Source organism: Streptomyces sp. SA15 (genome assembly GCF_002291145.1).
GTDB lineage: Bacteria > Actinomycetota > Actinomycetes > Streptomycetales > Streptomycetaceae > Streptomyces.
In genome coordinates this window covers 1-56,987 of the sequence record NZ_NTGE01000133.1, presented here as the reverse complement: position 1 = coordinate 56,987, position 56,987 = coordinate 1, and the positions used below count along the sequence as shown (strand labels likewise).

Below are 56,987 nucleotides of genomic sequence, written 5' to 3'. Positions count from 1 at the left end.
ATCCCAACACCGTGCGCTACCGGCTTCGACGTGTGACTGACGTCACCGGCTGGTCACCGTCCGATGTACGTTCGGCGTTCACGTTGCGCATCGCGCTGATCCTGGGGCGTCTGGTCGACGGCGATCTCCAGCTCTAGCTTTTGTCGAGGCTCCACAAAACCCCTTCGTGTTCTTCGTCCTTGTCCCCACGGGCGGCCGTGCCCGTCCCCAAGAGAGAGTGTGAGAGTGCTCGTACTCGTCGCTCCCGGCCAGGGCGCCCAGACGCCCGGCTTCCTGACTCCCTGGCTCGAACTCCCCGGTGCCGCGGACCGCGTCGCCGCGTGGTCGGCCGCCATCGGACTGGATCTCGTCCACTACGGCACGCAGGCCGACGAGGACGCCATTCGCGACACCGCCGTGGCTCAGCCGCTGCTGGTCGCGGCCGGTCTCCTGTCCGCCTCGGCACTCGGTGCCGCACCATCTGCCGCTGACGCGGCGGGTGCGCCCGGCGCCGTCGTCGCGGGCCACAGTGTCGGCGAGTTCACCGCCGCCGCCTTCGCGGGCGTCCTGGACGACACCGCCGCGCTGACCCTCGTCCGCACGCGTGGTCTGGCCATGGCCGAGGCCGCCGCCGTCACCGAGACCGGCATGTCGGCGCTGCTCGGCGGCGACCCCGAGGTGAGCGTCGCGCACCTGGAGAAGCTGGGCCTGACCCCGGCGAACGTCAACGGCGCCGGTCAGATCGTGGCCGCGGGCACGCTGGAGCAGCTCGCCGCGCTGAACGACGACAAGCCCGAGGGCGTGCGCAAGATCGTCGCCCTGAAGGTGGCCGGTGCTTTCCACACGCACCACATGGCCCCCGCGGTCGACACGCTGGCGAAGGCCGCCGAGGCCCTCACGCCCGCCGACCCGAAGATCACGTACGTCTCGAACAAGGACGGACAGGCCGTCGCCACCGGCGCGGAGGTCCTCTCGCGCCTTGTCGGCCAGGTCGCCAACCCGGTCCGCTGGGACCTGTGCATGGAGACCTTCAAGGAGCTCGGCGTCACCGCTCTGCTGGAGGTGTGCCCCGGCGGCACGCTGACCGGTCTCGCCAAGCGCGCGCTGCCCGGCGTGAAGACGCTGGCCCTGAAGACCCCCGACAACCTCGACGCGGCCCGCGAGCTCATCGCCGAGCACAGTGCCTGACAAGGAGCCCGAGAGCATGTCGAAGATCAAGCCCAGCAAGGGCGCCCCGTACGCGCGCATCCTCGGCGTGGGCGGCTACCGTCCCATCCGGGTCGTGCCGAACGAGGTGATCCTCGAGAAGATCGACTCGTCCGACGAGTGGATCCGCTCGCGCTCCGGCATCGAGACCCGCCACTGGGCGAACGACGAGGAGACCGTCGCCGCGATGTCCATCGAGGCGTCGGGCAAGGCGATCGCGGACGCGGGGATCTCCGCCGAGCAGATCGGCGGCGTGATCGTCTCGACCGTCTCGCACTTCAGCCAGACCCCGGCCGTGGCCACCGAGATCGCCGACAAGCTCGGTACGGCGAAGGCCGCGGCCTTCGACATCTCGGCGGGCTGCGCCGGCTTCGGTTACGGCCTCACCCTCGCCAAGGGCATGATCGTCGAGGGCTCGGCTCAGTACGTCCTGGTCATCGGCGTCGAGCGGCTGAGCGACCTGACCGACCTGGAGGACCGGGCGACGGCCTTCCTGTTCGGCGACGGCGCCGGCGCGGTCGTGGTCGGCCCGTCCGAGGAGCCGCACATCGGTCCGACGGTGTGGGGTTCCGAGGGCGACAAAGCCGGAACGATCAAGCAGACCGTGCCGTGGAACGAATATCGCATCGGCGACCTCGACAAGCTTCCGCTGGACAGCGAGGGCAACGTCAAGTTCCCCGCAATCACGCAGGAGGGCCAGGCGGTGTTCCGCTGGGCCGTGTTCGAGATGGCGAAGGTCGCGCAGCAGGCGCTGGACGCGGCCGGGATCATCCCGGACGACCTGGACGTCTTCATTCCCCACCAGGCCAACGAGCGGATCATCGACTCGATGGTGAAGACTCTCAAGCTGCCGGAGCACGTCACGGTCGCCCGCGACGTGCGCACCACCGGCAACACCTCGGCCGCCTCGATTCCGCTCGCGATGGAGCGGCTCCTGGCGACCGGCGAGGCGAAGAGCGGCGACACCGCGCTCGTCATCGGATTCGGGGCGGGTCTCGCGTACGCCGCTACGGTCGTTACCCTCCCCTAGGCACTCCGTGCCGGATCATCGGATCCGGTGCGGTGAGTACCTGCCAACACCCTCTGGATATCTACGAAGGAGCGCCCGACATGGCCGCCACTCAGGAAGAGATCGTCGCCGGTCTCGCCGACATCGTGAACGAGATCGCCGGCATCCCGGTTGAGGACGTCCAGCTGGACAAGTCCTTCACCGACGACCTGGACGTCGACTCGCTGTCCATGGTCGAGGTCGTCGTCGCCGCCGAGGAGCGCTTCGACGTCAAGATCCCCGACGAGGACGTCAAGAACCTCAAGACCGTCGGCGACGCGACCAACTACATCCTCAAGCACCAGGCCTGATCCAAGGCCGGCTGCCTGGCCCCGCCACCCGGCGGTGGCGCCGCTGAATCCCGATCCGTTGGAGAAAGAATTCCCGTGAGCTCGACCAATCGCACCGTGGTCGTCACCGGTATCGGCGCAACCACACCGCTGGGTGGCGACGCAGCCTCTACCTGGGAGGGCCTGGTCGCCGGACGTTCCGGCGTCAAGGCCCTGGAGCAGGAGTGGGCCGCCGAGCAGGCGGTCCGCATCGCCGCGCCCATCGCCGTGGAGCCGACCGAGGTCATCCCGCGGCCGCAGGCCCGCCGACTGGACCGTTCGGCGCAGTTCGCGCTGATCGCCGCTCAGGAGGCGTGGAAGGACGCCGGCTTCGAGGCCAAGGCCGGTGAAACGGCGACATCAGCCGCTACCGCGGCGGGCAGCGTCGACCCCGACCGGCTCGGTGCGGTGATCGCCTCCGGAATCGGTGGCGTGACGACCCTCCTCGACCAGTACGACGTGCTGAAGGAGAAGGGCGTCCGCCGCGTCTCCCCGCACACCGTCCCGATGCTGATGCCGAACAGCCCGTCGGCGAACGTCGGCCTGCTCGTGGGCGCCCGTGCGGGCGTGCACACGCCGGTCTCCGCCTGCGCGTCGGGTGCCGAGGCCATCGGCTACGCCATCGAGATGATCCGCACCGGCCGCGCCGATATCGTCGTCGCGGGTGGCACGGAGGCGGCCATCCACCCGCTGCCGATCGCCGCGTTCGGCAACATGATGGCGATGTCCAAGAACAACGACGACCCGCAGGGCGCCTCCCGTCCCTACGACGTCGCCCGTGACGGCTTCGTCCTCGGCGAGGGCGCCGGTGTGATCGTCCTGGAGTCCGCCGAGCACGCCGCGAAGCGCGGTGCGCGGGTGTACGCCGAGGCGGTCGGGCAGGGCATCTCCGCCGACAGCCACGACATCGTGCAGCCGGAGCCGGAGGGGCGTGGCATCTCGCACGCCCTGCAGAACCTGCTGGACCGCACGGATCTGAACCCGGCCGAGATCATGCACGTCAACGCCCACGCGACCTCGACGCCGGCCGGTGACGTGGCCGAGCTGAAGGCGCTGCGCAAGGTGTTCGGCGACGACGTCGACCACATGGCGGTGTCGGCGACCAAATCGATGACCGGCCATCTGCTGGGTGGTGCCGGTGGTGTCGAGACGGTCGCGACCGTGCTCGCCCTGTACCACCGGGTGGCTCCGCCGACCATCAACGTGGAGAACATCGACCCGGAGGCCGAAGCCAACGCGGACGTGGTGCGGGATGAGGCGCGGAAGCTGCCCGTCGAGGGGCGGATCGCCGCGCTGAACGACTCGTTCGGGTTCGGTGGGCACAACGTGGTGCTGGCGTTCCGTACGGTCTGAGATTTGCTTGTACGTGTATGAAGGGCCCCACCGGCTGGTGGGGCCCTTCGTGCGTACTGAGGAACTACTGGAACGTGCTGAGCGGACATCAGACGACCTGGTGCAACCAGCGCACCGGCGCTCCCTCACCCGCGTACCTGAAGGGCTCCAGTTCGTCGTCCCACGGCTTCCCGAGCAGCTTCGCCAACTCCGCCTCCAGGTCCGTCTCTCCTCGCTGGGAGCGGAGCAGGGCGGCGCGCAGGCGGTCCTCGGGGATGAGGATGTCGCCGTGGATGCCGGTGACGGCGTGGAAGATGCCGAGGTCGGGGGTGCAGCTGTAGCGCTCGCCCTCGGCGGTGGCGCAGGGCTCGGCGGTGACCTCGAAGCGGAGGAGGTGCCAGCCTCTCAGTGCGGAGGCCAGTTTCGAGGCGGTGCCGACCTGGCCCTGCCAGGAGAACTCCGAGCGCCAGGTGCCGGGCGCGGCGGGCTGCCGGATCCAGTCGAGGTTGACGCGCGTACCGAGCACCCCGGCGACGGCCCACTCGACGTGCGGGCACAGCGCGCGCGGCGCGGAGTGCACGTACAGAACTCCACGTGTCGTCACCGGGACCTCCGGGCAGAGCGGGACATCTTGCGAACTGTCGGACGGCAGTGGCCAGGCAGCCACGTTGATGGCGAGGCTACCGTGCGGCGGCGCAAGGAGTGTGACGTACCGTCGGTCCCAGTGCCGTGAAACGCCCGCCATTCACCCGGCAGGACGCTTGTACGGGTGCGATCCGTTGCACAGTGATCGATGCGATCGGTCGGGAACCCTTGCGCGTTGTTATGAACGGACGACCTTTTTCGCGTTCGCGACATCGCACCACGACCGAGGGGACCACCACCGGATGCCGAAACCAAGCCGCCGCTCGCGGACCGCTCTCGCCGCCCTGGCGGCGGCCGTCCTGGGCGTAGCCGGCTGTGACGCCGTCGGTGGTGACTCGCCGGCGCCGAGCGGCACTCAGGCGCAGAAGGCCAAGCCGTCACCGAAGCCGACTCCCCTCTGGGACACCAGCCCCGACTCGATCGCCGCCGTGGGCGACTCCATCACCCGTGGTTTCGACGCGTGCTCGGTGCTGGCGGACTGCCCCGAGGTGTCCTGGGCGACGGGCAGCAGCGCCGACGTCGACAGTCTCGCCGTACGGCTGCTGGGGAAGACGAAGGCCGCCCAGCACAGTTGGAACTACGCGGTCACCGGGGCGCGGATGGCGGACCTGCCCGGCCAGATGGCGCGGGCGGCGACGCGGAAGCCGGGGCTGGTGGCGGTGATGGTCGGGGCGAACGACGCGTGCCGGGCCACCACGGCGGCGATGACCTCGGTGGCCGACTTCCGCTCCGATTTCGAGGACGCGCTGAGCACACTGCGCAAGGGTGCGCCCAAGGCGCAGGTGTTCGTGGCGAGTGTGCCGGACCTGAAGCGGCTGTGGTCACAGGGCCGTACGAATCCGATGGGCAAGCAGGTGTGGAAGCTGGGCATCTGCCCGTCCATGCTGGGCGACGCGGAGGCCCTGGACGCGGCGGCGACCGAGCGCCGGGACACCGTGCAGAAACGGGTGGAGGACTACAACGAGGTGCTGGAGGAGGTCTGCGCGAAGGACCGCCGCTGCCGTTTCGACGGGGGCGCTGTGTACGAGTACCGCTTCGGCACGGGCCAGCTGAGCCAGTGGGACTGGTTCCATCCGAGTGTGAACGGACAGGCACGGCTGGCGGAGATCGCGTACCGCACGGTCACGGGGAAGAAGGCGTGACGCAAGAGGCGTGACCTAAAGTTCCGCACATGAACGAACTCTTCGCCACACTTTCGGACGGCACCCCCGTCCACCGCTGGACCCTGGAGCGGGCGGGCGTCCGCGTACGGATTCTGTCGTACGGCTCAATCGTGCAGTCGGCGGAGGTCCCGGACCGTGACGGGCGTGCGGGGAACGTGGTGCTGGGGTTCGCGGACCTGGACGGGTACCTCACCCACCCGGAGCCGTACTTCGGCGCTCTGGTCGGGCGGTACGCGAACCGGATCGCGGGCGGCCGTTTCCGGCTGGACGGCCTGACGTACGCGCTCGCGCCCAACAACCCGCCCAACTCCCTGCACGGCGGCGAGCGCGGTTTCGACAAGCGGGTGTGGGACATGGAGCCGGTCGCACACGGCGTGCGCCTGAGCCGGGTGAGCCCGCACGGCGAGGAGGGCTTCCCGGGCCGGCTGGAGGTCTCGGCGACGTACACGCTGACGGAGTCCGGCGCGCTGCGGATCGCGTACGAGGCCGTCACCGACGCGCCGACCGTCGTGAACCTCACCAACCACAGCTACTTCAACCTGGGCGGGTCCCCGAACGCCGGCGGGCACGAGCTGCGGATCGCCGCCTCGCGCCGCACCCCGGTCGACGCGGACCTGATCCCGACCGGCGTCCTGGACGAGGTGGGGGGCACGCGCTTCGACTTCCGTGAGGCGCGGAAGGTCGGTGCCGGGTACGACCACAACTTCGTGCTCGACAAGGGTGTGACCGAAGCGCCCGTCGAGGTCGCCGAATTGTACGACCCCGCGTCCGGCCGCGTCCTGACCGTGGCGACCACTGAGCCCGGCCTCCAGCTGTACACCGCCGACCACCTCGGCGAGCCCTTCGCGCCGGGCGACGGCATCGCGCTGGAGACCCAGCACTTCCCCGACTCCCCGAACCGGCCGGAGTTCCCGAGCACGGTGCTGCGGCCGGGCGAGGTGTTCCGGTCGGAGACGGTGTACGGGTTCTCGGTTCGTTAGGTCGGTACGACACGAGCCCCGGCCCAAGGTGTCAGGTCCCGGGCCGGGGCTGCTCGTGGGACGTGTCCCGGATCAGACGTTAGTTGTCGCGGTGAGGCGGCGGTCGGAGATCGAGCGCCCGACCTGGATCTCGTACGAACCCTTCACAAACGACCACTCGTCGGTCTTCTCGTCCCAGATCTCGAACGCCCGGCGGGGCAGTTCCACGGTGACCTCGACGACCTCGCCGGGAGGGGCCTCCACCGCCGCGAACCCGGCCAGCCGGCGCGCCGGGCGCTCGGCTCCGGCTTCGGCTTCGGCTTCGGCTTCGGCGGGCGCCAGGTAGACCTGGACGACTTCGCGGCCCGCGCGTGTACCGGAGTTGCGGAGGCGGACCCGGACGGTCGTGCCCTTCACCTCGACCGATTCGTACGTCCAGTCGGTGTAGCCGAGTCCGTGACCGAAGGGGTACGAGGGTGTCCTGCTCTCCTTCTCCCAGGCGCTGTAGCCGATGAACAGGCCCTCGCGGTACGGGAGTTCGCCGTCTCGCGGGACGACCTGGGTGACCGGGGCGTCGGCGAGTGAGCCCCAGGTGGTCGGCAGTCGGCCGCCGGGCTCGTGTTCGCCGGTCAGTACGTCCGCCAGGGCGGCGCCGCCCTCCTGGCCGGGGAACCAGCCGAGCAGGACGGCGGCGACCTGGTCGCGCCAGGGCAGTTCCACCGGGGAGCCGGAGTTGACGACCACGACGGTGTTCGGGTTGGCGGCGGCGACCGCGCGGACCAGGTCGTCCTGGCGGCCGGGGAGGGTGAGGTCCGTGCGGTCGAAGCCCTCCGACTCGACGCGTTCGGTGGTGGCGACCACGACGACGGCGGTGTCGGCGGCCCGGGCGGCGGCCACCGCCTCGGCGAACAGTTCCTCGGGGTCGCGCTGCGGCTCCTGGTGGGCGAGGGTGAAACCGATCACCTTCATGGGGTGGTCCTCGGAAACGGCGACCTCATGGGTGAGGGACACCTCCACCGGTTCCCCTGCGGTGAGTTCGGGCTGGGCCCGGGGCACGGGGGCGCCGAAGAAGGCGGCGAAGGGCTCGTCCTCGGCGGGGCGTTGGACGTCGTCGTAGTACGTGGTGCCGTCGATCCGCAGGGTGAACGCGCCCATGCCCTTGATGCCGAAGGTGTGGGGGCCGGTCTCGCGTGGGGTGAAGGTGCCGGTCAGTTCCACGGTGTGCAGGCGGTCGTGGGTGACGCCGTCGGGGAGGTCCGTACCCATCCACTGGATGAGGCCGTTCGGGGCGGAGCCGGTCCCGATGACGTCTCCGTCGGCGGCGCGGCAGACGGCCCGCAGCTCGAAGCCCTGGTCGGCGACGGCGAGTTCGGTGTTCGGGTCGGCGCCTACGGCGTAGCTGAGGCTGCCGTCGGGGAGGGCGGCGGTGAGGCCGTCGAGCGGGGAGACGATCCGGGCGGGGAAGACGGTGGCGGAGCCGCCGCCGAGGACGCGGGCGTCGCGGGCGGCGGCGCCGATGAGGGCGACCGTGCCGTGGGGCTTCAGGGGCAGGGCGTCCCGCTCGTTGCGGACGAGGACGAAGGAGCGGCGGGCGATCTCGCGGGCCAGAGCCTCGCCGTCGACGGTGTCCGGCAGCTCGGTCACCGCCGGCTCGGCGCCCTCCAGGATGCCGACGCGGGCGGCGAGCCGCAGGACGTTGCGCACGGCCGCGTCGACCTTGGCCTCCTCGACCTCGCCGTCCCGTACGGCTTGCGCGAGCGCCTCGCCGTACACGGTCTTCGGGCCGGGCATGGCGACGTCGAGCCCGCCCTCGATGGCCCCCACGGTCGATCGGGCGGCGGTCCAGTCGGAGACGTTGACGCCGTCGAAGCCCCATTCGTCGCGCAGGATCTCGTTCACGAGGTAGCGGTGCTCGGTCATGGTCGTGCCGTTGACCGAGTTGTAGGCGGTCATGATGCCCCAGGGGTGGGCGTTCTCCACGATCGCCTCGAAGGGGGCGAGGTAGAGCTCGCGCAGGGCGCGTTCGGAGATCAGGTTGTTCACGGTGAGGCGGTCGGTCTCGGCGTCGTTGGCGACGAAGTGCTTGACGGTGGTGCCGACGCCGCCGGCCTGAACGCCCTGGACGTAGCCGGTACCGATGACCCCGGTCAGGTACGGGTCCTCGCTGTAGGCCTCGAAGTGGCGGCCGCCGAGCGGGGAGCGGTGCAGGTTGACGGTGGGGGCGAGCAGGACGTGGACGCCCTTGCGGCGGGCCTCCTGGGCGAGCAGCACCCCGGCCCTGCGAGCGAGTTCAGGGTCCCAGGTGGCGGCGAGGGCGGTCGGCGAGGGCAGCGCGATGGACGGGTCGTCGGCGGTCCAGCGCACGCCCCGGACGCCGATCGGGCCGTCGGACATGACGAGGGACTTCAGGCCGATCTCCGGCAGTGCGGGCAGGGACCACATGTCCTGGCCGGCCAGCAGCCGGGCCTTGGCGTCCAGGTCGAGCTTGCGGAGGGCGGCCTCAACGGCCGCCTCGCGGGTCTCGTCGGCCGTTTCCTGCGGTGCCGCCATCGGTGCCTCCTCGTTGAAGTCCGTTCGGTGCCCTACCCATCGTGCACCTGCCGCCTGTAGGCCGGTAGGTTTCGTTACGCTGGCGTTATATTTCGATGTTCGGGATGCCGTACGGTGACGCCATGAACGCCAGGACCAGGAGCGCGGAACGACGCGCTGAGATCGTCCAGGCCGCCCTCGAGGTCATCGCCGAGCGCGGCTACCGGGGGGCGAGCCTGGCCGCCGTGGCGGAACGGGTCGGACTGACCCAGCAGGGCCTGCTGCACTACTTCCCGACGAAGGACACCCTGCTCGTGGCCGTCCTCGAGGAGCGGGACAAGTGGGACGCGGTGCCCGCCGGGCCGTGGCGGACCGACCTGCTCGCCTCACTCGTCGAGTACAACGCGATGCGGCCCGGCATCATCCAGACCTTCTCGGCGCTGCTCGGCGAGAGCGTGACGGAGGGACATCCGGCGCGGGCGTACTTCACCGAGCGGTACGGCCGGGTACGCGAGTCGATGGCGACGGTCCTGCGCACCGAGTACGGCGACCGGCTGCCGAACGGCCTCACACCCGAGCGCGCGGCCCCCCTGCTGGTCGCCGTGATGGACGGGCTGCAGTACCAGTGGCTGCTGGACCCGGAGTCGGTGGACATGGCGGGGGCGTTTCGGGACTTTCTGGGGTTGATGGGCGAGACCGTTCCTAGAGACTGAGCGGGAGTGAGTCCTGTTGCCAGAACCCATGCTCAGCCGCGTGCCCCGAACGGTGTTGGGCACACTGGTCCCCCGCTTTCGCTCCGCGTCCGGCACGCACGGATCGTGTCCGTGGTCCGGGAACGCGGGGGCGGCCCGCGGCCGGAGGCCGCTGATGGGCAGAGCCTCACGCCCCCGGGCGCCGTATCCGGCCTGGACGGTCCGATGCCCACACCCATCGCTCTGGTGGGTGCGGGGCGGTGCCGTCCTCCCCCAGTGCCTTAAGGGCCTGGGAGGTGCCCCCAGCCGGATCGGGTGCCCGAGGGCGCGCCTTCCGATCGCCACCGAGGCGGCATCATGCCCCCTGAACTACCGCTGCCCGGCCGGTACGGCCGCCACGATTTCGATCTCGATCTGCGCCTCCGGCCGGAACAGCCGGGGCACCTCGAAGGTCATGCTGGTGGGAGGGGTCCCGGTGAGGAACTCCCGTCGTACGGCGCCGTATTCCTCTAGCCTGCCGATGTCCGTGAGGTACGTGCGGATGTTGATGACGTCGGCCAGGCTCGCCCCGTGTGCGTTCAGCAGTGCTTCCAGCGTCTCGAAGACACCCCGGCTCTGCTCGGCGAGCGTGGCGCCCTCGGCGATCTGCCCAGAGACGAACAACAGGGCGCTGCCGTCCGCGTGTTCGACGCGCGCGACCTGGGAGTAGTAGGGACTGAGGGGGCCGGGGGCGGAGGCGGGGTTATCCAACGTGATCTGCATGCCATCGACGCTAGGCCGGGACCCGGAATGCGACAAGCGAATGTCTAGCATGGCAGTCATGCCGAACTCGCATCCCTCGACCGACGTTCCGGATGTCTCCACGGTCTGGCTGCGCGTGTTCCTCGAAGTCGCCCGGCACGGTTCGTTCACGGTGGCCGCGCGGAGACTCGGGTGGACCCAATCCGCCGTGTCGCGGCAGGTCTCCTCACTGGAGGGGGCGCTGGGCGGAGGCCCGCTGTTCGATCGGTTGCCCAGGGGCGTGCGGCTGACCGAGGCCGGGCGGTTGCTCGTGCCGCACGCGGAGGCGGTCGTCGAGGCATTGCAGGGGGCCGGGCGCGAGTTGGCGGCCCTGCGCGAAGTGGCCGGTGGGCGGCTCCGGTTCGGGGCGTACGCCTCGGCCGATGCCGCGCTGGTGCCGCAGGCTCTCGCCACCTTCCGTGCGGGTCACCCCGGCGTCCATGTCTCCCGTGAGGAGGGCTTCACGCCCGTGCTGCTGGAACGGCTGACCGCCGGGCATCTCGATCTGGCGGTCGTCTCCTCGACGGGCGGCGCCCTGCCGTCGGCGTACGCACTCCATCACCTCCTCGACGAGTCGCTGTACGTCGCCGTGCCCGCCGATCACCCGCTGGCGGACGGCGGACCGGTGCGGCTCGGCCAACTGGCCGACGCCGACTGGATCTCCGGCAGTGCGCGCCCCGAAGGCACGCTGCTCGACGCGGCCGTGCGCCAGGGCTTTCGGCCTCGGATCGCGCATGTCGTCGGCGAGTGGACCGCCAAGCAGGGATACGTCGCCGCCGGGCTCGGCGTGACCCTGGTGCCGGCGCTCGCCGCCGAGTCGGTGCGCCCGGATGTCGCCCTGCTGCCGGTGCTGGACAAAGGGGCGCCCGCGCGGGCCGTATACGCGGCGACCATACGGGGGCGGTCGCTCACACCGGCCGCGGAGGCCTTCCTCGGGGCACTGCGGGAGGCGGCCGCCCGCCTGCTGGCCTAGGTACGGGTACTCAGGCGCTCGCCGGCCCCCAGGGCGAGGATGAGCGGCATGAGGGGGAGGAACATCATCGCGGTACTCGGTCTGCTGCCCGTCAACATCCTGGCCGTGGGCTACGGGTGGCTGGCGGCGGGCATGACCGGGTGGGCGGCGAGCTATGACGACGAGCCGTACGAGCCGCCGCTGGCCGAACTGGGTACGACCTGCGGGGTGGTGGCGGCCGTCGGTGTCGTGCTGTGGCTGGTCCGGCTGCGTGGAGCCGCTGTGTTCCAGGTGGTTCCGTTGCTCATTCTCGCCATGCTGATGCTGCCCTCTGAGCCACACCCCATGGCGTAGACCACTTCCGTCACGCGATACTGCCGCCGTTCGGTATCAGCGCTTCCCCACGGCGACACAAGGACCTGAACTGTCTTGACATTCATACGCGTTCGGATCGGCGTACTCGGACTGGCCCTGTTGGCGGGGCTGGCGGCCCCCACGACCACGGCGACGGCCGACACCGGACCCTCGCCCACTGTCGAGGAGCAGCGGCTCGACCGGGCTGTGCCCCAGGAGATCCTCAAACGTTCCGGATTCGACGCCACGGCAGGGGAGTTCGCGGAGACGCTCGACGCGGCCCGCTCCTATGCCGAGGCGCGTCGGGTCGTCGTACGCGAAGGGTCCTCGCTGTGGCGGCGGGCCGTCGACCGGGCGCAGGGGCGGGGGCCGGCGGGCGGGGATCTCAGTCGGGACGACGACCGGCCGCTGTACTGGGCGCGGCTCGCCATGACGCGGGATGTGCGTACCTGGGAGCCGGGGTTCGGGTTGAGTGACGTTCAACGGGCTTCGCTGCTGAATGCGTTGGAGCGGACCTCGCGTGGGCAGACCGCTGTTCGCTATCCGCGGGGCGAGGGGGTCAAGCGGATCCTGGTCACCGGGTTCGACCCCTTCACGCTGGACCGGGACATCCGGATCTCCAACCCCTCAGGGGCCACCGCGCTGGCGCTCGACGGCACGGTGATCGAGACCGCGGACGGGCCGGCGCGCGTGGAGACCGTCGTGTTCCCGGTGCGGTGGCAGGACTTCGCGGAAGGGACCGTGGAGCGGACGCTGCGGCCGTATCTGAAGAAGGTGGATCTCTTCGCCACTGTCAGCCAGGGGCGTGTAGGCCGGTTCGACGTCGAGCGGACCAACGGGGCCTGGCGGGGCGGGTTCCCTGACAACGACAACATCGGCCGGACCGAGACCGTCCCGGTCAGCGACCCGGCCTCGCAGCCGCAGTGGACGACGACGACCCTGCCGTACGAGAGGATCATGGCCGCGGACACCGGGCGGTTCCCCGTGTACGACAACACGCAGGTGACCGAGATCCCGGCGGGCGGCACCGAGGCCGTCGTACGGCCTGACGGGCCGACGGAAGGGTCGACGGCCCGTCAAGGGGGCGGCGGGAACTATCTCTCCAACGAGATCGCCTACCGGGCGACGTTGCTGCGGGACCGGCTGGGGCTGCGGGACTCGCTGCCGGGTGGGCATGTGCACACGCCTGTGCTGCAGTTCGGGGCGGGCAATACCGATCCGGCGACCGGTTCCGTGACCGATCCGGAGTTCGTACGGAATCGGCTGGACATCATCGGGCAGGTGCGGTCGATCCTGACGGTGGCGGCCGGAGGCTGACCCGTCAGTCGGGCAGGTTGCCGTTGCCTCCCAGGTTGGCGACCATGCGGCGCAGGACGTTGATCGTGGTGACGAAGTCGGCCGGGTCGACGTCCTGGTGCGCCCGCTCGTGGACTCCCAGGTTCCGCTCGCGGGCGCGCAGTCGGCCGGCCTCGCCCTCCTCGGTCAGCGTCATGCCGCCCGCTTCCTCCGCCATCCAGCCTCGGGCGATCAGGTCGTCGTAGACGCCGTCGAAGTCGGTGCCTTGGTCGTCGTAAGTCGTCAGGCGGGCGGTGAGCGTGGCGCGGGTCCAGGTGCCGGGCTTGCCGGCGATGTGGTTGAGCGTCCACCAGTGGGGCTGGGTCAGGTCCTCCACCGCCAGTTGCTCGCGCAGGGCGCCGACCATGCGGCGGCCTGCCTCGGAGCTCCAGAAGCCTATGGGCTGGGCGGCCAGTTCCTCGTGGGAGTACGTCTTGAGCGGCGTGATCTGTGTGGTCGTCATGTCACGAACGTAGAAGCTCAAGCTTGCTTGAGGTCAAGAACGCACTTCGTTCGGAGTCCCGTCGTCCGCCCCGGTCTCCTCCGTCTCCTCGCCGAGGAGTTCGCGGGCCATGAGCGTGGCGCCCGCGACCGCCCCCGGCATCAGGAACACCGCCACGAACGGGACCAGGAAGGACACCGCGAGCGGCGTGCCGAAGCCCCAGATCAGGGGCTTGCGGGAGCGGAGGAGGGTGAGGCGGTCTCGGAGTTCGACGCCTCGGCGCTGGAGGGCGACCGAGGTGAGTTCCTGGGTGAGGAAGAAGCCGGTGACGAAGAAGCCGGTCACCGGGACGGCGGTCTGGCCGAGGACGGGGATGAAGCCGAGGGCGAAGAGGAGGATGCCCCAGAGGGCGGCGCGTACGAGGATGCGGAGGCTGTCGCGGGCCGAGATCCACAGTTCGCGCCACAGGGGCAGGCCGGACTCGGGGGCGGTGCCGTCCGGGGAGACGTCCCGGTCGACTTTCTCGGAGAGGCTCTCGTAGAAGGGCTGGCCGATGAGGAGGGTGACCGCGGTGAAGGTGAGGACGGAGAGGAGGAGGGCGAGGGCGAACAGGACGGCCGTGAGGAAGCCGCGGAAGAGGCCCTGCCAGGGGCTGGACCAGTCGTCGGCGAACGGGGTCGCCCAGGCGACGGCGTCCGTGCCCCAGAGCGCGAGCGCGACGAGCGCGGCCGCGTAGAGGACGAGGGTGATCAGGCCGGGGAGCAGGCCGAAGCCGTATTGCTTGCCGTGCCGGGCCACCCACTTCTGGCCCCGTAGCAAGTAGTTGAAGCCCGCCCCGAGATCGCGCATGGGGGGCACTTTACCGTTCCGCTGCGGGGGCTCCGGGATGGGGTTTTCGCCCCCTCCGCCCCTTCCCGTCCCGTTCCTGGGGGCTGCGCCCCCAGACCCCCGCTGTCGGCCCTGAACGGGCCTCGTCCTCAAACGCCGGACGGGCTGAGTGGTGCCGGCCGGGCTGAAAGGTCTACGCCGGCGTCATCGCCACCACGACACCCTGGTCCGCCGCAGGCGACACCGCCGCCGACACCCGTACCGCCGCCGCTCTCGCCACCCGCCCCGCCCGGGACGCCGTCGCCAGCAGCATGGGCTGGAGCTGTTCCAGGCCCGCCACCACCAGCTCCTCCCCCGCGATCAGCACCGGGCGGGCCGCCTTCGTCGTCGCCGCTGCCGCCTCCGTGAGGTCGGCCAGCGGGGCGATCGTCGCCCGGAGCACGCCCGCGCCGGCCGTGGCCGCGCGTTCCGCCAGGGCCACCTGGAGCGGCATCAGCGGGGCCAGCGCGGCCGTCAGGGCGTCGGCGATGCGGTTGAGCTCGGGGGACGACTCGCGCAGTACCTCGGCCGCCTCCCGGATCACCGGCGTGAGCGCGAGGAGCACGCCCGCGGCCACGCCCGCCGTCGCGGGCAGCAGCGGTGACGTCGCCTCGACCAGGTCGCCGAGCGCCGCCGCGAACTCCTCGACCGCGGGCTCCACGGCGTCCAGGACCGGCAGCAGGCTGTCGCCCAGCGCCGCCAGCAGCGCCTGGGCCGGCTCGCTCACCGGGTGCACCGCGAGCGGCGCCCCGCTCGTACCCAGCCGCATCAGTGTGTCGATGATCCGGTAGAAGGCCTCCTGGGCCTGCGGGGACGCGCTCGCCTCGGCCAGTTCCGCGGTCGTCTCGCGCAGCACGCGCAGCGCCTCGCTGCCCGAACCGTCCCGTGGATCGAAGGTGTTGAGGGCGATTCTGGTGATGTTCCCGGCCGTGTCGAGCAGTTGGCCGGTGATGTCGGTGGTGTTGCGGGCCATGCGCAGTACGTCGTCCCTGCTGGGGAGCGAAGGGATCGTTGCCACGGGCTCTCTCCTCGCCTCACACGCCGTCGCCGCGGTTTGTGTTCCTCTGGCCTCAGCATGCCCCGTCCGAGCCCCTCGGGATGCGCCATCCGGGGCATCAACGACACCAAGTCCCTCTTGTTGCGGTTGAGTCGAACAGGTACACCTCGCCGTACCGATCTCAGGAAGCCCCGGAGGAGGTACGCGTGCGCACCACGAGAACCGTTCCTGCGAGACCCGTTCCTGCGAGACCCGTTCTGATCGCCACGCTCGCCGTCACCACGGCGAGTTCACTGCTCCTCGCCGCCCACACCGCTGGTGCGGATCCCCAGCCCCCCGTCACCCGGGAGGGCCCCGCCATCGACCGGCACGCCGCCCAGGCCCCCGCGCGCGCCGCCGAGCGAGCCATCACCGCCCCGACCGCCGACATCACCGATACCACCGGCACCGGGCGCGGCTATCCCCGCGAGCAGGTGCTGACCCCCGATCCGGTGAACCCCGCCGACAAGTCCATCAAGCTGGGCCTGACCCCCTACCACGCCATCGCCCCGAAGCTGAACGCCCTGCAGCGGCTCGGCGACCGGGTGAGCGTCGAGGTCGCGGGCCGCTCGGCCGGCGGGCACCGGCTGTACCTCGTCACTGTCACCGCCCCGGAGAGCGCCCACCAGGCCCGCGCCCAGGAGCGGATGCGCGAGCTGATCGAGAACGCGCCGGCCCGGGCCGCCAAGGACCCCGCGATCAAGGCGGGTTACAAGACGCCCGTCTTCGTCAACAACAACATCCACGGCAACGAGTGGGAGGGCACCGACGCCTCCCTGAAGCTCATCGAGCGGCTCGCGACCGCCGACGACCGGAAGACGCGCGACCTCCTCTCCCACAGCCGCCTGTACTTCAACATCACCGCCAACCCGGACGGCCGTATCGCCGGCACCCGCGCCAACGCCAACGGCTTCGACATGAACCGGGACTTCGTCACCGCCTCGCAGCCCGAGGTGCGGGCGATGCGGCAAATCGAGATCGACAAGCAGCCGGCCGTCATGCTCGACCTGCACGGTTACGTCAACGGCACGCTCATCGAGCCCACCACTCCCCCGCACGGCGAGAACTACGAGTACGACCTCTTCCTCAAGAACACCTACGCCAACGCGCTCGGCATGGAGGCGGCCGTCAACGGCCTCGGCTACACGCCCGCGAAGGACGGCGTGCAGCCCGCGCAGATCCCGTTCCGGGACCAGGAGGAGGGCTGGGACGACTGGCCGCCGATCTTCACCCCGCAGTACGCGGCCTTCCACGGCACGGTCGCCGCGCACACGGTGGAGATACCGCTGGCGGTCAACAACGCCGCCTACAGCAGCCTCCCGGAGGCCGAACTGCGCCGCCGGTCCGCGATCAACGTGGACGTGGCGGGCGCCGCCATCGACGCCACCCTCGACTTCGTCCGCACCCACCGCACCTCCCTCGTCGCCGACCAGATCGAGGTCTTCCGGCGCGGGGCGGCGGGCGCCGAGCAGGTCCCGGTGTCGGAAGAGACCGTCCCCGGCGTCCCGGGCATCGGCCCCGAGGACGTCTACACCACGGACTTCCCGCGCGCGTACGTCATTCCGGCCGGAACCGGCACCGGCACCGGTGGCTCCCAGCGCTCCGCCACCGCCGCCGCCCGTCTCGTCGACCACCTCTTCGCCAACGACGTCCGCGTCACCCGCGCGACCCACGCCTTTCGGCTCGCCGGACGGACGTACGCCAAGGGCAGTTACGTCGTCGACATGCGCCAGCCCAAGCGGGGGCTGGCGAACGTGCTGCTCGCCGACGGGCGGGACATCAGCGACAAGGTCTCGGTGATGTACGACATCTCGGGCTGGAGCCTGGGCCGCCTGTGGGGCGCCACGGTGGAGCCGGTGACGTCCGGGAGCCTGTACGGCGCGCCGCTGCGGGCGGTTCACGAGGCCGCGGACGTCGGTTACGTCGCCCCGCGCGGCGACCTGCGGCTGCGGCTCGACGACCCGCGGGAGATCGCGGCGCTCAACTCCCTTCTTCAGCAAGGCGTTCGGGTACGGCAGGCCGCCGACGGCAGTGCGATCGTGCCGGCGGCGGCGCGTTCCCGCGCGGCGGTCGCGGCCCGGACGTACGACGTCTCCTTCGACGCGACGAGGGCGACCGGCACCACCGAGCTGCGCCGCCTCCGCGTGGCCGCGGCCGTGACGCCGGGTGAGCTGTTCGCGCTGCGGGAGATGAACTTCGAGGTCACGCCGGTCTCGACGGCCGTACTGAACGCGGGCTTCGACTGGTCCACGGCGGATGTGCTGTTCGTCTCGGCGGGGCTGGATCACGGCTCCCTGAACACGGCTGCCCGCACAGCCCTGGACGCGTTCCTCGCCGCCGGTCACGGTCTGGTCGGGCGCGGAACCACGGGGGCGGACCTCAACGCGGCGACTGGGCTCCTGGCCGCCAAGCCGGTCGAGGGCAACGGGGACGCCAACGGCGTGGTGCGCGTGGTGAATTCGGGGCCGGTCACGGCCGGGGCGCCGGACCACGGGTTCGTCTACGCGCCCGTCTGGTTCGCCGATCTCGGGCCCGAGGTCCGGGTGGAGCAGTCGTATGCGACCGGAAACCCGCTCGCCTCGGGGCACTGGCGGCCGTCGGAGGACGGTTCGGGCGGTCCCGCGCAGGCCGCGGGGCAGGCCTCGGTCGTCAGCGGTCCGCAGGCCGTCCTGTTCGGCACCGAGCCCCTTTTCCGGGACCATCCCAAGGGGCAATTCGCGCAGGTCGCACGGGCCTTGTTTACAGTGGCACCCGCGAGCAGCGGTACAGGTGAGGAGAGCGGATGACGCAAGAGATCCACGGCACCGTCGCGGACGGCTTCGAGGCGGTACGTGAGGAGTTCGCCGCGTTCGTTGCCGAGGAGCGGCCGGACTACGAGGGGCAGTTGTGCGCGTATGCGCACGGTCGCAAAGTCGTCGACCTGTGGGTGGGCGACGGCGTTACCGCCGACTCCCTCTACGGCGTGTTCTCGTCGACCAAGGGTGCCGCGCACCTCGTGGCCGCGCTCCTCGTGCAGGACGGGACGCTCGAACTCGACCGCAAAGTCACGTACTACTGGCCGGAGTTCGGGGCCGAGGGCAAGGGCGCGCTGACGCTGCGCGACCTGCTCACGCACCGGGCGGGGCTGATCGGGATCGATGCCGGGTTCACCCGGGACGAACTGGCCGACGACCGTGCGGTCGCCGAACGGCTGGCGGACCAGCGGCCGTTCTGGCGTCCGGGCACGGCCTTCGGTTATCACGCGCTCACCCTGGGCGCGCTCACCGGCGAGGTCGTACGGCGTGCCACCGGCCATACGCTCCAGGAGGTGTACGAGGAGCGGGTGCGGGCGCCGTACGGGCTGGACTTCCACCTGGGGCTGCCCGAGGCGCTGGAGATCCGCTTCCGGTCCGTGCAGCCGATGACGCCGACCGCGGAGCAGCAGGCGGTACTGGACTCGGTGCCGAAGGGGCCGCACACGCTCACCTCGATCGCGTACAACACGCATGTGCCTCAGCCGGGTGAGCTGGTGGATCACGCCAACTCCCGTACCGTGCGCGCCAAGGGTCCGGCGTCGGCGGGCGGGGTCGCCGCCGCGCGCGGGCTCGCCGGGATGTACGCGGCGGCGATCAGCGAGGTGGACGGGCGTCCGCCGCTGCTGAAGCCGGACACGGTCGCCGAGGTCGGGCAGATCCACTCGATCGGATACGACCTGGTGGCCCGCACGCACCGCTCGTTCGGCCTCGGTTTCCAGGCCACGGCCGACGCCTGGTACCCGTTCCTGGGCGCCGGCACGTTCGGGCACAGCGGAGCCGGCGGGTCACAGGCCTTCGCGGACCCGCGCAGCGGACTGGCGTACGGCTACACGCGGCGGCGGTGCGCCTACCCGGGCGGGGCGGCGCCGGAGAACGAGCGGCTGGTGAGGGCGGTGCACAGCGCGGCGCTGGCGAGCTGATCGACGTACGACGCCTTCACAGTCGTACTGCCATACGACGAGAGGCCGCACCCCACGTCCAGGGGTGCGGCCTCTCGTCGTATGCAACGAACGCGGTCAGCCGGGCGTCACGGTCATGCTCACAGCTTGACGATCATCTTTCCCGTGTTGTCGCCGCGCAGGACGCCCAGGAACGCCTCCAGGTTGTTCTCGATGCCCTCGACGACCGTCTCGCGGTACTTGAGCGCTCCCGAGGCGACCCAGGGGCCGACCTCCTGGACGAACTCCGGCTGGAGGTCGTAGTGGTCGCCGACCAGAACGCCCTCGACGCGGAGCCGGTTCTGCAGGATCTTGACCATGTTGCGCGGGCCGGGAGTCGGCTCGGTCGCGTTGTACTGCGAGATCATGCCGCAGATCACGGCCCGGCCCCGCAGGTTGAGCGCGCCGATCGCGGCCTCGAGGTGCTCGCCGCCGACGTTGTCGAAGTAGACGTCGATGCCGTCCGGGGCGGCCTCCTTGAGCTGCTCCCGGACCGGGCCGTTCTTGTAGTTGAAGGCGGCGTCGAAGCCGTACTCCTCGACGAGGAGCTTCACCTTCTCGTCGGAGCCGGCGGATCCGATGACGCGGGAGGCGCCCTTGAGCTTGGCGATCTGGCCGACCTGGCTGCCGACGGCACCGGCGGCGCCGGAGACGAAGACCGCGTCGCCCTCTTTGAAGGCGCCGACGCGCAGGAGACCCGCGTACGCGGTCAGGCCCGTCATGCCGAGCACGCCGAGGTAGGCGCTCAGCGGCGCCGCCTCCGGGTCGACCTTGACGGCCTTCTTGGCGTCCACGGCGGCGTACTCCCGCCAGCCGAGCATGTGCAGGACGTGGTCGCCGACCGCGATGCCCTCGGTGTTGGAGGCAACGACCTCACCGACCGCGCCGCCCTCCATGACCTTGCCCAGCTCGAAGGGAGCGACGTAGGACTTGGCGTCGCTCATGCGGCCGCGCATGTACGGGTCGACGGAGAGGTACTTGTTCCGCACCAGCACCTGGCCCTCACCCGGCGTCGGGGCCTCCGTCTCGACCAGGGCGAAGTCCTCTGGCTTGGGCCAGCCGACGGGACGGCTGAGCAGGTGCCATTCGCGGTTGAGCATGACGGAGCCTTTCCATTTACTTCAGTACCTGAAACAACCATGCCTCTAAATATTTCAGGATGTCAAGTAACCGGGTACCCTGGATCCCATGGCCACACCCGAGAAGACCCGCCGACCCGACGCGCTGACCATGGAGGTCGTAGAACTCATCGGTGACGTCGTGGCGCGCTTCTACGAGGACTACGAGGACGCGGCGGCCGAGCACGCGCTGACCGGCGCGCAGGCGCGACTGCTGAGCCTGCTGTCGCTGGAGCCGCTGCCGATGCGGAAGCTGGCGCAGAAACTGAAGTGCGAGCCGTCGAACGTGACCGGGATCGTGGACCGGCTGGAGTCGCGCGGCCTGGTGGAGCGGCGCGCGGCCCCGGCGGACCGCCGCGTGAAGGTGGCCGCGGCGACGGAGGAGGGGCGACGGGTGGCCCGGGAGCTGCGGGAGGGGTTGCGGTTCGCGCGGGAGCCGCTTGCGGGGTTGTCCGAGGGGGAGCGGCTGGCTTTGCGGGATTTGCTGCGGCGGATGCTGGGGGCGACCGCTTAGCGTTTTGGGCGAAGTCCGTACTTTCTCGGACGCGCCCTCCGCAAGCCCGTTGAGGCCACCAAGCCCGACGACGGCGACGAGCGTCCGCTGTGCGCAGTCCCCGTCCACTGACCTTGCGGTCAACTACTGCCAGTCAGATGCGGCCGTTACTCGGCGATGCCTTCGACAAGCAGCCGAGTACGGGAAAGGTGAGCGGAGTGAGTGCTCACTCATTGACGGAGTGAGCACTCACTCCGTACTCTCGCGGTCATGACAGCACCTAAGGAGAACCAGGCCACCCGCCGCCGCGCCCCCGGCATGTCGCCGCAGCAGCGCCGCGAAATGATCATCCAGACCGCGATCCCGCTGATCGCCGAGTACGGCGCCGCGGTGACGACCGCGAAGATCGCCCGCGCCGCCGGCATCGGCGAGGGCACGATCTTCCGGGTCTTCGCCGACAAGGACGAGCTGCTGCAGGCCTGCATGGCCGAGGCGCTCTCCCCCGAGCACGCGGTCCGCGAGCTCGACGCGATCGACGTATCCCAGCCGCTGCCCGACCGGCTCGCGGAGGCGGCCGAGGCGCTGCAGGCGCACATGTCCAGGATGGGTGCGATCGCCGGCTCGCTGGGGCATCGCGGCGGCAAGCACCCCGGAACGGTGCGCGGCGCGGGCCGCAACGAGTCGACGACCCGTATCCACGCGGCCCTCGCGGAGCTGCTGGAGCCCGACAAGGCCGCCCTGCGTCGGCCGCCGGAGCAGATCGCGGCCCTCTTCTTCGGGCTGCTCTTCACCCAGCCGCGTACGGAGGACGAGCCCGACCTGACCCCGCAGGAGCTGGTGGAGGTCTTCCTGCACGGGGCGCTCTCGGGGGGCGCCAAGTGAGCGCGCGGAGAAGGCGCCTGGGGGTTACGGCCCTGGCCGTCCTGGCCCCCGTCCTGGTGTGGCTGGTCGCGGACCCACTGCTGGGACACCGGCTGCGGATCGCCGACGGCGAGCAGACGCTCGACATCGGCGCCGTGCCCGTGGCGGTCGTCGCACTGCTCGCGTCGCTTGCCGGCTGGGGACTGCTGGCCGCCCTGGAGCGGTTCGGGGCGCGGCGCGCCCGCGCGATCTGGACCGGGGTGGCCGGCGCCGTACTGGCCGTGTCCTTCCTGCCGTTCATCGGCGACGGCATGGACGGCGGCACCCGGGTCTCCCTCGCTCTGATGCACCTGGCGGTGGCGGCGGTGCTGATCCCGGGGCTGGGCGGCAGGTCCCCCGGGGCGGGAGCCGGTGCCGCTAGGGGGTGACCGCCGGCACCAACCCCCGCGGTGCGGTGCGCGCGTGCATCCTCGAAGCGAGCAGTTGTCCTCCGCGTGGTTTCCATGAACGATCCGGGTGTGACCACGTTGTTCCTGACAGTCGGCCTGCCGGGGGCCGGAAAGACCACGAGGGCTCGGCAACTGGCCAAGGAGCACAGCGCGCTGCGGCTGACGCCTGATGAGTGGATGATTCCGCTGTTCGGCGAGTCGGAGGCGGACGGGAAGCGCGATGTCCTGGAAGGACGGCTGCTCTCGCTTGCTCTGGAGGCACTGAGGCTCGGAACCAACGTGGTCCTGGACTTCGGACCCAACGCGCTCGGATCGTCCATCGCCAGTCGACCACTCCCGATCAGACCTTCCCGATGAGCGAGGCGGACCTCTTGCGTTGGAGGACGCTGTTCGAGGAGCCCGACGCCGCGGAACTCGAGGGACACAAATCGGCGGTCCGCCTCCTGGTTGGCCGGGCTGGCTCGAGTGGGCCGCCGATCGGTGGCCGTCTTTCACGTGACTGTCCGGCGCACGAGCAGGCGCCCCCTGATGGACGACCAGGAGAGGCGGAGGACCCTGACTGAGACCAGGGTCCTCCGCCTCGACGAGCGATCAGTACATACTCGCCCAGATGACTTTGCCGTCCTGCACGACGACATTGACGCGCTTGCGGTTGAGGTCGTCGTGGCCGTCGGCGCACACGCCGTTCTCGCCCAGAACGCGGATGTCATGGCCGTCCGCCGTCTCGGCGGCCCTCACATCGCTCAGGGAGCGCCCGACGAGGTCCTCTCGTGAGCGTGCGGACCGGGAGGTCGTCGACGGGATGCAGTCTGAGCCCTGTCCGTGCGCTTTCGCGGTCGTATGCGCGGCACTTGGCGGCTTGTCCACCGGATCCGTCCCGCTGTCGGCGCAACTGGTGAGGAGGCCGGCACCGAGCAGAAGCAGCGCGGCGATATGTACCCGCATGATTCGCCTTCCTCCCAGGTCAGCCGGTCAGCACGTATCCGTCGAGGTTCTCCGCGACCCGGGTCTGCGGCGTGTAGAGGCTTCTCCTCGCGCCTCCTTCAGTGTAATAGCCGCTGTGGAAGCCCTTGGCGCTGAAATTGAAGAACCACGGACCGCCGCTGTCACCGGCGGTGGACACGTACTCCTCGGTGGCGGCCAGCCCGCAGAACCGGAGATCGTCGGGCGTGTAGCAGACAGCGAGACTGCGCACGGTGGAACAGCGCTTGTACCCGCTGCCGATCCCGTAGTGGCACACCGAGTCGCCGACCACGGCGTTGCTCGCGTACGAGACGGTCCGCTCCTCCCCGGAGTCCGCCCGGAACGCCGCGCTGGTGCTGTTGCCCGACAGAGTCCTGTGCCACTGCAGGTCGATGTGTGCACCGGACGAGGTGGTGCTGGCGGCGTTCTCGTAGGCGATCACGCCGGTGGCTCCGTCGTACTTCATGTAGTTGTTGCAATGCATCGCGGTCGCGACCCCATTGACGCCGCCGACACGGACGGTGAACCCCGACGTACAAGCGCCACTGCCATCGGTCGCATCGAGCGTGTGGCCGCCCTTGACCGTCGCTTCGGTCCCAGCCCCGACCGTGGAGTCCTCGGTGAAACGCACCTGCACCGGAACGCTTCCGGTGGGGCTGGCCGCGGCGCCGGCCGTCATGGCCGCGGTCACCAGAGCGTCTTGGTCCACCTGCGAGCCCGGCTCCACGCTGTAGGAGATCGTGATCCCGTCGGTCTCCGGGTCGATCTCGGAGACAACCTCCGCCGTCCCCGCGACGTCGGTCGCCGCCTCGAACAGGGCCTGTTGAACCTTCTCCAGGCCCTTCCACTTCAGCGGGGCGCCGTACTGCACCCGCACCGCGTACGGCAACTCCTGAAGCCGATCGAGCACCTTCTGCGGCGGCTTCTCGGTGAAGCGCATCCACAACTCGGCGCCATCGGCGGCAGGATCGTCATCCGCGACGTATCCGGCCTGGACATAGCCGAGGCCATCGTCAGCGGCGAGCTCGGCGGTCAGGTCATCGAACTTCTCCTGCCCGCGGTGCCTGCGCTCCAAGGCGTCCAGCGACTTGCCGGAGTCCCTGGCCAGGGCCTCCAGGTCCCGCTTGACCGTGCCCTTCATCTCCGGCGTGGCTCCAGCGCCCTTGATCACGAGTTCGTGGAACGAACGGGGTGAGCCCACGGTCCGGCTCTTACCGTTCGGTTTCGGCTCGGCCTGCGCACTTGGCGCCACCCCCAGCACAGCCGCCAACACGCCGACACACACGCCGGCCAGCGCCCGATTGAGTCTCACCGTCTTCCCCTCCGGCGCGGCTCCCCAGCCGCGTCCTTGAGGAAGATCAATGAACCAGGGAAGATTGAATCTTCAAAGAGTTTAATCAATGAACAATGGCATAACGGATACCGTTCGCCTGAAGATCGAAATGAGGGCCCGGCTGGCGCGCTGAGTAGGCGCCAGGTTCGCGCGAGATCAGACGGCAGGGCGCCGCCTCCTGGGAGCACCCGGTCCTGATCCTGCGGTGCGGCTGCCGCTGTCATGAAAGCGGGACGCCAGTCTCTTCGGATCCGCCCGGCGATTGAGGACCGCAGTCCTTACGCGCACCACCACAGGAACCGACTGCATGTCTCCGACGGCGTCGGGACCGGGGTCGGGTCCGGCTTCGGTGGCTTGGTCGTGGGGGCCGGGTCCCTGGGTGGGGTCGTCGCGCCCGGGGTCGTGGGGGACGTGTCCGGGACGGTGCCGGTGGGGGCCGGCTGGGGGGCCTTGGTGGGCTTGTCGTCGTCGGCCTTGTCGTCCTTCGGGGACTTCGAGGGGGAAGGGGACGTCGACGCGCCTGGGGAAGGACTCGAGCCCGTGCCCGGCGTGTCGTCCTGCGGCCCCGTCGTCTCGCCGGCCTCCCCCGACGCCGCGCCCTCCGCCGAATCGCCCCCGGCCGCCGCCGGCTTCGGGGCCTTGCCCGGTGCGTCCATGCCGAGTTCCGCGAGGCTCAGTCCGCCTGCCGCCAGGACGAAGCCCGCGGCGATCAGCAGGGTCCGGCGGCGACGGCGTCGGTGCGCGGCGGCTTTGCGATCGCGTCGGCTCGCACCGGCCGCGGGGCCGTCGAGGTCCTCGTCGGCCTCCGGGACGTCGGTGAGGTCGTCGTAGCCCTCGGGGTCCTCGGGAGCGCCGGTGGCCCGGCCACCGCGCCCTCGCGTGCGCCGACGGGCGGCCCGGCCGCCCGAGGGCTCCGCCGCCGTCTCGGCCGGACCGACGGCCGACCCGGCCTCCGCCGCGCCGCCATCGCCTTGGCCGTCCTCGCGCTCGTCGCCGTACCGGGCGACCCCGTGGCTGTCTCCGTGCGCCGAGGTGGCCGCATCCCCACCGCCGTACGCATCCGCGTGAGCGTCGCCCGCATCTCCGCCGCCGTACGCACTCGTGTGCCCGTCGCCGCTGTCCCCGCCGCCGTACGCACCCGCGTGAGCGTCGCCCGCATCTCGGCCGCCGTACGCACCCTCATGGCCGTCGCCGGTGTCCCCGCCTCCGAACGCACCCGCCTGGCCGTCCTGCGGGTACCCGTCGCCGTACGCTCCCGCATGGCCGTCATCCGCGTACCCGCCGCCATACGTCCCGTCGGCCCCGTACGCCTCGTACGCCCCGACACCGCCCCCTACCGCGCCTGTCTGCCCGTAGGCGGACGCCTCCCCCGCGTACGCGCGGATCTCTTCGACCGACGTGCCGCACCCCGGGCAGGCGAGGGCGCCATTCAGGTGCCGTCGGCACGGGTGGCAGTAGTCCATGACGCGGGAAGACTAAGTTCCCCACAGGTAACGTTCATAGTCGCAGGTGTGAAAGTTGTGTAGGGAACCGTCGATTCCGGTACGGGGACCCGCGATCGCACCCCGCCACCGAAAGTGTTGTCGAAAGTAGTGTCGAAACCGTTATGTGCTCTACACGGCCGTTATGCGTTCGACCCATTGACACCCCCCTCACACCATCCTTACTGTCACGCCAGCATTTCGAACGTGTGACGAAATTTCGAACACGCGCGAACTGAGCCGAAAAAAGCCGACGAAGTAGCGAGGGGCAACCGCCGTGCGCATCACCGGAATCAGCACACACGTGGTCGGGACGCCGTGGCGCAACCTGACGTACGTCCAGGTGCACACCGACGAGGGCATCACCGGAGTCGGCGAGACCCGGATGCTGGGCCACACCGACGCCCTCCTCGGCTACCTCAAGGAGGCCGAGGCCAACCACATTCTCGGATCCGACCCGTTCGCTGTCGAGGACCTCGTCAAGCGCATGAAGTACGGCGACTACGGCCGCGCCGGCGAGATCGTCATGTCCGGCATCGCGGTCGTGGAGATGGCCTGCTGGGACATCAAGGGCAAGGCGCTCGGCGTACCCGTGTGGCAGCTGCTGGGCGGCAAGGTGACCGACAAGGTCAAGGCGTACGCCAACGGCTGGTACACCACCGAGCGGACGCCCGAGGCGTACCACAAGGCCGCCCAGGAGGTCGTCGCGCGCGGCTACCGCGCCCTCAAGATCGACCCCTTCGGCACCGGCCACTTCGAGCTCGACCACCAGCAGAGCCTGTACGCGGTGTCCCTCATCGAGGCCGTCCGCGACGCCATCGGCCCCGAGGCCGAGCTGATGCTGGAGATGCACGGCCGCTTCTCCCCCTCCACCGCCGTCCGGCTGGCCAAGGAGCTCGCGCCCTTCAAGCCCGCCTGGCTGGAGGAGCCCGTTCCGCCGGAGAACCTCAAGGCCCTGGAGAAGGTCGCCGCCAAGGTCGACATCCCGGTCGCCACCGGTGAGCGGATTCACGATCGCATCGAGTTCCGCGAGCTCTTCGAGAGCCAGGCCGTCGACATCATCCAGCCGGACGTCGGTCATATCGGTGGCATCTGGGAGACCCGGAAGCTGGCCGCCACCGCCGAGACCCACTACATGCTGGTCGCCCCGCACAACGTCGGCGGCCCGGTGCTCACCGCCGCCTCCCTCCAGGTCGGCTTCACCTCCCCCAACTTCAAGATCCTGGAGCACTTCAACGACTTCGCCGACGCGGAGATCAAGAAGGTGGTCAAGGGCGCGCCCCAGGTGAACCCGGAGGACGGCTGCTTCCACCTCTCCGACGCCCCTGGCCTCGGCGTCGAGCTGGACGTCGACGCAGCCGCCGAGTTCCCGCAGCAGCAGGCCCGCTTCGACCTGTGGGCCGAGGGCTGGGAGCAGCGCAAGCCGAAGGGCGCCGAGAAGTGAGCGGCGCCGCCGTCGTCATCGAGGCGCCCGGGGAGCACCGGCTCGCCGAGCACACGCCGCGCGAGCCCGCGCCCGGCGAGGCGCTCGTCCGCGTGCACGCCGTGGGCATCTGCGGCAGTGACCGCGAGGTGTACCAGGGCAATCGGCCCGAGGGGTACGTGCGGTACCCGCTGACGCCGGGCCACGAGTGGTCCGGGACGGTCGAGCGGGTGGGCGCCGGGGTGCCGGAGTCGCTCGTCGGCCGCAAGGTCGTCGGTGAGGGTTTCCGCAACTGCCAGGTCTGCGACCGCTGCCACGCGGGTGAGACGACCCTGTGCACGGCGGGGTACGAGGAGACCGGGTTCACCCAGCCGGGTGCCATGGCCACCACGCTCACGCTCCCGGCGCGGCTGCTGCACGCCCTGCCGGACGACGCCGACCTGACGGCGGCGGCCCTGCTGGAGCCGGCCGCCTGTATCGCGGCCGCCGCGATCAAGGCGAACGCCCGGCCGGGCGAGCGGGTCGCGGTCGTCGGCACCGGGACGCTGGGCATGTTCGCCGTTCAGTTCCTGAAGGCGGGCTCTCCGGCGGAGCTGCTCGTCGTGGGCACGCGCAACGACCGCGAGCAGCTGTCGAGGCAGTACGGCGCCACGGACTTCCGTACGAAGGACCAGCCGCTCCCCGACGACTTCGACGTCGTCATCGAGACCGCCGGGTCCGCCTCCGCCGCGCGCACCGCCGCCTGTCTGCTCAGGCGCGGCGGGCGCCTGGTCCTGACGGGCATCCCGGCGCCGGGCGCCGAGGGTCTCGACCCTACGGATCTGGTCGTACGGCAGCTGGAGGTGCACACCGTCTTCGGTGCGCCGCCGGACGCGTGGGCGCACACGGTGCGGGTGTTCGGCGCCGGACTGCTCGATCCGCTGCCGCTGGTCACCCATGAGCTGCCGCTCGCCGAGTTCCCCGAGGCCATCGAGCTGGTGGGGTCCGGCGATCCGAAGGTGGGCAAGGTGCTGCTCCGCCCCTAGACGTACGCCGGTACGGGAGCGACCTGACGGCCCCCGTACCGGCGTACTCCAAGCCCCGCACGCGCTGAGCCGCGAACCTCGTCCGACATACCGAACAGAAGGACAGCTTGTGACCGACGCTTCCGCCACGGCAGCCCGTAGGCCCGGTGAGCAGGCGCTCACCTCCCTCGGCCTGGGTGCGCCCGCCCTCGACCCCGCCGACGCCTCGCCGCACGCCTTCCCCGGCGGCGGCCGATGGCGCACCGAGATCCCCTCGTGCGAGGGTCCCGAAGCGCTGGCCGTCGTCCTGAAGGAAGCCTCGCGGCTGGATGTGCCGATCCACCGGATCAGCCAGGGCAGCGGCGTGTGGATGCTGACCGACGCCGAGATCACCGAGATGGTCGAGGCCACCGCCGAACGTGACATCGAGCTCTGCCTCTTCACGGGCCCGCGCGGCACGTGGGACATCGGCGGCTCGACGCGGACCGACTCGCGCGGCGGGGGCCTCAGGGCCCGCGGCCACGACGCGGTCGCCGGATGCGTCGAAGACGCCGTACGGGCAACGGAGTTGGGAGTCAAGTGTCTCCTCGTCGCCGACGAGGGCGTGCTGTGGACGCTGCACCGGGCGCGGGTCGCCGGGATCATCCCGGCCGACACGACGCTCAAGGTCTCGGCGCTCATCGGGCCGGTCAACCCGGCCGCGTACGCGGTGTACGAGAACCTGGGCGCCGACTCCGTCAACGTGCCCAGCGATCTGACGCTCGATCACCTCACCGAGATCCGGCGGGTGTCCGCCGCCCCGATGGACATGTACATCGAGGCCCCCGACGATCTCGGCGGCTATGTGCGGATGTACGAGGTCGCCGAGCTGATCCGGCGCGGCGCACCGCTCTACCTGAAGTTCGGCCTGTCCAAGGCACCGGGGATCTACCCGTACGGGCACCACATGCGCGACCTGACCCTGTCCACGGCCCGGGAACGGGTGCGGCGCGGACGGCTCGCCCTGGACCTGCTCGCCCGGCACGGGGCGGACGGCGACATGGCGCCGCTGGGCTCGCGGCTGCCGGGCGCTCTGCGTCGGTTCGATACGCCCTCATAACGTTCCGGACAACGCCTCTTCACAAAACCAGACGCAGCCACACACAATCCGACACACCCTCTTCTCGGTCACAGCACGCCATCGCGCCACGGAGCATCCCGCACCGCCAGACCGAGCCCGGCCCCACACATCAAGGATGATGATCATGCGTACTCGCCGAGCCGCATTCGCCGCCATAGCCGCCTCCGCCTCCCTCGCCCTCACCCTGTCCGCCTGCGGCCAGAGCGGCGAGGGCGGCAGCGAGGAGGGCTCCGGCAGCTCCGAAGGCGCCACCATCGGCATCGCGATGCCCACCAAGTCCTCCGAGCGCTGGATCGCCGACGGCAAGAACGTCGAGGCGGACCTGAAGTCGAAGGGCTACAAGACCAAGCTGGTCTACGGCGAGGACGACCCCGACCAGCAGGTCTCCCAGGTCGAGAACCTGATCACGCAGGGCGTGAAGGCCCTGATCATCGCGGCCATCGACAACAAGTCGATGAACAACGTCCTCCAGCAGGCCAAGGACGCCGACATCCCGGTGATCTCCTACGACCGCCTGATCCTCGGCACGGAGAACGTCGACTACTACGCGTCCTTCGACAACGAGAAGGTCGGCGAGCTCCAGGGCAACTACATCGTCGAGAAGCTCGGCCTGAAGGACGGCAGCAAGAAGGGCCCGTTCAACATCGAGCTCTTCGCCGGCTCGAACGACGACAACAACACCCGCTACTTCTTCCAGGGCGCGATGAACGTCCTGCAGCCCTACATCGACAAGAAGCAGCTCGTCGTCAAGTCCGGCCAGACCAAGCTCAACCAGGTCACCACCCTGCGCTGGGACGGCGGCACCGCCCAGCGGCGCATGGACGACATCCTCACCGGCACGTACAAGAGCGGCCGGGTCGACGCGGTCCTCTCCCCGTACGACGGCATCTCCATCGGCATCATCTCCGCGCTGAAGTCCGACGACTACGGCTCCAAGGCCAAGCCGCTGCCGATCGTCACCGGTCAGGACGCCGAGGTCGCCTCGGTGAAGTCGATCATCGCCGACCAGCAGGCGATGACCGTCTACAAGGACACCCGCGAGCTCGCCAAGGTGTCCTCGAACATGGTCGACGCGCTGCTGAACGACAAGAAGCCCGAGGTCAACGACACCAAGACCTACGACAACGGCGCGAAGGTCGTCCCGGCCTACCTGCTCGACCCGATCGCCGTGGACAAGGCCAACTACCAGAAGGTCGTCGTCGACTCCGGCTACATCAAGGCAAGCGACCTGAAGTAACCGCCGCCGCCCGACCGACGATTCACCACTGATTGGAAGGCACGACCATGGCGGGACCCGTCCTGGAAATGCGCTCGATCGTCAAGACCTTTCCCGGCGTCAAGGCGCTGTCGGACGTCACACTGACCGTCCAGCAGGGCGAGGTCCACGCCATCTGCGGGGAGAACGGCGCCGGCAAGTCGACCTTGATGAAGGTCCTCTCCGGCCTCCACCCGCACGGCACGTACGAGGGCGAGATCCTCTTCGAGGGAGAGGTCTGCGAGTTCAAGGACATCAGGGCCAGTGAGCATCACGGCATCGTGATCATTCACCAGGAGCTGGCCCTGGTGCCCTTCCTCTCCATCGCGGAGAACATCTTCCTCGGCAACGAGCACGCCACGCGGGGCATCATCAGCTGGACCGAGACGCTGCGGCACGCCACCGAACTACTGCGCCGGGTCGGTCTGACCGACCACCCGGACACCCGCGTCGCCGACATCGGCGTGGGCAAGCAGCAGCTCGTGGAGATCGCGAAGGCGCTGTCGAAGAAGGTGAAGCTGCTCATCCTGGATGAGCCGACCGCCGCGCTGAACGACGAGGACAGCGGCAAGCTCCTGGATCTCATCCTGGAGCTGAAGAAGCAGGGCATCACCTCGATCATCATCTCCCACAAGCTCAACGAGATCCGCAAGGTCGCCGACTCGGTGACGATCCTGCGGGACGGCCGCACCATCGAGACGCTGGACGTGAAGGCCCCGGAGACCACCGAGGACCGGATCATCAGCGGGATGGTCGGCCGCGACCTGGAGAACCGCTTCCCGGAGCGGACGCCGCACCAGCCGGAGGAGGGCACCGCGCCCGCCCTGGAGATCCGGGGCTGGACCGTGAACCACCCGATCGACCAGCAGCGCAAGGTCGTCGACGACGTGTCCATCCAGGTGCGGCGCGGCGAGATCGTCGGCATCGCGGGCCTCATGGGGGCCGGGCGCACCGAGCTCGCGATGAGCGTCTTCGGCCGTTCCTACGGCCGGTACGCGGGCGGCACGGTCCTCAGGGACGGCAAGGAGATCCGTACGAAGACCGTCTCCGAGGCGGTCAAGCACGGCATCGCGTACGTCACCGAGGACCGCAAGCACTACGGCCTCAACCTCATCGACACCATCAACCGGAACATCTCACTCAGCGCCCTGGGGAAAGTCGCCAAGCGCGGTGTCGTCGACGAGCACGAGGAACGGCAGGTCGCCGAGAGCTTCCGCAAGTCGATGAACATCAAGGCCCCGACCGTCTTCGAGCCGGTGGGCAAGCTGTCCGGCGGCAACCAGCAGAAGGTCGTCCTCAGCAAGTGGATCTTCTCGGGTCCCGAGGTGCTGATCCTGGACGAGCCGACACGCGGGATCGACGTCGGCGCCAAGTACGAGATCTACACGGTCATCGACCAGCTGGCGGCCGACGGCAAGGCGGTCGTCTTCATCTCCTCCGAGCTGCCGGAGCTGCTCGGTATGTGCGACCGCATCTACACGATGGCCGCCGGACGGCTGACCGGTGAGTTCTCGCGGGCCGAGGCCTCACAGGAATCGCTGATGCGTCAGATGACGAAGGACAAAGAGGTAACCCGATGAGCACGGATGTGACCGCCAAGACGCCGGCCCCGGCGCCGCCCGGCAAGGGCGGTTCGGCCGCGGGCGACGGCCTGCTCCAGCTGGTGCTGGACGGCATGCGCCGCAACATGCGGCAGTACGGCATGCTGATCGCCCTCGGCCTGATCGTGGCGCTGTTCGCCGTGTGGACCGACGGCGACCTGCTGCTTCCGCGCAACGTCTCGAACCTGGTCCTGCAGAACAGCTACATCCTGATCCTCGCGATCGGCATGATGCTGATCATCATCGCGGGCCACATCGACCTGTCGGTCGGCTCGTTGACAGCGTTCGTCGGCTCGATAGCCGCCGTGTTCATGGTCAAGAACGACATACCCTGGGTCCTCGCCGTGGTGCTGTGCCTGGCCATCGGCGCGGCCGGGGGTGCCGCACAAGGGTTCTTCATCGCCTATCTCGGCATTCCGTCGTTCATCGTGACCCTCGCCGGCATGCTGGTCTTCCGCGGTCTGACCGAGATCTTCCTGGAGGGACAGACGCTCGGCCCGTTCCCGGAGGGTCTGCAGAAGGTCTCCAACGGCTTCCTGCCTGAAGTGGGTCCGGACACCAATTACCACAACCTGACGCTGCTGCTGGGCTTCGCCGTGCTCGCGTTCGTGGTGCTCCAGGAGGTCCGTGACCGCAAGCGGCAGCAGGAGTTCTCGCTGGAGGTGCCGCCCACCAAGCTCTTCGTGCTGAAGCTGGTCGCGCTGGTCTGCGCCGTCCTCGTGGTCACGCTGCTGCTCGCCAGCTACAAGGGCACCCCGATCGTGCTGCTGCTCCTCGGTGTGCTGGTCGTCGGCTTCGGCTATGTGATGCGCAACGCGATCATCGGCCGTCACGTCTACGCGATCGGCGGCAACCTGGCCGCGGCCAAGCTGTCGGGCGTGAAGGACAAGAAGGTCACCTTCCTGCTCTTCCTGAACATGGGCATGCTCGCGGCCCTGGCGGGTCTGGTCTTCGCCGCCCGCTTCAACGCGGCCTCGCCCAAGGCCGGCCTCAACTTCGAACTGGAGGCGATCGCGGCCGCGTACATCGGCGGCGCGTCGATGAGCGGCGGCGTCGGTACCGTCCTCGGCGCGATCATCGGTGGTGTGGTCCTGGGCGTGCTGAACAACGGTATGAACCTCGTCGGCATCGGCACCGACTGGCAGCAGGTCATCAAGGGCCTGGTGCTCCTGGCGGCGGTCGGATTCGACGTGTGGAACAAGCGCAAGGTCGGTTCGTAACGAACTGGGGCCCCGCCAGAAGGCGGGGCCCTTTCTCTCTCCATTGCAGGAGCCGCACATGGAACTGAGCAGACGTACCGTCATCGCCGGGGCCGCAGCCGCCGGCATCACCGCCGCCACCGTCGGTGGCACGGCCCACGCCACGGGAGGCAGGAAGCCGGTGAAGTCGCTCTTCGGCAAGCTCGCCGACGGCACGAAGATCTACAGCTGGGCGCTGGAGAACGGCGGGACCCGCATGAAGGTCCTCACCTACGGCGGCATAGTCCAGTCCCTGGAGATCCCCGACCGGCACGGCCGGTACAAGAACGTGTCGCTGGGCTTCGACAACATCGAGGACTACGTCGCCTCCAGCCCGTACTTCGGCGCCCTGATCGGCCGGTACGGCAACCGCATCGGCAAGGGCCAGTTCACCCTGGACGGCAAGAAGTACCAGGTGAACGTCAACGACGGCGCCAACAGCCTGCACGGCGGCGCCCAGGGCTTCGACAAGCGCGTGTGGGACATCGAGCCGTTCACCAAGGGCGCGGACGTCGGCCTGTACCTGTACTACACGTCCGTCGACGGCGAGATGGGCTACCCGGGCACGCTCAAGGTGAAGGTCACCTACACCCTCACCAAGCACGGCGACTGGCGCATCGACTACGAGGCCACGACCGACAAGACCACGGTCGTCAACCTCACCAGCCACGTCTACTGGAACCTCGCCGGCGAGGGCAGCGGCACGATCGAGGACCACGAGCTCCAGATCGCCGCCTCCCGCTACACGCCCACCGACTCGGGTCTGATCCCGACCGGCGAACTGGCGAAGGTCTCCGGCACCCCCTTCGACTTCCGCAAGGCCAAGCCGATCGGCCGGGACATCCGCGCCGCGCACCCGCAGCTGATCACCGCCAAGGGCTTCGACCACAACTGGGTCCTGGACAAGGGCATCACGGCCCAGCCGGCGCACATCGCCACACTCCGCGACCCGTCCTCCGGCCGCACCCTGAAGATGGCCACCAACGAGCCGGGCCTGCAGTTCTACTCGGGCAACTTCCTCGACGGCACCCTGACCGGCCCCGGCGGCCGCACCTACCGTCAGGGCGACGCCCTGTGCCTGGAGACGCAGCACTTCCCGGACTCGCCGAACCACGCGTCGTTCCCGTCGACCGTGCTGAAGCCGGGGCAGACGTACCGGACGACGACAGTGCACTCGTTCGACTGCTGACCCGTCTTCACAGGTGGCACACAAGTTCTCACCGATCTCTCAGCGGCTGAACAGCGCCACCCCAGCCTCCGTATGTAAGGGCGGCCCGTGCTCCCCCGCGCGGGCCACCCAAGACGACGGGCCCGGTCGTCCCCGCCGAGCCCGCCCCATACGGAGGCTCCTTTGGCTGACAACGTCACCTCGCTGTTCCGCAGCACCGCGGCGCACAGCCCGTCGATGGCGGCGCTGACGCGGGAGGGCGGCGAAGGAGCCGGTCCGGTCGACTTCTGCATTCCCTGCAACCCGTACTTCCCCACGCCCGCCATGTTCGACGAGATGGCGGGCCGCCTTCGCGACATCATCACGTACTACCCGAGCAGCGCCGACACCATCACGGCCGAGCTGTGCAGCCTGCTCCAGCTTCCCCCGCAGTGCGTGGCGATGGGTAACGGCTCGACGGAACTCATCACCTGGATCGACCACTTGCTGGTCCGCGAGTCCCTCGCCATCCCCGTCCCCACCTTCGGCCGCTGGACCGACCAGCCGATGGAGACCGGCAAGCGGGTCGACATGTTCCCGCTCCAGGAGTCCAGCGGCTTCGCCCTGGACCTGGCGCAGTACGCCGAGTTCATCCGCGCCCGCGGCACCCGGGTCGCCGTGATCTGCAACCCGAACAACCCCGACGGCGGCTTTCTGCACAAGCACGCGATCGTGCAGTTCATGGACGCGATGGCCGACCTGGACCTGGTGGTGATCGACGAGTCGTTCCTGGAGTTCGCGGACGCCGAGGCCGAGCCGAGCGTCGTGCAGGAGGCGATGCTGCGGCCCAACGTCATCGTTCTGCGCAGCCTCGGCAAGAACTTCGGTCTGCACGGCATACGTTTCGGCTACCTGGTCGCCAACCCGGCGCTCGCGGGACGGGTGCGGTCGATGCTCCCCAAGTGGAACCTCAACTCCTTCGCGGAGCACGTGGTGTTCATGCTCAAGGAGCACGGCGCCGAGTACGCGCAGAGCCTCCAGCAGGTGCGACGGGACCGGCTGGACATGGCCGGCCAGCTGGCCGCGCTGCCTGGTCTGACGGTGTACCCGTCCCAGGGCAATTTCCTCTTCGTGCGCCTCCCCGTGGGCGCCGAAGGCACCGTGGTCCGGGACCGGATGCTCACCGAGCACCGGATCCTGGTCCGCGAGTGCGGCAACAAGATCGGCTCCTCCAGCCGCTTCCTGCGACTCGTGGTGCGCCCCCAGGTGGACGTGCGTCGCCTGGTGTCCGGCCTGGAACAGGTGCTCTACGGGACCAGGAGGGGAGCCGCCGTGCCCGAGCTGGCTACAGGGACCAGCTACAGCTCGGGTACGGCGGCAGTTGACCGGTTGGTCAGTTCCACCAACGGCTCCGGCATGCAGGGCCTTGCCGCTCAGGCCATGGGTTCCGGCGGGCAGGGGATCGCAGCCGCCCCGGCCGCCGGGACCGGCATGCCGATGCCAATGCCTGCGGCGGCTCAGGCGGGGGCGCAGGCGGTGGGCTTCCCGGCCCCTGCACCGACTCCGATGCAGGCGCCGACTCCGATGCAGGCGCCGACTCCGATGCAGGCACCGACTCCGGTACCGGCGCCGGCGCCCATGCCTGCGCCCATGCCGGCCCCGATGCCGACTCCGGTGCCGGCTGCGGCCCAGGCGCCGGGCCCGATGGGCGGCCCGACGCCGCCCGGCGTCCCCGCCCGGGGCGGGCTCACCGCGGCCCAGGTCCGCGGCATGACCGGCCCGGCCGCTGCGGCGGATCTTCAGACGGCTCCGGCGACCGGGTGGCCCAATGCGCAGAGTTGGCCTAACGCTGCGGGGATGGGGCAGGCCGGGTGACAGACGCCTATTCGCCGTAAGTGGTGCTGTGTGCGGGCGACTGCGGACCCGTTGTGGCTGGTCGCGCAGTTCCCCGCGCCCCTGGGTTAGCTGTACTAAACCGGGTTTAGGCGCCACTGTTGGCAGTTGTTGTTCAGCCACGTCCACTGGCGTACATCTGCCGCGTCCGCCGTTGAGCAGTTCGCGACATCCGCGACCTTGCCCGTGGCCTGGTTGACGATCCGGACGTAGCCGCCGTCGGTGGCGAGGAACCGGAACCGCTGGCAGGTGTTGTTCAGCCACGACCACTGCCTCAGATCGGCGCCGTCGGCGGACGAGCAGTCGGCGGTGTCCAGGACCTTGCCGGTGGCCACGTTCACCAGGCGGCTGGTGTCGTCCCCCTGGTCCTCGATCCGCCACCTCTGGTTGTTGCCGCCGCTGCAGGTGTACTGCTGGACGTTGGCCCCGTCCGCCGTCGAACTTCCGGCGACGTCGAGGCACTTGCCGCTGTTGCGGTTCGTGATCGTGTACGTCGTCGAGGCGGCCGACGGCTCACCCGACGGACCGGTCATGCTCGCCCCGAGCCGGACAGGCGTACCGAAATTCGGTGTGCCGTCGGAGTTCCAGGTGAGCTTCTGCGCTCGGGCCGTGCGGCCGTTGTCGCAGCCGTCGGAGGAGGAGTCGTTGGCGTGGTAGACGATCCAGTCCTCGGTGCCGTCGGGCGACTTGAAGTGGCCGTGGTGGCCGGGCCCGTAGACGCCGTTCGCGTCGTTCCGCTGGAAGACGGGCGTCGACTTCTTCGTCCAGGAGGATGCGGAGAGGGGGTCGGAGCCTGTCAGGGTCAGCTGGCCGAGTTTGTAGTCGGGGGTCCAGCATCCGCTGGCGGAGTAGATGAGGAAGGTCCTGCCTCCCCGTTGGAGGATCTCCGGGCCTTCGTTCACCGTGCCGCCGGACGTCTCCCAGGAGTTGGTCGGCCGGGAGATGGTGGAGAAGCCGGTGGCGAGGGTGTAGGGGTTCGACATCCGGGCGGCGACGAGGTTCTGCGTCCCACCGCTCGCGCTGCCGAACAGGTACAGCTGGCCGTTGATGGTGGCGACCGTCGGGTCCAGCATCCAGGCGGAGTTGAGCTGGTTCCTGTAGGTGTACGGCCCCATGGGATCGGAGCCCGCGCTCTCCAGTACGTGGGTGCGCTGCGTCGGGTTGTAGTCGGAGACGTTCTGTCCGGCGACGTAGTACAGGTACCAGCGGCCGTTGAGGAAATGCAGCTCCGGCGCCCAGATGTTGCAGCAGCGGTTCGCCGCGTCGCCCTTCCACACCTGCACGCTGGGGGCCGTGTTGAGCCCGGCGAGGGTGGTGGACTTGCGCATGGTGATGACGTCGGTCCAACTCGTCGACACCATGTAGTAGTTGCCGTTGTGGTACGAGATCCAGGGGTCGGCGCCCTTCTGCGCCTTGACCGGGTTGGAGAAGGAGGCCGCGCTCGCGGAGGGCTGTCCGAGCGACAGGGCGAGGAGCAGCGCGGCCAGCAGGGTCAGTAGGCGACGGGCCATCCGCTGCTCCAGTTCAGAAGGTTGATGCCCAGCTTGGGCGTGCCGTTGTCGTTGCCGTCGTAGTAGTGGTAGACGATCAGGTCGCCGTCGGCGTCGTTCATGATCGACTGCCCGCCGGGGCCGATGACGCTGCCGTGGGACTCCAGGACGGGCGTCCCGCCGTTGTTCATCATCGAGACGCCGTTCTTGTCGCGGTACGGCCCGGTGACGCTGGTGGCCCGGCCCACCTTCACCTTGTACGTCGAACTGGTGCCGTTGCAGCAGGTGTCGTAGGAGGCGAAGAGGTAGTAGTAGCTGCCTCGTTTGACGATGTAGGGCGCTTCGACGGCCTTGGTTCCGGTCGGGCGGGAGGCGAGGGAGTACCGGGTGGTGTTGCTCGAGAGCTGCTTCCCGGTGGACGGATTGATCTGGATCATCTTGATCCCGGTCCACCAGCTCCCGAACGACAGCCACCACTTGCCGTCGCTGTCGACGAAGAGGTTCGGGTCGATGGCGTTGTAGTCGCTGGACGAGCTCGACGTGTAGACGGTGCCCTGGTCGGTCCAGCTGCCCGGCTGCCCGGTGCTGGAGGTGGCGAGACCGATGGCGGAGGTGTTCGAGCCGAACTTCGAGACGGAGTAGTACATCAGGTACCTGCCGCCGTGGTACGAGATGTCGGGCGCCCAGGCCTCCGGGACGGAGGAGTAGTTCCGCCACCAGCTCGGCCTGCTGGAGAAGGCGTCGCTGCCGTTCCTGAAAGCGGTGCGGTCGCTGGAGGTCTTACTGGCGATGCCGCCGCCCGTGGCGTAGAGCAGGTACTGGCCGGACGAGGTGCGGATCATCGTCGGGTCGTGGGTGACGATGTCGCCGGTGACCCGGCCGGGGTTGGGGTACGCGGACGCCGAGCTCGGGACGAGGGCGAGCAGGACGGCGGCGGGGACGGCGAGCAGGGCGGTTCTGCGGGAGGTGCGGCTCACGCTGACGCTCCTTGCAGGTGTGGGGGTCTGAGGGTCCGCGATATGTCCGTGATTTCGAACAGTGATCGCCTGTTCGGACGGGACCGTAGAATCGAACCCCTTGCGCGTCAATGGCCCGCGCAGCCTCAACTCTCCACGCGCCCGGAAAACTTCACGCAGCCGGGCCGAGCTCTGCCTCCAGGCGCTCACTCCAGTCCGCGTCCGCCAGCCCCGCGCCCACCAGCACGTCCCGCCAGTCCTCCTTGGCCAGCTGTACCGCGTCGAGAAGGCGGTCCAGCCTTCCCCGGCCGCACAGCAGCGTGGCGGCGGCGATGCGCTCCTTGTCCTCCCTCTCGCCCATCTCGGTGAGGTGGTGCACGAGCTCGGCGAGGAGCCCCTCCACGACCTGGCCGTGCCGCCCGGAGAAGTCCTGGGCGATGCGCTTCACCATGCGCGCGGTCAACGCCATGCGCACTCCTTTTCACATACTTCGATGCCTGGTGATACTTTTGACCTGATTTACGCTACCCCGATCACCGGACGAAGGGGCCGCCCGCCGAGCGGACGGCCCCACCCTTCTCACTTGCCCGGGCACTTCTTCCAGGCGAGGTGGTACTTGGTGCTGATGTCACCGTCGGTCGAGTCCATCGTCATGAAGCTGACCTTGCCGGGCGACTGGGTGCCCGCGTTGACCCGGAGCTCCGTGTTGATGTTGAAGTTGCGCTGGACCCCGCAGGGCGCGTAGACGAGCTGGGCCCAGTCCGTGGTGTCGGTGGCCTGCCAGTTGTCGTTGTACGCGCCGGCGAAGTGGTGGGTCTTGTACACCGTGCCGGAAGAGCCCTGGAAGTAGTACGAGGCTCTCTGCACCGCGCTCGCCCCTGGCTGGAGCATGGCGTAGCCCCGGTAGTCCGCGCTGGCGATGGCGTACGTGAAGCCCTGCGGTACGTGGACGATGAGACTGAGCTGACAGTTCCTGCGCGACGCCGTGGGGTCGGAGTTGCCGCCGGCCTGGGCGAGGTAGTCGCTGTAGGTCACCGTGAAGGCGGTGTTGTCCTCGGAGACGGCGACCGCGGTCGTGCCCTGCGGGCAGCCCGAGCCGTTCACCGTGGCGACCTTGATGACGATCTTGTCCGGGGGCGGGTCGTCGAACCCGGAGGACGGGCCCTGCGCGGGCAGGGCGGTGGTGAGGAGCGCGGCGATCGCGCCGCCGAGGAGCAGGCCACCGGCCATGATTCTCCCATCCGTTCAGTGGGGGGTTACCAAGTCATGCACTACTAAGTCATGTACATGTCAATAGACGGGTGCACGCGCCCCGGCCCATGAGAGGAACATGAAGAAGCTGTGAAGGCCGGAGCGCTCGCAGCGTACGCAGCCCCACCGCGAGCGGCCAGGTCGCTCTCCGGCCATTCACAGAGGCCCGTTCACAGCGTCCTCAGGGGTTCTCCCAAGCCGCCGGTTCCGCCGCCAGCTGCCGTACCGGCTCGGGCAGGGCGTCCGCCGCGAGGTCGGCGACCGTGACGCCCTCCAGGATCCGGCGGACGTTGGCGCGCAGCGCGATCCACAGCGGCAGCAGGGGCTCGGCGGTCCCGGTGTACGCGAGGCCCGTGGGGCGCTCGCCGCGCACCGACACGATGGGGCCGTCGACGGCCCGGATCACGTCCGCTACGGTGATCGCCGAGGCTTCGCGCGCGAGACGGTAGCCGCCGCCCCCGCCGCGTCGGCTGTCGACGACGCCGCCGCGCCGCAGGTCGCCGAGGATCCCCTCGAGGAACTTGTGCGGAATGTCCTGGACGGTGGCGATGGTCTCCGCCTTCACCGGTCCGTCGTCCTGCCGTACGGCGAGCTCCAGCACCGCTCGTACCGCGTAGTCCGCTCGCGCCGAGATCCTCATATGACAATTGTGCGGTGTCCGGCCGTACAGAATGACCCACCACGGGCGGTCGCGGGACGAACAGGCAACACAGGAGGCGCTCCCTTGGGGCTCAGCAGACGTACTTTCAGCGCCCTCGCCGGCGCCACGGCGCTCGGCTTCGCGCTGGGCGGCAGCGGCGGCGCCCGGACGAACGCCTCCTCGTCCCGCAGTGTGGCCACCGGCCCCGCGCCGGGTCCGCCGGCCGCCGACGGGCTCGGGCACACGGTCGGCTTCGACCGGTACTCGCTGCTCGTGGACGGCAAGCGGCTGGTGCTGTGGTCGGGCGAGATGCACCCGTTCCGGCTGCCGAGTCCGTCGCTGTGGCGGGACGTGCTGCAGAAGATGCGCGCGCACGGCCACAACGCGGTCAGCGCCTGCTTGCCGTGGAACTACCACTCCCCCGCGCCCGGGGAGTACGACTTCACTGGCGTCCGCGACCTCGACCTGTTCCTGCGCACGGCCGCCGAGACCGGCCTGTACGTGATCCTGCGGCCGGGCCCGTACATCGACGCGGATGTCGACGGCGGCGGCCTCCCGGGCTGGCTGACGGCCACCGGGGCCCGGGCCGACACCGCCGACCCGGCCTATCTTGCGCACGCCGACGAGTGGCTGACGCGGGTGAACTCCATAGCCGCCCGGCATCTGTTCACCAAGGGCAGGGGCACGGTCCTGCTGTACGAGCTCGAGGACCGGTTCCGGAGCAAGGCGCGCGCCGACGGCATCGACGTGCCCCTCCTCCACGGCGACCAGTGGAGGAAGAGGGACGGGCGGCCCGACCCGTGGGGCGGGAAGGGGTACGCGCAGTCGCGGCGGATCCGGGACGCGGCGTACGAACGGCGTCTCCTCCTCACCGACCTCGCGGGCGGCAGCCCGCTGCACAACGCCTACATGACCTTCGGCGGCACCTCGTGGGGCTGGCTGCCCGCGCCGGCCGTCTACACCTCGTACGACTACGGGGCGGCCATGGACGAGGGCCGCCAGCCGACCGCGAAGCTCACCCCGACGCACCAGATCGGGCATCTGCTGCAACGCCAGCCGGACTTCGCCAAGCTGCACCGGGCGGCGGCGGTCAGGGCCCCGCACGACCGGCTGAAGGTGTACAACCTGAGGAACCCGGACACCGGCGCCCACGTCTACGTCCTGCGCAACGACAGCGCCGAGAAGGTCACCTCGACGCTGCCCGGCACCGACTTCGACGTACCCGTCACCGTCCCGGCCCGGGACGCCCGCCTGCTGGCGACCGGACTGGCCCTCGGACAGCGGAAGCTGAGGTACTCCACCGTGCAGCCCATGATGTGCCTGACCGCCGGGCGGCAGGACATCGCGGTCTTCGCGGGCCCGCGCGGCGAGATGGCTCAGATCGCGCTGGACTGCCCTCAGGAGCCGACGACGACCCGGCTGGACGCCGAGGGCGCGTGGGTGTACGACCGCGGCGTGCTGCGGGTGACCGCTCCGCTCGGCGCCGGTGGACTGACCCGGGTCCTGGTCGAGGGCGGCGGGGGCGACCGGCCGCTGCTGCTGCTCTTCGCCGACGACGCCACCACCCTGCGGCTGTGGCCGTACGACACCCCGTCCGGCTCGGTGCTGGTGTACGGCCCGGCGCTGGTGCGTGACGTCACCCTGCGCGGCGCCACCGCGCACGTCACCGGTGACACGGTCGGGGAGACCGGGCTGGAGGTGTGGGGGCCGCGCGGTATCGGCCAGGTCACCTGGAACCGGCGCCCGTTGCGGACGCGGGCCAGCGCCACCGACAGCCTGCTGGTGGAGCAGTTGCTGCCCGGGGTACGCCCGGTGAGCCTGCCCGCGCTGGACGGCGGGTGGCGGCGACGGGACGAGAACCCCGAGTCCGCTCCGGATTTCGACGACTCTGACTGGGCGGTCGCCGACAAGAAGACGGCGTACAGCGTCACCCCTGTGCCCAAGGGGCAGCCCGTCCTCTTCGCGGACGACTACGGCTTCCACTACGGCGACGTCTGGTACCGGGGGCGCTTCACGGACGCCGATGACCTCGAGTCCGTGTCCCTCGCCTACAGCACCGGTACGCAGGGGCTGCTGATGGCATGGCTGGACGGGGAGCCGCTGGGCACGCACCGGATGCCGGTGCCGGACAACGGCACGGTACGGCAGGGCAGTTGGGCGGCGACGGCCACGTTCTCCGTGCCCGAGAGGGTGCGTGAGCGCGGCTCCGAGCGCGTCCTGTCCGTCCTCGTCCGGCGGATGGCGCGCGACACCCAGGAGGCGGCCCGCGGGCTGACGGCGGTCACCTTCAAGGGGGCCTCCCCGAAGGTCGCTTGGCGTTTGCAGGGAGCGGCGGCACCCGATCCCGTGCGCGGGCCGCTGAACAACGGCGGGCTGTTCGGGGAGCGGAAGGGCTGGCACCTGCCGGAGCTCGCCGACGGCGACTGGGAGACCGTCGACCTTCCCTGGTCCGACCGCCGGCAGGGCGTGACCTGGTACCGGACGACCTTCAGCCTCGCCGTGGAAAGTGGCGTCGACGCCTCGATCGGGCTCGTCCTCGAGGACGACCCGGCTCACGCCTACCGCGTCCAGATCTTCCTCAACGGCTGGAACATGGGCCAGTACATCAACGACGTGGGCCCGCAGCACACCTTCGTCCTGCCGAACGGGATCCTCCGCACACGTGGCGCCAACACATTGGCTCTGGCGGTCCTGTCCGACGGGACCACACCGTCCGGTCCGCGGGATGTACGGCTGACGCTGCTGGGGAGCGCGGCGGGTGGGGTGCCCGTGGAAGCGGTATGACCGAACGGCCCGTCCCGTGCATTGCCTTCTCCGGCCTGCTGGTGAACCGTATTGCCCCCAGATCGCCGAAGAAGAAGGGGGAACCTCGTGCGAAGACGGCGTTTCATCAGCGGATTAATGGGTGCCGGGGCCGGGCTGGGCCTGGCCTCGGCGAGCGGCGGAACGGCTGGGGCAGCTGAGGCCGCCCCGGCCGTCGCAGAACCCCGTGACTGGCAGGCCGTACCGGCGCCCGAGGGCACGCCGGCCGCCCAGTTGACCGACGTGGCCGCCGCGGGTCCCGGCCTCGCCTGGGCCGTGGGCGAGGAGGGCCGCGACGGCGGCACCCGCGGCACGCCTCTCGCGCTCGTCTGGGACGGCACGGCCTGGACGCGCACCGGCCTCGGCCACCTCGGACTGACCGGATCGCTGTGGTCCGTCGCCGGCGCCTCCGACGGCTCCGCCTGGGCCGTCGGCGGTGCAGCGACCAGCGCCGCACGGCTCCTCGCCTGGGACGGGCAGACCTGGCAGGACGCCGACTTCCCCGGACGCGGGGCGGCCGGGACCTCCCTCACCGGCGTCACGACCGAGCCCAAGGGCCACGTGTGGATCTCCGGCCGGAACAGCGACGGCTGCGTGCTGCTGCACGGTCACCGGGGCCGCTGGACGTGGTCGCCACCGCTCCCGAGCGGGGCCACCGCCACGCCGTCGGGCCTGTGCCGTACGCGGTGCGGTGACGTGTGGGTCTACGGCAGCGAGCTCGTCGCCCGCTGGGACGGCGACACGTGGACCGAACTGCCCGCACCCGGCGGCATCCGCGCCACCGTGACCGGACTGCTCCCCGTCGCCGACGACGACATCTGGCTCACCGGCTACGGCTACGGGGTCGGCGGCCCGCCCGGCAAGCCCCCGGGCGTCCACCTCCTGCACGGGGACGGCAGCACCTGGCAGAGCGTCACGGCGCCCTTCGGCGTCGGCATGCTCACCGCGATCGTCGGCGACGCGCGGGGCCGGTCCGACCGCATCGCGGGCTGGGACTTCTGGGACCAGAAGCGGGCCCACTACCTGCGGTGGGACGGCGCGGCCTGGGTGAGCGAACGCGGTCCGGCCGCCGACACCCCCGTGCTGATCAGCTCCCTTGTCTCCGTGCCCGGCTCGGGCGGCGACTACTGGGCGGTCGGTACGACGTCCTCCTCGCCGTATCCGCCCGCCCAGGTCCGCATCGAGCGGTGACCGCGGAGCTGACTACGCCAGCCGGATGACGTTCCAGGACAGCGGCTCCAGGACGGCGTTCAGCGTGCCGTCCTGGAGGGCCGTGCCCTCGACCGTGTGCGGGGCGACCCGCTCGGGGGCGTCGAGCGTGTTGCGGGCGTCCGGGTCGGCGTCCGCGAGGGCGCTGTGCTCGACGACCGACGTCAGGTCGAGGCCGTTCAGGCCGACTTCGAGCGGCAGGGCGTCGGTCCGGCTGCGGTTTACCGCGAAGACGGTGACCGTGCCGTCCTCGGCGCGTACGGCGGTGGCGTGCAGCAGGTCGGCCTCGCCGTACTTCTTCGTCTCGTACCTCGGCGAGTCGACGCGGACGTCGAGGACCTCGCCGCGGCCGTACTTCGAGGCCTGCGCGAACGGGAAGAACGTCGTCTGCCGCCAGGCCGGGCCGCCCGGCTCGGTCATGATCGGGGCGATGACGTTGACCAGCTGGGCGAGGCAGGCGACGGTGACGCGGTCGGCGTGCCGGAGCAGGGCGATGAGGAGGGAGCCGAAGACGACCGCGTCCAGGACGCTGTAGTTGTCCTCCAGGAGGCGGGGGGCCTCCGGCCAGTCGTCCTGCGTGAACGTCTTCGCCTGCTCCTCCCAGCGGGAGAGGTACCAGACGTTCCACTCGTCGAAGGAGAGGTTGATCTTCTTCTTGGACTTCAGGCGTGCGCCGATGTGGTCGCAGGTCGCCACCACGTTCTCGATGAAGGACTCCATGTCGACGGCGGAGGCGAGGAAGGAGTCGAGGTCGCCGTCGTGCGGCTCGTAGTAGGCGTGGAGAGAGATGTAGTCGACGAGGTCGTACGTCTCCTTGAGGACCGTCGCCTCCCATTCGGCGAAGGTGGGCATGCTCTGGCTGGAGGAACCGCAGGCGACGAGTTCGACGTTCGGGTCGATCTGGCGCATGGCGCGGGCGGTTTCGGCGGCGATGCGGCCGTACTCCTCGGCGGTCTTGTGGCCGGTCTGCCAGGGGCCGTCCATCTCGTTGCCGAGGCACCAGAGTTTGATGCCGAAGGGGTCCTTGTCGCCGTGGCTCGCGCGGAGGTCGGACAGGGCGGTGCCCTCGGAGTGGTTGGCGTATTCCTGGAGTTCGAGGGCCTCGGCCACGCCGCGGGTGCCGAGGTTGACGGCCATCATGGGCTCGGCCTGGGGGCCGACCTTGCGGAGGAAGTCGATGTACTCGCTGAGGCCGAAGCGGTTCGTTTCTGTGGAGTGCCAGGCCAGGTCCAGGCGGCGGGGGCGGTCTTCGGCGGGGCCTACGGAGTCCTCCCACTTGTAGCCCGAGACGAAGTTGCCGCCGGGGTAGCGGAGCGTTGTGACGCCGAGTTCGCGGACCAGGTCCAGGACGTCGGTGCGGAGGCCTTCGGCGTCGGCCGAGGAGTGGTCCGGTTCGAAGATGCCGGTGTAGACGCAGCGGCCGAGGTGTTCGACGAAGGAGCCGAAGAGGCGGGGGTTTACTTCGCCGATGGTGAAGGCGGGGTCGAGGGTGAAACGTGCGGTCTGCATGTGCGCCTTTCGAGGTGCGTGGTTCTGTTTCGCCGGCGGCCGCGGGTGCGTGGGGGCTGGTCGCGCCCACGCGGCGGAGCCGCAAATTGATACGGCCCCGCGCCCCTAAGGGACGATTGGCCAGCCGTTCCTTGTCCAGTTCAGCCTGTTGAGCCCCAGCTTCGGCGTGCCCTCGTCCTCTGCGTCGTAGTAGTGGTACGCCAGCCAGTCGCTGCCCCGGTCTTGGAAGACCGACTGGCCTCCCGTGCCGATGTACCTGCCGTGCCCCTCCAGCAACAGGTCGCCGCCGCCCTCCAGCATCGGCTTGCCCGTGCTGTCGGTGTATGGGCCGGTGATCTTCGTCGATCTACCCACCTTGATCTTGTACGTCGAGTTCACGCCCGCGCAGCACGCGTCGTACGACGCGAAGAGGTAGTAGTGGCGGCCGTGCTTGACGATGTACGGGCCCTCGACGGCGTACGGCGCGTCTGGACGCGTCGCCAAGTGGTGGACCGGTGCTCCCTCGACCGCCTTGCCCGTCCGCGCGTCCAGCTCCACCATCCGGATGCCCGTCCAGTACGACCCGAACGACATCCACAGCCGTCCGTCCGCCCTGATGATCGCCGGGTCGATGGCGTTCCAGGAGTCGGTCGTCTCGGAGGTGAAGACCTTGCCGTGGTCGGTCCAGGTGCCGGGGAGGCCGGTGCGGGAGGTGGCGACGCCGATCGCGGAGTGGTTGGTGCCCCATGACGAAACCGCGTAGTACAGCCAGTACTTGCCCGCGCGGTAGGAGATGTCCGGCGCCCACGGGTCGCCGGTGTCGTTGTACTCGTACCACCAACTCGGCGGCTCGGCGAAGGCGTTGCCCGCGTCGTCCCAGTGCTTGGTGTCCTTCGACAGGCGGGCGCCGATCACGCCGCCGGTCGAATAGGCCACGTAGCCACCGGACTTGAGGCGGATGACGGTGGGGTCGTGGATGATCTGCTGGCCGGTGATGGGCTGGGGATCGGGGTAGGTCACATCGGCCGTCGCCGTGCTCGGCAGCAGGGCGACCACTGCCGCGGCTACCAACGCGGCGAGTCTGAATCGCTTCAACTCAGGCTCTCCTCAAGAGGGTTACTGACCGGCCAGACCCGTGTGGGCGACGCCCGCCACGATCTGCCGCTGGAAGAAGACGAAGACCACGATCAGGGGCAGGCCCGCCATCAGGCCGCCGGCCATGAGCTGGGCCCACTGGATGCCGTAGGAGTTCATGACGGTCGCGATGCCGTTCGGCATGGTCATCAGGTCGGGGTTGTTGGTGACCATGTACGGCCAGAGGAAGTTGTTCCATGAGGCGATGAAGGTGAAGATGCCCACCGCCGCCAGGGACGGCCTCGCGAGCGGGACGACGATCGTGAAGAAGACGCGCCAGCGGCCGGCGCCGTCGATGAAGGCGGCCTCCTCCAGTTCGCGCGGGATGCCCTGGAAGAACTTGTAGAGGATGTAGACCATCGCGGCGGGGGCGCACTGCGGCAGGATCATGCCCCAGTACGTGTCGACCATGCCCATCTGCTGGACGGTGGTGAAGAGGGGTACGCCGAGGACCGCCGGGGAGATCATCAGGCCCGCCATGATGAGGCCGAGCAGGGCGTTCTTGCCGCGGAACTCGGTGCGGGCGAAGCCGTAGCCGGCGAGGGCGCTGACCGTCAGCACGATGGCGGTCACGCAGACCGACACCACCAGGGAGTTGACGAACCAGTCGGTGACGTTGCCGGTCTCGTAGAGGGCCTTCCACGCCTGGCCCGTCCAGACCTCCGGCAGCCAGTGCGGCGGGATCTCGGCCGCCTCGGCCTCGGACTTGAACGAGGTGAGCAGGGCGGCGACGATCGGCGCCAGGAAGACGGCGGAGACGGCGACACCGATGATCGTGAGGACGATCTGGCTGGGCGTCCAAGGTTTGCGGGACTTGGTGCGTACGGTGCGTACGGTCGTCTCGGCGGTGGTCATCGGCCGCCCTCCTCACGGTTGCGCAGCAGCCACATCCGCGCCAGGGCGACGACTGCGATGATCAGGAAGAAGATGATGGACATCGCGGAGGCGTAGCCCACGCGGTAGCTGGTGAAGCCCTGTTCGAGGGTGTACTGCACGAACGACCTGGTGCTGAGCTCCGGCCCTGGAGTGAAGTCCATCATCACGACGGCCTGGTCGAAGAGCTGGAGCGAGGCGAGGATCTGCAGCGCGATCACCAGGCCGGTGATGTTGCGCAGCATCGGCAGCGTGATGTGGACCATGCGGTGCCAGGCGTTCGCGCCGTCCAGCTTGGCGGCCTCGTAGAGGTGGTCGGGGATGCCCTGGAGCGCGGCGAGGTAGAGCAGGAAGCTGAAGCCGACCGTCCACCACAGGGTCTGGATGACGATGGCGAGCATCGCGTACGACTTGTCGGTCAGCCAGGGCGTGTCGAGCCCGAGGGTCTCGTTGAACAGGCCGATGCCCTGGGTGAACAGCCACTGCCACATGTTGGCGGCGACGGTCGACGGCAGCAGGAACGGCACGAAGAAGCACAGCCGCCACAGCCACTTCCCGCGCTCGATGTGGTGCGCGAGCATCGCCAGCAGGAAGGCCAGCACGGTGATGCACGGTACGACGAGGAGCGTGAAGTACGCGCTGTGGCCGAGGGCGTCCCACATCGCCGAGTCGCGCAGGGCCTCGCGGTAGTTGTCGAGGCCGACGAAGCTCGCGCCCTCGCCGGAGATGTTGGCGTCCGTGAAGCTGAGGTAGACGCCGCGCAGCAGCGGCCAGATCACGAACAGGGCGAAGAGCAGCAGGAACGGGGCGATGAACCAGCCCCCGTGCTGGAAGCCCTGCTTGCGGCGGACGGTCGCGACCGCGGTCGCGGTCTTCGCGCGGGCCGGCGCGACGACGGTCTGAGCACTGGTCGTCATGCGACCGCACCTCCTTGCGCGGCGGTCCTGCCGTCCATCGGGTTCTTCGAGGCGAGGAGCTTGGTGAGACGGTTCTTCATCGTCCGCGCGACGGCGGCCGGCTTGGCGGAGCCCATCGTCGAGGAGACGACGACCGGGCCGAGGTCCTGGGCGAGCACACCGGTGGAACCCGCGAACCACACCTTGGGCTCGGTGGCCTGGTGGTCCATGGCGCTCACGTACTCGTTCTGCGGGGTGAGCTTCTGGTACTCGGGCGTGGAGAGCGTCGGCGTGTAGGCGGGGATGTGGCCGCCGGCCGCCCACTGCTGGGCGTGGGTGACGACGTACGCGGCCAGCTCGTGCGCGGCCTCGTTGGTGGCGCCGCCGCGGCCGGCCTGGTGGGGCAGGACGAAGGCGTGCGACTCGGCGTGGGTGGCCTGCTTGCCGAAGACGGGCGGCAGCGGGGTCGCGCCGTAGTCCAGCTTGGCGCCGGAGAAGACCGGCACGGACCAGTTGCCCTCCCAGGTGAAGGGGGCGCCGTTGACGAACTGCTCGCCGGTGGGTGCACCGGGGATGACGTAGCCGTCGGTGACGTGCTGCCGGAGGAACTCCAGGACCTGGGTCGCCTTGTCGGCGTCGAAGAGGACCTCGGTGCGGGCGTCGTTGAACCACTCGCCGCCGAGCTGGGTGTAGAAGGCGACGAAGAACCACCACTGGAAGTTCTGGTCGTTGGTCCACAGACCGATCGTCTGCAGGCCCTTCTTCTGGACCTGCTTGGCCTTCTTCAGGACGTCGAACCACTCGTCGGTGGACGTGACCGGGATCATCCGGCCGTCGTCGCCGAGCAGGTCCGCCTTCTTCAGCACGTCCTTGCGGTAGAAGCAGAGCTGGACGTGGATGTCGAGCGGGAGGGCGTAGAGCTTGCCGTCGATGACACCGCGGCTCCACAGCGCGGGGTTGAAGTCCTCCTGCCGCACGCCGTACTTGGCGAGCAGTGCGACGTCCCAGGGGTCGAGGAGGCGGCCCGGCGAGAAGCCCGCGACCCGGCCCACATGCATGACGCCGAGCTCGGGGGCACGATTGCCCGCGGCGGCCATGGCGAGCTTGGTGTAGAAGGGGTTGCCCCACTGGAGAGTGGAGTCCTTCACCGCGATGTCGGGGTGCTCCTTACGGAAGGCGTCCAGCATCGCGATCATGTTGGAGCCGTCGCCGCCGCTGAAGAGGTTCCAGTAGCGCACGCGGGTGCTGGCGTCGGAGGCGAGGGCGTCGGCGCCCGTGCCGAGTGCGGCGAAACCGAAGGCACCTGCGACTGTCAGGCCGCCCGCGGTGGCCAGAAGTTGCCTGCGGTTCAGGTCAGGTCGTCCCATGCCCTGCCCTAACTGTTCGAGATCATTAACTCAAGGATGTTCGATATATCGAATTGCGCTCGTAACTTCGAACGGGACCGTAAAATCGAAGCTCCCGCACGTCAATGGGTCGGACAGAAATCAGCCGGGTGAGTAATCTTCGGACGAGCCGTTCGAACGGCGGTGAGAAGGGGGAGCGATGGACATCTCGGGCGCGCGCAGCACGGCGGCGGCCCGGATCGCCGCGACGCTGCGAAGCTCCCGGCGCGGCTCGGCGATGCGGGGCCTCGTGGCCGACCTCGCCACCGCCCTGCGCGCCAGACCCCGGCCGCCGGCCGACGTCCGCGAGCTGTGCGGGGCGTTGTGCGAGGAGATGAGCGTCCGCCGCGGCGGACGGCCTGTGGAGCTGCGCTTCGAGCGGTTCCCCGACGAGATCGAGGTGACCGGCCTGTGGGTCGAGTTCCAGGACTTCGACCTCGTCATCGTCGAGGAGCGGGCCGAGGCCGTGCAGCAACTGGTCATTCTCGGCCACGAGTTGTGGCACATGCACGCCGCGCACAGCCACCACCACGTGGCGGGTACGGCGGCCGCGCATGCCCTGGCCCGCAGGCCCGGCTGGAGGGACGTGGCCCTCACCGTGGCGGCCCGCGACGGCTCCCGTAAGCGGGACGAGGCCGAGGCCGACGACTTCGGCCACCGTCTGGCCGCCGTCTTCCGGCCCCTGGTGTCCGACGGGGCCGAGGCGCCCCTCGACCCGGTGCAGCGGACGCTGGGCTACCGCGGACGCGGAGGTAGGCCCCGGTGACCACCGCCTTCGCACCGGAGGCCGGCTCCCTGCTCGCCCTTGAGGCGTCCCTCCGCGGGATCTACATCTCCTTCTGGCTGCCGACCGTGGTGCTGGCCGCCGCCCTGGCGATCAAACTGCCCAGCATCGTCAAGCTGTGGCGGGACCCGCTGCTGCGCGCCGTCGGCGGCCTGCTGGTGTTCGCCTGCGCGGTGTTCGTCTTCGCGGCTCCGGGGACCATCGCCTGGACCAACCGTGTCACCGGGGTGCCGAACATCGCGGCACCCTGGGTGTACTCCCTGCTCACCGCGCTCTCCGCGTCCTGGCTGCTGCTGATCATCGCCTGGCGCAACGGCCGTACCGAGCGCTCGGCACAGACCCGGCGCGCGACCCGGTGGGTCGTCTCCGTCTACGCGGGTGTGGTCGTCGCCCTGTGGGTGCTCTTCGCACTCGCCGACGTCCCCGTGGAGCGGATCCGGGACCTGGACACGTACTACGCCAACACGCCGTTCATGCGCGAGGAGATCCTGCTCTACCTGCTCGCGCACACGGTGGCCTGCTCGATCACGGCCAGGCTCATCTGGAACTGGATCCGCACGGACGGCCTCGACGCCTGGCTGCGCTGGGGGCTGCGGTTCCTGGGGGTCGGTTACGCGACGAACCTGCTCTTCAGCGCGGCCAAGCTGACGGCCGTCGTCGCCCGGTGGACCGGGCACGACCTGGACTGGCTCAACACCAACGTGGCGCCGTCGGCCGCCAGCATCGCCGCCACCCTGGTCGCGATCGGCTTCATCGTCCCGCACGCCGGCCAGTACCTACGGGAGCATTGGCTGGTCCGCCGCCGTCACCGGAGCCTGAAGCCCCTCTCCCGGCTGATGCGGACCGTCACCGGCAGCCGCGAGCCCTTCGCGCTGCGCACCACCGCGGAACTGCGTCTGATCCGCCGCGAGACGTTCATCCGCGACGGCGTTCTGCAACTGTCCCGGCACCTCGACGAGGAGCTGCGCGGGCGGTCGTACGACGCGGCCCTCGCGCTGGGGTTCGAGCGGGAGCGGGCGCAGGCTGTCGCCGCCGCGGTGATGATTCTGGACGCGGCGGCCGGGGAGCGGTCCTCGGAGGGCGACAGCGGCTACTCCCCGTCCGATTCGTCGGGCCGGTCCGATTCGTCGGGCGGGTCCAATCCTTCTGGCCGGTCCGATTCGTCGGGCTCGTCCGATCCTTCGGGCCCGTCCGCCCCTTCCGCCGCGGACACCACGTATCTGCTGCGCGAGATCCAGGGCGTGTCCGAAGCCCTTCGCCGCCCCGACGACATCAAGGCGGTACGCGCCCGCGCGGCCGCCCCGGCAGAGAGCGTGTCCGTGCATGAGTGACAGACCCACCCCCGCCAGAACCGCCGTAGTCCTGGGGGGATCCCATGCGGGCATGCTCGCGGCGCGCGCGCTGGCCGAGTTCGTCGACCGGGTCGTCGTCGTCGAGCGGGACGAACTGCCCGCCGGGCCCGAGCCCCGCAAGGGACTGCCGCAGGCGCGGCACGCCCACATGCTGTGGTCGGGCGGGGTGCGGGCCATGGAGGAGCTGCTGCCGGGTGTCACCGGCGCGCTTCGGGACGCCGGGGCGCGCCGGCTGCCGGTGACGACGGACATGGTCGCCCTGGGGGCGCGGGGCTGGTTCCGGCGGTGGCCCGAGTCCCATCACGTGATCCTGGCCGGGCGTGACCTGCTGGACGCGACGATCCGCGCGCGGGTCCTCGCGGACGAGCGGATCGAGTTGGTCGGGGGCGCGGAGGCGGTGGGGCTGGAGGGCACCTCGGCGGCTGTCACCGGGGTCCGGGTGCGCGGGCTGCTCGACGGCCGCGAACGGGTCGTCGAGGCGGGCATGGTCGTCGACGCCACCGGCCGTGGCTCGGGGGCGGCCCGGTGGCTGACGGCTCTTGGGCTGCCCGAGGTGGACAGACGCGAGGTCGACTCGGGCCTGGCGTACGCGAGTCGGCTCTACCTCGCTCCCGAGCAGGCCCGGGACGGCTTCCCGGTCGTCAACGTGCAGCCCGACCCGCGGGACGCGGGACCGGGCCGGGCGGGCTTCCTGCTGCCCATCGAGCACGGCCGGTGGATCGTCACCCTGAACGGCACCCGTGGCGGCGAACCCTCCACCTCGAACGACGACTTCGTCCGGTACGCCCGCGAGGAGCTGCGGCATCCGGTGATCGGCGAGCTCCTCGAGTACGCCGAGCCGCTGTCCGACGTGTCGTTCACCCGCACGACCGTCAACCGCCGGCACTTCTACGAGCGGATGCCGGCGTGGCCCGAGAACTTCGCGGTCCTCGGCGACGCGCTCGCCGCGTTCAACCCGGTGTACGGGCACGGGTTGGCGGTCGGGGCCCAAAGTGCGGTGATCCTGCGGGATGCGATACGGCGTCAGGGGTGGGCCTCGCCCGGGTTGTCCCGCCGTATCCAGAAGGCGGCGGCCCGGCCGGTCGGGGCGGCCTGGGACCTGGCGATCGGGCAGGACGTGTTCTACCCGGGGGCGACGGAGAACGGGCCGACGCTCAGGGATCGGCTGGTGGCCGCGTATGTCGGCCGCCTGATGTACACGGCCACCGGGAACGGCCGAATCGCCCGGCAGGTGACCGACGTGACGTCGTTGGAGCGGGGGGCGGAGGTGCTGTTGGCGCCGTCGGTTCTGCTGGCGGCGGCGGTGGGTCCACTCAAGCCGGCGCTTCGGCAGCCGCCGCTGACGGCAGATGAACTTAAGCGAGCGGGATTGCATGGCTGAGGGTGGATAGGGCTGGGCGGAGGTGGGCCGCGCGGCCCGGCGCTGGCGGGTTGCCGCCCCTCTTTGGGTCGGGAGCCGCCCCAGCGGCACGACTGCCCGCAGCCTGACGGCGTCGGCTGCGGGCGATCCGTGGGCAACCACTGCTCGCAATCCGCGGGCATTCGTGCCGCCTAGCACCCGTCCCAAAGAGGGCGGCACCCCGCCAGCGCCGGGTTGCGCGGCCCACCCCCGCCCAGCACCAACCAGCCTCAGCCAGCGAACGCCGGTTGCGGGAGACCCTTCCCGGCGCCCCGCACCACCAGCAGCGACCCCGCCACAGGATGCGGCGCCGAAAGCCCCACTCGAGCAGTGGTGACGTACAAGTCGCTCAGGTCCGCCCCGCCGAACGCGCACGCCGTAACCCGGGGCACGGGCAGCTCGATCACCCGGTCCAGCTCGCCGCCCGGCGTATAGCGCCGCACCGCTCCCCCGTCCCACAGCGCCACCCACACGCACCCGTCCGCGTCGACCGTCAGCCCGTCGGGAAAACCCGCGCCCTCCTCTATCTCGACCAGCGGCCGCCGGCCCCGCGCGCGCCCGTCCGCGGAGTCGAAGTCGAAGACGTCGATCCGGCGCGTCGGCGAGTCGATGTAGTACATGAGCCGTCCGTCGGGGCTCCACCCCGTGCCGTTGCTCACCGCCACGTCGTCGAGGACGACCTCGACCGAGCCGTCGGCGGTGAGACGGGAGAGCGTGCCGCCGCCCGGTGCCTCGTCGTAGCGCATGGTGCCGGCCCAGAGGGAGCCGTCGGGCGCGATGGCGGCGTCGTTGGCGCGGCGGCCGGGGACCGGCTCGTGGTGCAGCCAGTGGAAGGTGTCGTCGGGGTCGAGGAGGCCGACGCCGTCGCGGAGGTTGAGGACCAGCCCGCCGCCCGCGCGCGGTTTGACGGCGCCGACGTGCTGCTCGGTCGTACGGGACGTGCGACGGCCTGAGACGGGGTCGTAGGTGTAGATCCGGGAGCCCAGGATGTCGATCCAGATCAGGTGCCCCGCCGCCGTGTCCCAGGTCGGGCCCTCGCCGAGCTCCGCCTCCGCGCGTACCGCCACCTCGTACGCGTACGTCGTCATGCCACCCTCCGGTGGCCGAGGCGCTCCGACAGCTCGGCGGCGCCCTTCGCGGCGAGCTGCTCCAGCTCGACGCGGCGCTCGTCGCTCCAGCGGATCATCGGCACGGAGATGGACAGCGCGGCGACGACCCGGCCGGTGCGGTCGTGGACCGGGGCGGCCACGCAGGACACGTCCGGGTTGGACTCGCGGCTCTCCACGGCGATGCCCCGCCGCCGGATCTCGGTCAGGGCCTCGCGCAGGGCGTCCGGTTCGGTGATGCTGTTGGGCGTCATCGCGACCAGGTCGGCGTCGTCCGGGATGCGCGAGCTGAGCTCGTGGTCGGGGAGAGAGGCCAGCAGCATCTTCCCGACGGAGGTGCAGTGGGCGGGCAGCCGCCGGCCGGCCGCCGACACCATGCGTACGGCGTGCGTGGAGTCGACCTTGGCGATGTAGATGACGTCGGTGCCCTCCAGGATCGCCACGTGCACGGTCTCGTCGCAGGTCTCGGCGACCGAGCGGGCGACCTGCTGGCCCTCGGCGGCGAGGTCGAGCTGCTCGGCGTACCGGCTGCCCAGCTGGTACGGGCGCACTCCGAGCCGGTAGCGTCCCGGCTGGCCGGGCACCTGGACGATGTACGACCGGGCGGCGAGTGTGGTGACCAGCTCGTGCACGGTGGTGCGCGGAAGCTGCAGCTTGCGCACGATGTCGGGGGCGGAGAGCGTCCCGTCCCCGTCGAGGAAGAGCTCAAGAATGTCGAGAGCTCGGGTCACGGCAGGTACAAGGCGTCCCACGACCGGCCCCCTCCCTTGTTTCTAAGGCGCCTGTGTTCGAAATTTCAACAGACGATCGGCATGACGAACACAGGCTAGTCATAGAGGTTTGCCCGGGCAATGGGCGGGCGGGTCACTTCTGTCGCTTCCGCCGCTTTACGTACAACCTTTTTCTCCGCTTCACGGTCTCAGTCGTGGTGATTCGGTGATGATCTCCGATCACCTTCAGGAGCTCCTTGGGGGGAGCTTGCCCGAGCTATGGAGTGGTTGATGAAGCGGGATTCCCTTGAGCTGCGCCGTGTCCGACTGAGACGTGGCGCGGCGACGGTCGCCCTCGTGGCGCTGGGCGCCGGGGGCGGCTGGGCAGCGGTACCGGCCGCGGCGGCGCCGGCGGCGGGGGGGGGCGGGGGGGGGGGGGGGGGGGGGGGGGGGGGGGGGGGGGGGGGGCGGGGGGGGGGGGGGGGGGGGGGGGGGGGGGGGGGGGCCGCGGGGGGGGTGGGGGGGGGGGGTGG

The 56,987-nt window shown here is 70.0% G+C and carries 51 protein-coding genes and 2 pseudogenes (1 of these 53 running past the window's edge); 30 read left to right on the top strand and 23 right to left on the bottom strand.

The genetic code is table 11. The features are described 5' to 3' along the window. From CLM62_RS31405 to CLM62_RS31385, 5 genes are all read left to right on the top strand, one after another. Positions 1-137: the end of a CdaR family transcriptional regulator gene (locus CLM62_RS31405; protein WP_095753280.1), read on the top strand. Its footprint begins 1,069 nt before the window's first position; only the last 137 of its 1,206 coding nucleotides appear in the window; its start codon lies off the left edge, out of view; the stop codon is at positions 135-137. Positions 138-225: 88 nt separating this feature from the next. Then, positions 226-1,167 (top strand): ACP S-malonyltransferase, encoded by a 942-nt coding sequence (locus CLM62_RS31400; protein ID WP_095753279.1) that lies wholly within the window; start codon positions 226-228, stop codon positions 1,165-1,167. Between the two features lie 16 nt (positions 1,168-1,183). Continuing rightward, positions 1,184-2,215: a ketoacyl-ACP synthase III gene (locus CLM62_RS31395; RefSeq protein ID WP_095753278.1), complete on the top strand. Its 1,032-nt coding sequence runs from the start codon at positions 1,184-1,186 to the stop codon at positions 2,213-2,215. Positions 2,216-2,295: 80 nt separating this feature from the next. Continuing rightward, complete coding sequence (locus CLM62_RS31390; RefSeq protein WP_030931809.1) at positions 2,296-2,544, top strand: acyl carrier protein; 249 nt, start codon at positions 2,296-2,298, stop codon at positions 2,542-2,544. 75 nt (positions 2,545-2,619) lie between these two features. After that, a complete protein-coding gene (locus CLM62_RS31385) occupies positions 2,620-3,915 on the top strand; it encodes a beta-ketoacyl synthase (protein WP_095753277.1) in 1,296 nt (431 codons plus the stop codon). An 88-nt stretch (positions 3,916-4,003) separates the two neighbouring features. Here the strand turns inward: CLM62_RS31385 and CLM62_RS31380 are convergent, their stop codons facing one another. Next, positions 4,004-4,498 (bottom strand): DUF3145 domain-containing protein, encoded by a 495-nt coding sequence (locus CLM62_RS31380; protein ID WP_095753276.1) that lies wholly within the window; start codon positions 4,496-4,498, stop codon positions 4,004-4,006. A 283-nt stretch (positions 4,499-4,781) separates the two neighbouring features. Here CLM62_RS31380 and CLM62_RS31375 point away from each other — a divergent pair, with 283 nt between their 5' ends. Together CLM62_RS31375 and CLM62_RS31370 are read left to right on the top strand one after the other, a co-directional pair. Next, positions 4,782-5,681 carry an SGNH/GDSL hydrolase family protein gene (locus tag CLM62_RS31375; protein ID WP_095753275.1) on the top strand — a complete coding sequence of 300 codons (900 nt, stop codon included), beginning with the start codon at positions 4,782-4,784 and terminating at the stop codon, positions 5,679-5,681. A 29-nt stretch (positions 5,682-5,710) separates the two neighbouring features. Then, the gene (locus tag CLM62_RS31370; RefSeq protein ID WP_095753274.1) at positions 5,711-6,682 is read left to right on the top strand and encodes an aldose epimerase family protein; all 972 of its coding nucleotides are present in this window, start codon (positions 5,711-5,713) and stop codon (positions 6,680-6,682) included. 72 nt (positions 6,683-6,754) lie between these two features. Here the strand turns inward: CLM62_RS31370 and CLM62_RS31365 are convergent, their stop codons facing one another. Next, entirely contained in the window at positions 6,755-9,211 is a 2,457-nt protein-coding gene (locus tag CLM62_RS31365) for a glycoside hydrolase family 3 protein (protein WP_095753273.1), read from the bottom strand. Positions 9,212-9,315: 104 nt separating this feature from the next. Between CLM62_RS31365 and CLM62_RS31360 the strand changes: the two genes are divergently transcribed. After that, positions 9,316-9,903 (top strand): TetR/AcrR family transcriptional regulator, encoded by a 588-nt coding sequence (locus tag CLM62_RS31360; protein ID WP_095753323.1) that lies wholly within the window; start codon positions 9,316-9,318, stop codon positions 9,901-9,903. Here CLM62_RS31360 and CLM62_RS52085 read toward each other — a convergent pair. Then, a pseudogene (locus CLM62_RS52085) lies at positions 9,893-10,242 on the bottom strand (hypothetical protein); the annotation flags it as partial. The gene CLM62_RS31360 and the pseudogene CLM62_RS52085 overlap by 11 nt on opposite strands. A 9-nt stretch (positions 10,243-10,251) precedes the next feature. Then, on the bottom strand, positions 10,252-10,644 hold the full coding sequence (locus CLM62_RS31350) for a RidA family protein (protein ID WP_095753272.1): 393 nt from the start codon (positions 10,642-10,644) through the stop codon (positions 10,252-10,254). Positions 10,645-10,702: 58 nt separating this feature from the next. Between CLM62_RS31350 and CLM62_RS31345 the strand changes: the two genes are divergently transcribed. The 3 genes from CLM62_RS31345 (at position 10,703) to CLM62_RS31335 (ending at position 13,285) form a co-directional block, all read left to right on the top strand. After that, positions 10,703-11,635: a LysR family transcriptional regulator gene (locus CLM62_RS31345; RefSeq protein ID WP_257004204.1), complete on the top strand. Its 933-nt coding sequence runs from the start codon at positions 10,703-10,705 to the stop codon at positions 11,633-11,635. Between the two features lie 48 nt (positions 11,636-11,683). After that, on the top strand, positions 11,684-11,968 hold the full coding sequence (locus CLM62_RS31340) for a DUF6234 family protein (protein ID WP_095753270.1): 285 nt from the start codon (positions 11,684-11,686) through the stop codon (positions 11,966-11,968). Between the two features lie 75 nt (positions 11,969-12,043). Further along, positions 12,044-13,285, top strand: a complete 1,242-nt coding sequence (locus tag CLM62_RS31335; RefSeq protein WP_095753269.1) for a pyroglutamyl peptidase — start codon at positions 12,044-12,046, stop codon at positions 13,283-13,285. 4 nt (positions 13,286-13,289) lie between these two features. Here the strand turns inward: CLM62_RS31335 and CLM62_RS31330 are convergent, their stop codons facing one another. The 3 genes from CLM62_RS31330 to CLM62_RS31320 all read right to left on the bottom strand — a co-directional run bounded on the left by CLM62_RS31330 (position 13,290) and on the right by CLM62_RS31320 (position 15,630). Beyond that, a complete protein-coding gene (locus CLM62_RS31330) occupies positions 13,290-13,766 on the bottom strand; it encodes a MarR family winged helix-turn-helix transcriptional regulator (protein ID WP_095753268.1) in 477 nt (158 codons plus the stop codon). A 33-nt stretch (positions 13,767-13,799) separates the two neighbouring features. Further along, on the bottom strand, positions 13,800-14,594 hold the full coding sequence (locus tag CLM62_RS31325; RefSeq protein ID WP_095753267.1) for an EI24 domain-containing protein: 795 nt from the start codon (positions 14,592-14,594) through the stop codon (positions 13,800-13,802). A 172-nt stretch (positions 14,595-14,766) separates the two neighbouring features. Beyond that, positions 14,767-15,630: a hypothetical protein gene (locus CLM62_RS31320; protein WP_095753266.1), complete on the bottom strand. Its 864-nt coding sequence runs from the start codon at positions 15,628-15,630 to the stop codon at positions 14,767-14,769. A gap of 185 nt (positions 15,631-15,815) precedes the next feature. On the opposite strand from CLM62_RS31320, the gene CLM62_RS31315 reads away from it, so the two are divergent. After that, a complete protein-coding gene (locus CLM62_RS31315) occupies positions 15,816-18,434 on the top strand; it encodes a M14 family zinc carboxypeptidase (protein WP_095753265.1) in 2,619 nt (872 codons plus the stop codon). Next, positions 18,431-19,582 carry a serine hydrolase domain-containing protein gene (locus tag CLM62_RS31310; protein WP_095753264.1) on the top strand — a complete coding sequence of 384 codons (1,152 nt, stop codon included), beginning with the start codon at positions 18,431-18,433 and terminating at the stop codon, positions 19,580-19,582. The genes CLM62_RS31315 and CLM62_RS31310 overlap by 4 nt, the downstream gene beginning before the upstream one ends. A gap of 119 nt (positions 19,583-19,701) precedes the next feature. On the opposite strand, the gene CLM62_RS31305 is transcribed toward CLM62_RS31310, so the two are convergent. Further along, positions 19,702-20,700, bottom strand: coding sequence for an NADP-dependent oxidoreductase (locus CLM62_RS31305; protein WP_095753263.1), 999 nt, complete (start codon positions 20,698-20,700; stop codon positions 19,702-19,704). Positions 20,701-20,788: 88 nt separating this feature from the next. On the opposite strand from CLM62_RS31305, the gene CLM62_RS31300 reads away from it, so the two are divergent. The 4 genes and pseudogenes from CLM62_RS31300 to CLM62_RS31285 all read left to right on the top strand — a co-directional run bounded on the left by CLM62_RS31300 (position 20,789) and on the right by CLM62_RS31285 (position 23,020). Further along, entirely contained in the window at positions 20,789-21,232 is a 444-nt protein-coding gene (locus tag CLM62_RS31300; protein WP_095753262.1) for a MarR family winged helix-turn-helix transcriptional regulator, read from the top strand. Between the two features lie 249 nt (positions 21,233-21,481). Beyond that, positions 21,482-22,093 carry a TetR/AcrR family transcriptional regulator gene (locus tag CLM62_RS31295; protein WP_095753261.1) on the top strand — a complete coding sequence of 204 codons (612 nt, stop codon included), beginning with the start codon at positions 21,482-21,484 and terminating at the stop codon, positions 22,091-22,093. After that, positions 22,090-22,500 carry a DUF6069 family protein gene (locus tag CLM62_RS31290; RefSeq protein WP_179382298.1) on the top strand — a complete coding sequence of 137 codons (411 nt, stop codon included), beginning with the start codon at positions 22,090-22,092 and terminating at the stop codon, positions 22,498-22,500. Before CLM62_RS31295 ends, CLM62_RS31290 begins: the two co-directional genes overlap by 4 nt. Before the next feature lie 90 nt (positions 22,501-22,590). After that, a pseudogene (locus CLM62_RS31285) lies at positions 22,591-23,020 on the top strand (AAA family ATPase). Positions 23,021-23,112: 92 nt separating this feature from the next. Here CLM62_RS31285 and CLM62_RS31280 read toward each other — a convergent pair. From CLM62_RS31280 to CLM62_RS31270, 3 genes are all read right to left on the bottom strand, one after another. After that, on the bottom strand, positions 23,113-23,466 hold the full coding sequence (locus CLM62_RS31280; RefSeq protein ID WP_095753259.1) for a hypothetical protein: 354 nt from the start codon (positions 23,464-23,466) through the stop codon (positions 23,113-23,115). A gap of 19 nt (positions 23,467-23,485) precedes the next feature. After that, positions 23,486-24,796, bottom strand: coding sequence for a hypothetical protein (locus CLM62_RS31275; RefSeq protein WP_143659182.1), 1,311 nt, complete (start codon positions 24,794-24,796; stop codon positions 23,486-23,488). Positions 24,797-25,095: 299 nt separating this feature from the next. Then, positions 25,096-26,280 carry a hypothetical protein gene (locus tag CLM62_RS31270; protein ID WP_179382297.1) on the bottom strand — a complete coding sequence of 395 codons (1,185 nt, stop codon included), beginning with the start codon at positions 26,278-26,280 and terminating at the stop codon, positions 25,096-25,098. Between the two features lie 295 nt (positions 26,281-26,575). Here CLM62_RS31270 and CLM62_RS31260 point away from each other — a divergent pair, with 295 nt between their 5' ends. The 8 genes from CLM62_RS31260 (at position 26,576) to CLM62_RS31225 (ending at position 36,961) form a co-directional block, all read left to right on the top strand. Continuing rightward, positions 26,576-27,742 carry a mandelate racemase/muconate lactonizing enzyme family protein gene (locus CLM62_RS31260; protein WP_095753257.1) on the top strand — a complete coding sequence of 389 codons (1,167 nt, stop codon included), beginning with the start codon at positions 26,576-26,578 and terminating at the stop codon, positions 27,740-27,742. Beyond that, entirely contained in the window at positions 27,739-28,746 is a 1,008-nt protein-coding gene (locus tag CLM62_RS31255; RefSeq protein ID WP_095753256.1) for a zinc-binding dehydrogenase, read from the top strand. Before CLM62_RS31260 ends, CLM62_RS31255 begins: the two co-directional genes overlap by 4 nt. Before the next feature lie 109 nt (positions 28,747-28,855). After that, on the top strand, positions 28,856-29,824 hold the full coding sequence (locus CLM62_RS31250; protein WP_095753255.1) for a hypothetical protein: 969 nt from the start codon (positions 28,856-28,858) through the stop codon (positions 29,822-29,824). 145 nt (positions 29,825-29,969) lie between these two features. Beyond that, positions 29,970-31,082: a multiple monosaccharide ABC transporter substrate-binding protein gene (chvE, locus tag CLM62_RS31245; protein WP_373559207.1), complete on the top strand. Its 1,113-nt coding sequence runs from the start codon at positions 29,970-29,972 to the stop codon at positions 31,080-31,082. Positions 31,083-31,129: 47 nt separating this feature from the next. Beyond that, positions 31,130-32,680 carry a multiple monosaccharide ABC transporter ATP-binding protein gene (gene mmsA / locus CLM62_RS31240; protein ID WP_095753253.1) on the top strand — a complete coding sequence of 517 codons (1,551 nt, stop codon included), beginning with the start codon at positions 31,130-31,132 and terminating at the stop codon, positions 32,678-32,680. Next, the gene (mmsB, locus tag CLM62_RS31235) at positions 32,677-33,921 is read left to right on the top strand and encodes a multiple monosaccharide ABC transporter permease (protein WP_095753252.1); all 1,245 of its coding nucleotides are present in this window, start codon (positions 32,677-32,679) and stop codon (positions 33,919-33,921) included. The genes mmsA and mmsB overlap by 4 nt, the downstream gene beginning before the upstream one ends. 58 nt (positions 33,922-33,979) lie before the next feature. After that, complete coding sequence (locus CLM62_RS31230; protein WP_095753251.1) at positions 33,980-35,128, top strand: aldose epimerase family protein; 1,149 nt, start codon at positions 33,980-33,982, stop codon at positions 35,126-35,128. Positions 35,129-35,290: 162 nt separating this feature from the next. Then, positions 35,291-36,961 (top strand): histidinol-phosphate transaminase, encoded by a 1,671-nt coding sequence (locus CLM62_RS31225; RefSeq protein WP_095753250.1) that lies wholly within the window; start codon positions 35,291-35,293, stop codon positions 36,959-36,961. A gap of 95 nt (positions 36,962-37,056) precedes the next feature. On the opposite strand, the gene CLM62_RS31220 is transcribed toward CLM62_RS31225, so the two are convergent. The 5 genes from CLM62_RS31220 to CLM62_RS31200 form a co-directional block, all read right to left on the bottom strand. Next, entirely contained in the window at positions 37,057-38,490 is a 1,434-nt protein-coding gene (locus tag CLM62_RS31220) for a family 43 glycosylhydrolase (RefSeq protein WP_095753249.1), read from the bottom strand. Beyond that, positions 38,472-39,446, bottom strand: coding sequence for an arabinan endo-1,5-alpha-L-arabinosidase (locus CLM62_RS31215; protein WP_095753248.1), 975 nt, complete (start codon positions 39,444-39,446; stop codon positions 38,472-38,474). The genes CLM62_RS31220 and CLM62_RS31215 overlap by 19 nt, the downstream gene beginning before the upstream one ends. A gap of 151 nt (positions 39,447-39,597) precedes the next feature. After that, the gene (locus CLM62_RS31210) at positions 39,598-39,894 is read right to left on the bottom strand and encodes a hypothetical protein (RefSeq protein ID WP_095753247.1); all 297 of its coding nucleotides are present in this window, start codon (positions 39,892-39,894) and stop codon (positions 39,598-39,600) included. A gap of 110 nt (positions 39,895-40,004) precedes the next feature. Next, entirely contained in the window at positions 40,005-40,655 is a 651-nt protein-coding gene (locus CLM62_RS31205; RefSeq protein ID WP_095753246.1) for a DUF4360 domain-containing protein, read from the bottom strand. Positions 40,656-40,857: 202 nt separating this feature from the next. After that, a complete protein-coding gene (locus CLM62_RS31200; protein WP_095753245.1) occupies positions 40,858-41,316 on the bottom strand; it encodes an Rrf2 family transcriptional regulator in 459 nt (152 codons plus the stop codon). A gap of 84 nt (positions 41,317-41,400) precedes the next feature. Here CLM62_RS31200 and CLM62_RS31195 point away from each other — a divergent pair, with 84 nt between their 5' ends. Both CLM62_RS31195 and CLM62_RS31190 read left to right on the top strand, forming a co-directional pair. Further along, positions 41,401-44,100, top strand: coding sequence for a beta-galactosidase (locus CLM62_RS31195; protein ID WP_095753244.1), 2,700 nt, complete (start codon positions 41,401-41,403; stop codon positions 44,098-44,100). 117 nt (positions 44,101-44,217) lie between these two features. Beyond that, complete coding sequence (locus tag CLM62_RS31190; protein ID WP_257004202.1) at positions 44,218-45,309, top strand: hypothetical protein; 1,092 nt, start codon at positions 44,218-44,220, stop codon at positions 45,307-45,309. Between the two features lie 12 nt (positions 45,310-45,321). Here CLM62_RS31190 and CLM62_RS31185 read toward each other — a convergent pair whose 3' ends face one another. From CLM62_RS31185 to CLM62_RS31165, 5 genes are all read right to left on the bottom strand, one after another. Then, entirely contained in the window at positions 45,322-46,836 is a 1,515-nt protein-coding gene (locus tag CLM62_RS31185; protein ID WP_095753242.1) for an alpha-N-arabinofuranosidase, read from the bottom strand. 105 nt (positions 46,837-46,941) lie between these two features. Beyond that, positions 46,942-47,910, bottom strand: coding sequence for an arabinan endo-1,5-alpha-L-arabinosidase (locus tag CLM62_RS31180; RefSeq protein WP_095753241.1), 969 nt, complete (start codon positions 47,908-47,910; stop codon positions 46,942-46,944). Positions 47,911-47,931: 21 nt separating this feature from the next. Next, the gene (locus CLM62_RS31175; protein WP_095753240.1) at positions 47,932-48,804 is read right to left on the bottom strand and encodes a carbohydrate ABC transporter permease; all 873 of its coding nucleotides are present in this window, start codon (positions 48,802-48,804) and stop codon (positions 47,932-47,934) included. Then, positions 48,801-49,739 (bottom strand): carbohydrate ABC transporter permease, encoded by a 939-nt coding sequence (locus tag CLM62_RS31170; protein ID WP_095753239.1) that lies wholly within the window; start codon positions 49,737-49,739, stop codon positions 48,801-48,803. The genes CLM62_RS31175 and CLM62_RS31170 overlap by 4 nt, the downstream gene beginning before the upstream one ends. After that, positions 49,736-51,085 carry an extracellular solute-binding protein gene (locus CLM62_RS31165; protein WP_095753238.1) on the bottom strand — a complete coding sequence of 450 codons (1,350 nt, stop codon included), beginning with the start codon at positions 51,083-51,085 and terminating at the stop codon, positions 49,736-49,738. The genes CLM62_RS31170 and CLM62_RS31165 overlap by 4 nt, the downstream gene beginning before the upstream one ends. Positions 51,086-51,263: 178 nt before the next feature. On the opposite strand from CLM62_RS31165, the gene CLM62_RS31160 reads away from it, so the two are divergent. Genes CLM62_RS31160 through CLM62_RS31150 form a run of 3 tightly spaced genes read left to right on the top strand, consistent with a single transcriptional unit; the run spans position 51,264 to position 54,620 of the window. After that, a complete protein-coding gene (locus tag CLM62_RS31160; protein ID WP_179382296.1) occupies positions 51,264-51,869 on the top strand; it encodes a toxin-antitoxin system, toxin component family protein in 606 nt (201 codons plus the stop codon). Between the two features lie 29 nt (positions 51,870-51,898). After that, on the top strand, positions 51,899-53,218 hold the full coding sequence (locus CLM62_RS31155) for an MAB_1171c family putative transporter (protein ID WP_095753320.1): 1,320 nt from the start codon (positions 51,899-51,901) through the stop codon (positions 53,216-53,218). A gap of 52 nt (positions 53,219-53,270) precedes the next feature. Continuing rightward, positions 53,271-54,620 carry an NAD(P)/FAD-dependent oxidoreductase gene (locus CLM62_RS31150; protein WP_095753237.1) on the top strand — a complete coding sequence of 450 codons (1,350 nt, stop codon included), beginning with the start codon at positions 53,271-53,273 and terminating at the stop codon, positions 54,618-54,620. A 248-nt stretch (positions 54,621-54,868) separates the two neighbouring features. On the opposite strand, the gene CLM62_RS31145 is transcribed toward CLM62_RS31150, so the two are convergent. After that, positions 54,869-55,726, bottom strand: coding sequence for an SMP-30/gluconolactonase/LRE family protein (locus CLM62_RS31145; RefSeq protein WP_095753236.1), 858 nt, complete (start codon positions 55,724-55,726; stop codon positions 54,869-54,871). Then, positions 55,723-56,496 carry an IclR family transcriptional regulator gene (locus tag CLM62_RS31140; protein ID WP_095753235.1) on the bottom strand — a complete coding sequence of 258 codons (774 nt, stop codon included), beginning with the start codon at positions 56,494-56,496 and terminating at the stop codon, positions 55,723-55,725. The genes CLM62_RS31145 and CLM62_RS31140 overlap by 4 nt, the downstream gene beginning before the upstream one ends. Positions 56,497-56,987 lie beyond the last annotated feature (491 nt).

Excerpts from the sequence above, each read along its gene's own strand:
- CLM62_RS31270 (WP_179382297.1), bottom strand. The coding sequence starts at position 26,280 with ATGGACTACTGCCACCCGTGCCGACGGCACCTGAATGGCGCCCTCGCC.
- CLM62_RS31350 (WP_095753272.1), bottom strand. The coding sequence starts at position 10,644 with ATGCAGATCACGTTGGATAACCCCGCCTCCGCCCCCGGCCCCCTCAGT.
- CLM62_RS31330 (WP_095753268.1), bottom strand. The coding sequence starts at position 13,766 with ATGACGACCACACAGATCACGCCGCTCAAGACGTACTCCCACGAGGAA.
- mmsB (WP_095753252.1), top strand. The coding sequence starts at position 32,677 with ATGAGCACGGATGTGACCGCCAAGACGCCGGCCCCGGCGCCGCCCGGC.
- CLM62_RS31390 (WP_030931809.1), top strand. The coding sequence starts at position 2,296 with ATGGCCGCCACTCAGGAAGAGATCGTCGCCGGTCTCGCCGACATCGTG.
- mmsA (WP_095753253.1), top strand. The coding sequence starts at position 31,130 with ATGGCGGGACCCGTCCTGGAAATGCGCTCGATCGTCAAGACCTTTCCC.
- CLM62_RS31375 (WP_095753275.1), top strand. The coding sequence starts at position 4,782 with ATGCCGAAACCAAGCCGCCGCTCGCGGACCGCTCTCGCCGCCCTGGCG.
- CLM62_RS31365 (WP_095753273.1), bottom strand. The coding sequence starts at position 9,211 with ATGGCGGCACCGCAGGAAACGGCCGACGAGACCCGCGAGGCGGCCGTT.
- CLM62_RS31205 (WP_095753246.1), bottom strand. The coding sequence starts at position 40,655 with ATGGCCGGTGGCCTGCTCCTCGGCGGCGCGATCGCCGCGCTCCTCACC.
- CLM62_RS31170 (WP_095753239.1), bottom strand. The coding sequence starts at position 49,739 with ATGACGACCAGTGCTCAGACCGTCGTCGCGCCGGCCCGCGCGAAGACC.
- CLM62_RS31160 (WP_179382296.1), top strand. The coding sequence starts at position 51,264 with ATGGACATCTCGGGCGCGCGCAGCACGGCGGCGGCCCGGATCGCCGCG.
- CLM62_RS31370 (WP_095753274.1), top strand. The coding sequence starts at position 5,711 with ATGAACGAACTCTTCGCCACACTTTCGGACGGCACCCCCGTCCACCGC.
- CLM62_RS31175 (WP_095753240.1), bottom strand. The coding sequence starts at position 48,804 with ATGACCACCGCCGAGACGACCGTACGCACCGTACGCACCAAGTCCCGC.
- CLM62_RS31190 (WP_257004202.1), top strand. The coding sequence starts at position 44,218 with ATGGGTGCCGGGGCCGGGCTGGGCCTGGCCTCGGCGAGCGGCGGAACG.
- CLM62_RS31295 (WP_095753261.1), top strand. The coding sequence starts at position 21,482 with ATGACAGCACCTAAGGAGAACCAGGCCACCCGCCGCCGCGCCCCCGGC.
- CLM62_RS31360 (WP_095753323.1), top strand. The coding sequence starts at position 9,316 with ATGCCGTACGGTGACGCCATGAACGCCAGGACCAGGAGCGCGGAACGA.
- CLM62_RS31395 (WP_095753278.1), top strand. The coding sequence starts at position 1,184 with ATGTCGAAGATCAAGCCCAGCAAGGGCGCCCCGTACGCGCGCATCCTC.
- chvE (WP_373559207.1), top strand. The coding sequence starts at position 29,970 with ATGCGTACTCGCCGAGCCGCATTCGCCGCCATAGCCGCCTCCGCCTCC.
- CLM62_RS31300 (WP_095753262.1), top strand. The coding sequence starts at position 20,789 with ATGGCCACACCCGAGAAGACCCGCCGACCCGACGCGCTGACCATGGAG.
- CLM62_RS31340 (WP_095753270.1), top strand. The coding sequence starts at position 11,684 with ATGAGGGGGAGGAACATCATCGCGGTACTCGGTCTGCTGCCCGTCAAC.
- CLM62_RS31150 (WP_095753237.1), top strand. The coding sequence starts at position 53,271 with ATGCTCGCGGCGCGCGCGCTGGCCGAGTTCGTCGACCGGGTCGTCGTC.
- CLM62_RS31145 (WP_095753236.1), bottom strand. The coding sequence starts at position 55,726 with ATGACGACGTACGCGTACGAGGTGGCGGTACGCGCGGAGGCGGAGCTC.
- CLM62_RS31325 (WP_095753267.1), bottom strand. The coding sequence starts at position 14,594 with ATGCGCGATCTCGGGGCGGGCTTCAACTACTTGCTACGGGGCCAGAAG.
- CLM62_RS31230 (WP_095753251.1), top strand. The coding sequence starts at position 33,980 with ATGGAACTGAGCAGACGTACCGTCATCGCCGGGGCCGCAGCCGCCGGC.
- CLM62_RS31185 (WP_095753242.1), bottom strand. The coding sequence starts at position 46,836 with ATGCAGACCGCACGTTTCACCCTCGACCCCGCCTTCACCATCGGCGAA.
- CLM62_RS31220 (WP_095753249.1), bottom strand. The coding sequence starts at position 38,490 with ATGGCCCGTCGCCTACTGACCCTGCTGGCCGCGCTGCTCCTCGCCCTG.
- CLM62_RS31165 (WP_095753238.1), bottom strand. The coding sequence starts at position 51,085 with ATGGGACGACCTGACCTGAACCGCAGGCAACTTCTGGCCACCGCGGGC.
- CLM62_RS31280 (WP_095753259.1), bottom strand. The coding sequence starts at position 23,466 with ATGCGGGTACATATCGCCGCGCTGCTTCTGCTCGGTGCCGGCCTCCTC.
- CLM62_RS31305 (WP_095753263.1), bottom strand. The coding sequence starts at position 20,700 with ATGCTCAACCGCGAATGGCACCTGCTCAGCCGTCCCGTCGGCTGGCCC.
- CLM62_RS31310 (WP_095753264.1), top strand. The coding sequence starts at position 18,431 with ATGACGCAAGAGATCCACGGCACCGTCGCGGACGGCTTCGAGGCGGTA.
- CLM62_RS31345 (WP_257004204.1), top strand. The coding sequence starts at position 10,703 with ATGCCGAACTCGCATCCCTCGACCGACGTTCCGGATGTCTCCACGGTC.
- CLM62_RS31200 (WP_095753245.1), bottom strand. The coding sequence starts at position 41,316 with ATGAGGATCTCGGCGCGAGCGGACTACGCGGTACGAGCGGTGCTGGAG.
- CLM62_RS31210 (WP_095753247.1), bottom strand. The coding sequence starts at position 39,894 with ATGGCGTTGACCGCGCGCATGGTGAAGCGCATCGCCCAGGACTTCTCC.